Below are 53054 nucleotides of genomic sequence, written 5' to 3'. Positions count from 1 at the left end.
ATCTTTTATCAAAAAATTATATGAGTGAGCTTTCGCCCACCCTAGCCATTCTATTAATACCAATTACATTAAATTAGTTAGCTATTTGATACCAATCGACTTAAATATTTAACCATTCTAGCGAGCTAAATAAAGCGCTAACTGCGTTCTAATTTTTTCAAGTAGAACAACTACATGTCAAAATTTACGCCTTGTTATCACTCCATTTATCTGTCGCTATAAATGGTCAGTAACTTAACACGATTGGTATAATTCGCTATGACAATAATATTTTTAATAAAATGAGAATTCTTAACTGATTTCACCGCTAATCGCATATTTTAATACCCAATGCTTTACCGGTCCGGTTTTATTTGCCATTTTCAAAAACTGACTGCGTGCCCACTGCAATGGAGTTAGTTGATTAGAAAAACCAAAATAACAAGCGTCCATCATACTCATCATTAACAAATTTGCTTTGCGTCTAGTTTGCTCATATTGTTTAAGATATTGTGCAGCACCTATATCGTCTGCATTTTTTAATATATCAGCAAGTGCTACGACATCTTGAAAACCTAAGTTAACCCCTTGCCCAGCGAGCGGATTAATCGTATGCGCTGCATCACCAACCAGCACGATACGGCCATCTGAATAGCTGTTGGCATGTTGGCGGGCTAACGGAAATACTGCATGCTCTATGATATCAAAGTCCCCAGCTAAGGGCGGGAAATGTGCAAGCAGTTGCTGTTTTAATTCGCCTGCTGAGAGCTGCTGCCATTGCTTTAACTGCTTTGCATCGTGGTAACAAATTAAATTGGCGTATGGCGCCTGCATAGGTAAAAAAGCTACCGGACCTGTGGGCTTAAACTGCTGCCATGTTTTTACTTGTTGCGCAGCGTCTAGTTTTATTAATACTCCCATACAATGCTGACCATATTGCCAACCCGTAACACCAATACCGGCCTGTTGACGTAATAACGATTGCCCACCATCTGCAGCAACAACTAAATCAGCGGTATATTGCTGCTCACCATAATGCAATGTCACTTGCTGTTCGCTTTGCTCAATTGCGGACAATGATTGAGGTGTTTCAATCACTTCGATATTGTGCTGTGCAAACTGTTGCCAGATACTCGCTTGAATTAAATTATTTTCAATTAAGTGGCCTAAATGAGTGGTATTAATATCGTGACAATCAAACAAAAGGTTATCGCCCGTTCGTTCAAACGCTTCGAGCTGTTGATATGGGGCATGTCGATGCACTCGTAAAATAGGCATAGCGCCTAAGTCATCTAATAAGTTTTCTGAAAAACGATTGATAGCAGATACACGAATATCAACTTTTTCACTTGCCAATACAGCATCAGCATCAATTATCTGCTGCTCAATCACTGTTACTTGGCATCCTTGTTTAGCGAGTTTAACTGCTGTGGCTGCACCAACCATGCCGCCGCCAACAACAATAACCTTGTTTTTCATCATTTTTAGTCACTAATTTGGTTATTTTCAGTGCGCTTGATTGTATCGTACTTCTGTTTACAAGTGCGAGTGAGTTTCATCTTAATCAACCATAAAACGCACTTTGTTTGACTTCAATTCACAAACATAAAAACTATACTTGGATCTAGACGGGTATCCAGCTAAAATACGCGTCCTTTAAGTAAGCGAAAGTGCCGCTTATCCTGTTTAGCGCACAACCGTGCCACTACCGAATTGAAAACGAGGCTATATTTCAATGAGTAAAAAGCTGCATATTAAAACCTGGGGTTGTCAGATGAATGAATACGACTCTCAGAAAATGGCTGATCTTCTCGATGCAACCAACGGCTACCAGTTAACTGATGAAGCTGGGGATGCAGATGTTATCCTACTCAATACCTGTTCAATTCGCGAAAAAGCGCAGGAAAAAGTATTCCATCAACTAGGCCGTTGGAAATTACTCAAAGATGACAAACCCGATCTGATCATCGGTGTTGGTGGCTGTGTTGCGTCACAAGAGGGCGATTCAATTCGCCAACGCGCACCATTTGTTGACGTTATTTTTGGCCCTCAAACATTGCACCGTTTACCTGAAATGATCAAACAAGTGCAAGGTAACAAAGGCAGCTCTGTGGTTGATATTTCATTCCCAGAGATTGAAAAGTTTGACCGTTTACCAGAGCCAAAAGCAGACGGTCCTTCTGCATTTGTATCTATTATGGAAGGGTGCTCTAAATACTGTACCTTCTGCGTAGTACCTTACACGCGCGGTGAAGAAGTCAGCCGCCCGCTTGATGATGTATTATTAGAAATTGCTCAACTTGCAGAGCAAAATGTTCGTGAAGTAAACCTACTAGGTCAAAACGTAAATGCTTATCGCGGCGAAACTCACGATGGTGAAATTTGTTACTTCTCAGATTTAATTCGTTATGTTGCAGCTATCGACGGGATTGACCGTATTCGCTACACCACGTCGCACCCGGTAGAGTTTACACCAGACATCATTGACGCTTATGCCGACGTACCTGAATTAGTCGATCACTTACATTTACCTGTACAAAGCGGTTCGGATCGTATTCTTAATTTAATGAAACGTGGTCACACTGCTATTGAGTACAAATCAACGATTCGTAAATTACGTAAAATTCGCCCTAATTTAAGTATGTCGTCAGATTTTATCATTGGTTTCCCAGGTGAAAGCGCCGCTGACTTTGAAGCGACGATGAACCTTATCAATGATATTGGTTTTGATATGAGCTTTAGCTTTATCTACAGCGCACGCCCGGGTACGCCAGCGGCTGATTTGCCTGATGATGTCAGCGAGCAAGAAAAGAAAGAGCGTTTATACCTACTACAAAACCGTATTACTCAAATGGCGCAACAGATCAGTCGTCAAATGTTTGATACTGAACAACGCATCCTAGTTGAAGGTCCATCCAAGAAAAATCCGATGGAGCTACGTGGCCGTACTGAAAACAACCGCGTAGTAAACTTTATTGGCCCACACACAGTGATCGGTCAGTTTGTTGATGTACGTATAACTGAGGCACTGCCAAACTCTTTACGCGGTGACTTAATTCGTACAGAATCCCAAATGAACTTACGCCGTGCGGTTGCTCCTGCTGATATTTTAAGTAAAGCAGCACAACCAGAGCCGCAAGCCACCCCTGATGAATTAGGTGTTGCAACTTTCGTTCCTTAGGCGAAACTTACTGTGCCAGCCTCGCTGGCACATCAAAACAGGAAGCAATTTTGAGTAATCAATTAAAAAAATTAGAGATTTATTTAGAACCCTCCGACAACAAACGTCTTTCATCTTTATGTGGCCCGTTTGACGAAAACATCAAACACATTGAACGCCGCTTAGGTGTTGAAATTACTCATCGCGATAACTATTTTAAAATCACCGGTAAAACCACCAGCGCGTTTGCAGCGATGGAAATCCTCAAAGACTTATATGTCGAAACTCAGCCAGTACGCGGTGTTATTACTGAAATTGAAGCAAATACCGTACATTTAGCCATTAGTGAGTCAAATGCATTAGAGCAAGATGAGCTAAACGAATATGGCAAAGAGGTGATGATCAAAACTCGTCGTGGCGTAATAAAACCACGTAACGACAATCAAGGTCATTATGTATCGAATATATTTCGTCACGATATCACCTTTGGTATCGGGCCTGCTGGCACAGGTAAAACCTACTTAGCTGTCGCCGCAGCAGTTGATGCTTTAGAGCGTCAAGAAATACGGCGTATTTTATTGACCCGCCCTGCTGTTGAAGCCGGTGAAAAACTGGGGTTTTTACCAGGTGATTTAAGTCAGAAAATCGACCCATACCTGCGCCCATTGTACGATGCCTTATTTGAAATGCTCGGCTTTGAAAAAGTCGAAAAGCTGATGGAACAAAATGTCATTGAAGTCGCTCCACTTGCCTTTATGCGTGGTCGCACACTTAACGATGCCTTTATTATTTTAGATGAAAGCCAAAATACCACGGTTGAACAAATGAAAATGTTCTTAACCCGAATTGGTTTTAATTCAAAAGCAGTGATCACCGGCGACATTACCCAAGTAGATTTACCCCGTGGTGCGCGCTCAGGGCTTCGTCACGCCATTGAAGTACTTAGCGATGTAGACGAAATAAGCTTTAACTTCTTCCAATCACAGGACGTGGTGCGCCACCCTGTCGTGGCACGTATTGTTGAAGCCTACGAACGTAACGATGAAGCAGAACGACTCAAACGCGCCGAAAAACAACGTGCTAAAGACTTGCTCGCAAACCAAGAGCAAGCGCAACCTTCGACTAAAGAGTGATGCCGTGAACACTGAACTTGATTTACAAATAGCCTGCGAGTTTGATAACTTGCCTAGTCTTGAGCAATTTGCGCTGTGGGCTAATAAAGTGCTTAGTCAATACCGTGACGAATCAGAGCTGAGTATTGTTATTGCTGATGAAGAGCAAAGCCAACAACTCAATAATGACTACCGTGGTAAAGATAAACCAACCAATGTGTTGTCGTTTGAATTTGAAGCGCCAGCAGGTATAGAGCTACCTTTGGTGGGTGATTTAGTTATTTGCCCAGCCATAGTGTTAGCTGAATCAATAGAGCAAGAAAAGTCATTTCATGACCACTTTGCCCATATGGTGATCCACGGATGCTTGCATTTACTTGGATTTGACCATATAAAGGATGAAGATGCGACAGAAATGGAAAGCATTGAAAAGCAATTGCTTGCCGAATTAGGCATAGCAGACCCATATCGGGACGATATTTAAATTTACGGAGCAAGTAGACGCAATGAGCGACGATAACTCGCAGACTAGCCAGGGTTCTTCTGGCAAGACCTGGTTGGGTAGAATTACCCAAATGTTGCAAGGGGAACCCCAGAATAGAGAAGAGCTGGCTGAAGTAATTGCCGATGCGCAAGTTCGGGATGTCATTGATCCTGAAACCAAAGAGATGATCGAAGGTGTGCTCGGTGTGTCAGAGTTAAAAGTGCGAGATATTATGATCCCGCGCTCACAAATGATCACGCTCGAAGTGGAAGCGCCACTAGAAGAACTCATTCCAATGATGGTCGATTCAACGCATTCACGTTTTCCAGTGGTGTGTGAAGATAAAGACCACATTGAAGGCATTTTACTAGCAAAAGATCTATTACCACTGATCCTCAATAAAGATGATCTACTGCCATCATTACGTGATTATTTACGCCCAGCCGTTGTTGTGCCTGAAAGTAAGCGTGTTGATACGCTACTTAATGAGTTTCGCCAACAGCGTTACCATATGGCGTTAGTAATTGATGAATACGGCGGTGTATCTGGCTTAGTAACCATAGAAGATATTCTTGAGCTCATCGTCGGTGAAATTGAAGATGAACACGACGAAGAAGAGCAACTAGATATTCGTCAACTTGCAAAGCATGTGTTTGTTGTTCAAGCACTTACTCCTGTTGATGATTTTAACGAATATTTTAAAACTGGCTACAGCACGCAAGACGCTGATACCATCGGTGGTACTGTTTTACACGCCTTTGGGCATATGCCTGGCCGTGGTGAAATAATTGATATAGATGGCTTACAATTTAAAGTAACCAATGCCGATAATCGTCGATTATTGCAATTACAGGTTACAGTGCCAAAGGCTGATGATAACGACAGTGAAGACACTTCTGACTAACTGCCTGCATTTAGCAAAAGATAAAAAAGCATGGCTCGCACTGGTTGCGGGCCTCTTTTTAACCTTGTGTTATGCCCCTTTTGAGATTTGGCCCCTCACGTTCGCCTGTTTAGCATTAGCGATATATAGTACCCACACACATAATTCTGGGCAGCAATATGGCAAACTAGCCAGTAAACGCGCCGCCAAATATGGTTTTATATTTGGCCTCGGTTGGTTTGGCGCAGGTATCAGTTGGGTGCATGTCTCCATTGCCACCTTCGGCGGTATGCCACTGGTAGCCTCAGTGTTACTGATGGTGCTGTTATGTGCTTATTTAGCTATCTACCCGGCTTTAGCCTTTATGTTTGCCACACGCTTTGCCAGCGGCCCTAGTAGCTACGGTTTATTATTACTCTCAGGCTTTGCTGTCACCGAATACTTACGCGGTGTGGTACTCACCGGCTTCCCTTGGCTAAGCTTTGGTTATACTCAAACCGATAGCCCACTTAACTTTTTAGCGCCGCTGATCGGTGAATTTGGCTTAACGTTAGTGTGCATAGCCATCGCATTTGCACTCTATAGGCTTATTATTGCAAAAGACTTTAAACTAACGATAGCAACCGCAGCTATCATCGCTGTTATCAGCGGTATGGGTGTTGTTAGCCGCAGCAATCAATACAGCGAAACAACCATTAGTGCTTTATTAGTGCAAGGTAATATCAAACAAAGCCTGCGTTTTGAGCCTAGTGAGTTTTGGACCACTATGAGTAAATATCAAGACATGACTCGCCCCCACTGGGATGCAGACTTGATCGTCTGGCCCGAGGCAGCTATTCCTGAAATTGAAGCCCTTGCCGACAGCTTTTTGGCCGGCCTCGATAGCGCAGCGTCATTTAACAACACCGCACTTATCACCGGTATTGTTGATTACCAACTCGACACCAAAACTATTTTTAACACCCTTATTGTACTTGGCAATAAAGAGCACAGCGACGAGCACGGTCATTATCAATACTTAGGTAAAAATCGTTATCAAAAACATCAATTACTACCCATTGGTGAGTTTGTGCCATTCGAAGATATATTGCGCCCAATCGCGCCATTATTTGACCTACCCATGTCATCGTTCACTCGCGGCGACCAAGTTCAAAATAACTTACGTGCTAATGGCTTAAATATATTACCGGCCATTTGCTACGAAATCGCTTTTGCTGATTTAGTGCGTGGTAATTACCACAATGATTCGGATATTTTATTTACTGTAAGTAATGATGCCTGGTTTGGTGCCTCCCACGGTCCCCACCAGCACATGCAAATAGCCCGTATGCGTGCCCTTGAATTACAACGCCCGCTTATTCGTGTGACCAACAATGGCATCAGCGGCGTATACGACCCAATCAGTCAAATTCAAGTCCGCATGCCACAATTTAAAGCCGACACCCTTAAAGTTAATATCAAGCTAATCCAAGGCGACAGCATCTATAGTCAATACGGTAACTTGCCTGTGTGGTTATTTATTTTTAGCATTACAATCGCAGCATTAATCGTAAAATTTAAATATAAAGATAATCACCGTTAAATATATTCACTAAAAAGTAATCACACAATTGATATATTTCATCTACATCAATTGTCGTAAACATAATAACAAGGAAGTTGTATGTTGTTAATTAACACCCAATGCAAACAATCAATTACACAGCACATGGTCAGAATCAGGCATTTTATTCTGTTCGTATTGATGCTTATTATCCCCTCCTTGGGTTTAGCCGCTCAATATGAAGTCAGTTCAAAGAATGAGTTACAAGCTCAATATCAATTATTACTAGAGTTAAAAGCTGAAAATGCTGTTTCAGAGAATGTGTATACTGAAAAATCTACTTTTTTACATCAACAAGCGCAAACGAACTTTCATTTTGACTTAGACAGTGGAACATACACCTCCGACATACCGATTGGTAATGCCCATCAAATTAGCAAACAACCTTCACCAATATCTGACACCGAGCAGCGTATTGATAGTTTCACCACCGCGCTATATGCTATTTCAGCTTTGTTATTATTGGCCTTAATTGGCAAAGTGATGTCACATTTCCCACCATTACTCAACGAACTTTTGATTTACGGCGCGTCTATTTTTTCACTCATTTTTTTACATTACGAATATTGGTTACTGGTTGCAGGATTCTCTTTAGGCAGCGTTATTAGCTATTCAGTGCTAAGTCGTATTAGTGACGAAAAAGAAGAAATTAAATGGGTAGGATGGCCCTTAGCAATTACATTTGCTGCGCTAACCTTAATATTTGATAACAGCATATTTGGGTTTTGCAGTGTATTAGCTTTGTTATCAACTTTTGGTTTTATGATATTAGTTGCTCCAGGCAGAGTAACCGTCGGCAGCCAAGATGAACGCGTTGCACAATCTGTTTATTTAACGGCGCTTAGTTTTACGTTAACTCTATTAGCTTGGTTAGTATTTTATACCGATTGGTTCGCACCTTTACTCGAATTAAGACAGCCTCTGCAATCTTTTGAACTTGGTATGCTCACCTTACTGCCACTTGCTTATTTTTCAGGGATCTCCCAACTTAGCTTTTTCTTATTGAAAGAAAAACCTTGGCTACGTTTTAGCGCTGAGCTTATCGGTTTAATTAGTGAAATAGCGGTAGTCACAATTGCGCTGTTATATAAACTTGATACCATGTTTTGGATAGCCGCATTATTTTTGATGTGGAACTTCTTGGACAAGTTTTATCGTCTGATTTATAAACATGTTAGCTATGTTTCAGCGTGTACACTATTCGCGCTGTTTTTTGCCGGTATTAGCGCACTCATAAAATCAAATATCGATGTTATTATGCCTTATTTAGAGTTTTTAGGACTGTGAACCTCCCTAAATGCCCTATTTTTCATAAATAGGGCATTTTCTGTATATTAATCCTTTCTATAAAACTTGCTTAGAGTCTAACTATCTATTTAACAATCGCTTTAACTGTCTCTTCAGTTATTAGCTGATTTATACTGCCTTTAATAACCACAGTTGCTGATATTTTATCTTGAATGGCTTGGCGGTTCGGATCCCAATAAACTTGTAAAAAACCTAGTAAACCAGTTGCAAACCCTGCGCCGTAGCCGCCGTATCGGCCAAACGCATCCCATAAACTTAAATCTTCGCCACTAAGTGCGACAACTCGGATATTGCATAGTTTTTTACCCGGTGTTTGGCCACGCCACAAAAGCGAAAATAATGTGAAGTACACCGCGGCCCAACCAAAGCCAAGACCTAAATCTTGAATGATTCCTTTGCCCCACTGTAAAATACTATTCACAGGTGCAGCTTTAACCGGTGCGTCTTCAGGTTCAGCCGTCTGCTCATCAGCTTCAACCATTACTTTCAATAACAACCGGGCAACCTGAGCATTATCAAACTCATCTATTTCAGCCAGTTGTGGCACTTGAGCAACTAAATTGGCAAGTGCATTGCTTTGACAAGTCTGATTGCAATTTTGACTTGGTGCTGTTTGCGTTAAATAAGTATTTATCTGTTGTTTTTCCTCTGCATTTAATGGTGTTTCGCGTTTAATTCTTATCCCTTGAATCGCAGTATCATCCTCAAAAAAATCGATTGCGATTGAAAGCACTGAGAGTGAACTTATAAATAATATACTAGTAGCTGTTATTTTTAATACTCTTCGCCAAACAGTCGACATTGTTGGTAAGTATTTTTGCGCTGTGCCTTTATAAAAAGCCATTGCAGCTACAAATGCGATTACAGCAGCACTGATCTTAGCCGCGAGAAAAATTAGCGCTACATCGATTACCATCGCGAGCGCGCGGCGAGTCGGTGAAGCAAGTGGTAGTCCCAATAACGCTTGATCTATTTTAAATGCATAGGGCGTAATAACTTCCTTAGTTTCAGCAGCTGTTAATGCTAATTGTTCTATTTGTTTCGCTTTCATTTACGCCTTTATCCTTAAAATTAAATAAGCATCTTTATTTAGATTGTTATTGAGAGCAGCTTATAGCTCAAACCATCAAGGCTAGATTATCTATAAATGGTTTATTTTCTTCATCTATCACACGAATTATTTCTTTGTGTAAACGTTTTTTGTGCTCAGCAAAAATGGCGCGCTTTTTATCAAATGCAGCGGCAAACGCCATTGCGTCCGCTAATAGGCTATCTTGGTCTGTTGAGGCTTTTTCTATAACGTGATCAATTGCAAGCTCTGATCCAGAAACGCGACGCCCTGTCAGTTTCATTTCGTTAAAGCGATAGTAAGGGATCGCTTTTTTCACAAAGGCGATCATGCCAGGTAAAAATGGGATTGATAAATCCACTTCAGGGAAGCAAAAAAAGCCGCGATCGCCGCGCATAAATCTAAAGTCACACGCGCACGCTAAAATTGCACCGTTACCAAAAGCATGACCATTAATGGCAGCGATCACTGGCATAGGAAAAAGCAGTAAGGTTTTAAATACATCGTCCATGTCGTACATAAAACCACGTATTTCATCGGCCTTTTTTGCTTGCATAGCAGGTAACAACCAATCAGTATCAATGCCTAAACTCCAACACTTATCATCATTTGAGGTGATCACTAGCGCTTTGTGGTTTTGGTTTTCAACAACCTCTGCTAACGCTTGTTTTAGTTGATGTGCAAACTGTGGATTTTGGCGATTTTCGCCGTTTGTTAAGGTTAACACCGCAACGTTATGTTGAGTGGTTAAGGAGATGATACTCATAAAGTCCCTCTTCAATTTTATAGTTTTTTAAAAAGATTATTGCTCGTTTAAACGCAGACCGATGTTTAGTTTATCTGTTTAATTACAAACCATTGAGCCTGTAATAAACCAGTTTAAATTCATCACCTTTCATTTCATTTACATTGTGTCACATATTAGCAATTTATATATTTCAGTCTTATTGCATATTAGATACTATCTATATACTAATAATAATTAAAATACTTATGAAAAAGTTAACAATTGTATTGCTCTTACTTCTATTGTTATCAGGCTGCGCGAATTCGGCTAAAAATGATCTCGCAATATTAAAGAATCACACGGTATGTTGTATTAACTTAAACGATATTACATTCGTAGCGCAACAAACAAAGCAGTTTATTCATTTTGATTTGAAAAAGCAGCCTGTAAGACTTTTTGGCGATGCGAAAAGTCCATTTATTGCAATTGAAAAACCTAGCGATAGTCGTTTTGCCCAAGTTTTTAGCTACGCTAATGGCGTATTTATTCAAAATGCAACGCTTGTCTATCCTCAGTTATTGCTTTTGGATAAGTCAAAACAGATTATTCAACACCTCAAACCCTATGAAGCATGGCAAAATGGTTTACCAACAATCTTAGGTTTGGACGGTAAGCTGTACTACAAAACACAGTTTACTCTGCCAAGCGAGGCAAAATACCTAATTTTTTATACTGATAGCGGTTTGAATAATAAAATAACTACGATCAACTGGCGTTCGCAAGTTGGAGGTAGCGAATATAGATATCTGACCCTCACCTCGTTCGCTAAAATCGGAATCAAATTACTTTAACTTAACACTCATTTTCAGGAATTATTATGAGATATATTTATACTATTTTTATCCTTATAACATTAAGTGGGTGTAACTCTTCACCCAATTACATGAATACTGCACAACTAAAATCAAACCATCAGATACTTGGGCTTGGTGGTTTTTATGTTGAAGAAGAGCTCAGTTATTTTGAACAACAGTTGGCAGATCATTATAAAACACCTATAAAAAAAGCACTTGAAGATCGCGGATTTCAAGTAGTCGATGCCAGCGAGGTTTATGATCTTTATTATCAGTTATTAGACAATGCTGATAATTTGTACGACCCTCTTACAGGTCAGGAAAATGAAAACCTACGTAATGAAATCTGGAAAAAAGCGCTTGCTAAAACAAAAGCTAAATTAGGTATAAGTGCGTTTGTATTTGCGGGCGTAGATACTGTTAGAGCAGAATTTACTAACAGTATTCTATTAGGACATGTGGCAAAATGGTATGGTCAGGAAGAGTCTTACCTTGAAGGCGGCGCTGATGGTGGAGATATATTTGTATCGTTATTTCAGAACGAAGAAGGTTATGTTCCTGGGAGCCGACTATATATCCGTATTAGAGATGAACACGATACACTGTTAACAACAGGTTCTGGGGGTATTGAATTAGTTGCACAATTTAACAGCGATGAAGAAATTATTGTTAAAGATGCTGATAAATTATTTAAAGATCCTACAAAATTAGACAACGCGTTACAATTTGCACTAAAGACAATTGACACTTGGAAAACAAAAAAATGATGAAGCTTTTTTTAATCATCATGACTTTACTAAATTTAGTCGGGTGTAAACTGATTCAATATAATAGCGATCCTGAAGTGAGGATTAGTGCAATCACATTAGTCAACGCACCTACCCATAGCGATCTTGCCTATATATGGTTGCCAACCTCCAATACCGGTAGCAAAGTATTATACCGAGAAGCATTTGACAATAACGTGGTCAACTTCTCAAAAAAATATAATTTAACTAACCTAAATCCGCAGGCACAAAGATTTTTTGATAGTTTTATTATGAAACAAGGCGGTGCTTTCAACACAAAAACAGGTAAACTTAACTTAGAACTAATACAAACAGCAATGCAATACACGTTTAATAACGTTAAAAGCGCATATCCAAATATTAATACTCTGTTAGTTATTCATCCGCAAGAAACCTCAATAAAAGTTATTGATGGCACTGCTAATTGGAATGGTGTTGAGCAACATATCGTAACAATACCTCAAAAGTCAGTCGAATTTAGGCCGGTAATAAGCCTTGCCGTACAGTACTACATTCCTGATGGAAAAAATTATGACTTTGAGATTGGTCTAGATCTTCATGCTCCAGATTTAACCGATGACAGTAAATATGAACAAGTGATAAAACATATTTTATCCCCTATCGTCTTGTTAAAAAAAGAAATCTAATAGCTCTCAGTCTAATAGTAAGCTATAACTTTAGCCACTATTAGACTTTTGATGAGTGATATTATAATCACCCCCAGTTCTCACAAATAAAATTAATACTTGAGGATACTTATGCTTAATAAAGTCGCTATTGTTGTCGGTGCAACTGGCTTAGTGGGCAGCCACTTAGTTGAAGAATTAATTATGGCAACTCATATCAGTAAAGTTATCACCCTAACGCGTCGCCCTATTAGTTATAACAGTGACAAAGTCGTTAATCATGTAGTGGACTTTAACCATTTAGCTCAACACGCTGCGTTTTTTAAAGCGGATATATTATTTTCATGTTTAGGCACCACCAAAAAAGCAGCTGGCTCTATAGCCGCTCAGCGTAAGGTTGATTTTTATTATCAGTTAAAAGTCGCTGAACTTGCTGCAAAACACGAAGTAAAACATTATTTGCTAGTATCCTCCAGTGGTGCAAATGCCAATAGTGGTAACGCATATTTACAAATGAAAGGTGAACTTGAAAATACTGTCAAAGAACTGCCATTTAAACGCATTAGTATTATTCAGCCATCGTTATTACTTGGCGAGCGTAATAACGAATTTCGTATTGGTGAAAAGCTTGGCAGTATATTGTTACCAATTTTATGTATGCTGCCTGGTTTAAGAAAGTATCGCCCTATCACGGGCAAACAAGTTGCTATAAAAATGTGTAATATCAGTAAACAATCAGGTGATGGTGTTGAATATTTTAGATTAGATGAACTATTTAACAGTTAAACTTCAGTACGCATCTTATACGTTCCTTTTCGCCATAAATGGCGACCGACAAATTTAAATACGAACTTCAGCGCAAAAAGCTATAAAAAAGCCAGCAAATGCTGGCTCAGTTTTTAATACCTATTAACCTTACTACTTACCAAACTCTGTTGGGGCTGGGGGCACAATCAAGGTTTTTTTCGGGTTTGCCTTAAGCTCTTTTAACAGCTCTTGTACGGCACGCTCAACCGACGGATCTTGCCCAGCTTGAATAAGCTCTGGACGGTCAATCACTTCGATATCTGGGCTTACGCCTTCATTTTCGATGATCCAGTTACCGTCATTATCGAGTATTCTAAAGGTAGCAGCGATCACAGAGCCACCATCCACAAGCCCTGGATTACCAGAGATACCTATTAATCCACCCCAAGTGCGAGTGCCAATTAGTTTACCTAAACCTGCTTGGCGGAAGTAATACGGTAGTGCGTCACCACCTGAACTTGAGTAGCCGTTGATCAGCATGGCTTTTGGTCCATCATGGGCAAACTGTGGCGTTTTAGTTGGCTCAACGCCACGACGCTTCCAGTAGTTAAGCGGTTTACGTGCCAGCCAAGTGATCATATGCTCTGGGATAAAACCACCGCCATTGTAGCGATCATCTATGATCATTGCTTCTTTGCTAGTTTGCGGTAAAAAGTTTTTAAATAACGAACGATTACCTTCGTAATGTGTGTTTGGCAAATGTACATAACCAATTCGACCGTCGGATAGTTTATCGACGTATTCAGCACGGCTTTGCGTCCATTGTAAATAACGTAAGCCGGTTTCACTTGCGATTGGTTTAACTGTTACCTTCCAACTTTTTTTCAGGCTCGGGGATTTACTAAGCAATAACTCAACCGATTTACCTTGGGTGTTTTCAAGTAATTCATAAAAGTTAACCACATCTTTTACTGAACGACCATTTACCTCAACAATATAATCACCAACGCTTGCGTTAACGCCCGGCTCGTTGAGTGGTGAGCGGAAGTTCTCGTGCCAGTTTTCGCCTTTAAAGATATTTTCGATTTTTACAAAACCGGATTTATGCGCGCTAATTTCTACGCCTAATAAACCATGCTGTAAACGTGTTGCAGTTGGCATATCGCCAGAGTTGACATAAATATGCCCGGAGTTAATCTCGCCGGCAATTTCGCTTAGCACATAGTCAAGGTCGGCGCGATGTGCGATTGCATCAGCCATTGGTTGGTAGCGTTTTAAAATAGCATCCCAATCTTGGCCGTGGTGATTTTCATCGTAGAACCAATCACGTAATGTCCGCCAGCCTTCACGATACATTTGCGCCCACTCTGTTTGCGGGTCAATTTTTAGTATCATATTTTGCAAGTCTAACTGGGTGGCTTTTAAATCTTGCTCAGCGGCTGGCTTAATTACACTGTAATTATCACCTGAGCGAGCAATGATATGCTGCGCATTCGCTGATATTTTATAGCTATTAACCCCCTTCGCTACGGTGGCAATTTCGCCATCGACGGCAATAGGTATTAATTTTAGCCCACCCGCAGAGAGTGTTAATACGCCATCTTTTACAGCAGTTAAAGCACTGTAATTTCCGGCCGGAGCATTTAGAGCGACAACGCGGTCCATAAAACCATCACTTTCAATATAAGTGCTTAACGGTTTAGCTGACTTGTCATCGTCTTTATCCGCTTTCGAGTCAACAATACTTATTTCATCAGTCAGTGGCGTATTCAGCGGTTTGATTTTGCTATTGACAGCAACAGCATAAATTCGCGTGGCATTATTAAACATGTAGTCAAATTCATAACTACTAAAAGTTAAGTTAAAGTCGCGCTCTGAAGTAAAATACAATTGCTGACCATCATGAGAAAACGCAGGATTTCGTTCACTGCTCATATCGTCGGTCAGACGTGTAACTTGTTTGTCTTTTAAATTGTAATGCCATAATGAGGCATAACGATTTTCGTTATTTTTAACAAATACAACATCTTCACTATTAGGTGACCAAATATACGTAGTTAAGCCGTCTTCTTCATACTTGGCGGTATCAATTTTATGCTGCTTGCCGGTTTTTATATCAAGCCACCATAAGGTGTGATTTAGATCTGCAAACAATAGCTTTTTATTGTCCGGAGACCAAACAGGGTCAAAACGCCAAATAGTGCCATTAGTTGTCAGTTGTTTAACCTTGTTGTTATTAGCTCGGTCTTGGATATAAATTTCGTACTCACCACTTTCATCACTCATATACGCAATATAACGGCCATTTGGTGACCACGAAGCGGCAATTTCACGCCCTTTAGGCGTATGGCTTAAATTGCGTGTTGGGCCATTTTTAACGGGTACTGAGAACAGCTCTCCGCGGGCACTAAAAACCACGCGCTTACCATCATGGGATACATCCATCGAATCAATAAAGCCAGCCACATTTTTGCTATAAGGCATGGTATATTCACGATTTCCCTGTACGTTAATAGTCAGCTTTTCTTCACGCTGCGTTGCATCGTCAAAACGGTATAAATAACCACCATTCTCATACACTATGGCATCTGGGCCTGCCGATGGCCAAAGCACATCAAAATCCGTGTGATTGGTCACTTTTACTGGTGCTTTGCCGTCTTGATGCTTATATAAATTTAAGGTGTATGCTCTGTCTGAGACATAATAAATATTGTCATGCACCCAAGTAGGCTGCTGATCAGTGGCTCTATCGGTAGTTAACTGCGTAGACTTGTTGTGCTCTAAATCATAGATCCATACATCTTGTGCGCGGCCCCCTCGCGTGCGCTTCCAGGTACGAAACTCGCGATCAATTGGTGTATATACGTATTGCTTACCATCAGGCGATAACATGCCGCCACCCGTTTCAGGTATAGCCAATGGCTGCTCTAAGCCACCATCGGCAGGCACCATGTAAGGACGTCCCACACGCTTACCATAAGGTGTACGGTTTGCTCGAAACACTATATGTTTACCATCAGGCGTCCAATCAAGGACACGATAATCATAGCCACCACGAGGCGGCATCACACCAACATCGTTATAGTAAGTCAGCTGTTTTAGATCACTGCCATCGCGATTCATTACATATATTTGGCGGCTACCATTGTACTGTGCTGAAAAAGCGATCCTTTTCCCATCTGGAGAAAACTTAGGGAATGTTTCAAAACCAATGTGATCTGTTAAGCGCGTGCTGTTACCCGTTTTGATATTTGCTATATAAATATCACCGGCATAAACAAAAGTAACCGACTCTTTATGAATATCAGGGAAACGCAATAATCGCGTATCTTGAGTATCATAAGCCGCGGCCATGGGTGAGAATGTAGGCGCAACCGCAATCGCTATTGCGGTTAAAAAAGTACGTAATTTCAACTTAACCATCCTTATGTTGTTATTTTATATCATCATAACAACATAAAAATGGATTGCAGCTTTGTTCGGCAAATAACTGTAACAGAGTGTAAATAACCTGAACAATATTTATAATCAGTGTCTTAGTAATTCTCTTAATCAGAGGTCAGGTTAAATAATACTCATGAGTAATAGTTATAGTCCTCCGACTTTAGGTAGCTGCCTTTTATCAATCACTTTAAAAGTAGTTAAATCAACAAGCATTGAAAACACTTCAGCATTGTCTATAAACAACATAAACAAATTGCCTTGCTCATTAACAGCATGCTCAAGAATGCGGTCGTAGCCTGTGAGAACCTCGCTATAACCACTGCCATCAATTTTACTTAACGCAAAAGTGCTTTTATCTTCGTTGCTTAAAAGGCCGTCGTTATTTGTGTCGTTTTTAATAACATGATAGGCAATACCCGCCGCTTTTGACTGCGAATCAAATTCAGATAAATACAATGGAGAAATATCAGTGATCAACTGATCTGTCGTATCAAAAAGCCAATTTGCATAGTTTGTTTTACCATTGATAAACATCACATTTTTTGACCGTGTTGGCCTATTTTTATAATAAGAGGAACCACTAAAATTTTCTACAACTTGCCCTAACCCACGTTCGGTATCGGCTTCAACCGTTAACTTTTCAGACTCAAGCTCTATATAATAAAAGTCCGTTTCTCCTACTCTTCGCGGGTAGCCCAAACGCCACTTTTCTTCTTCGTTTTTGTCATCTGCTAAATTTAATGCCGGTGGCTCAACGTCGTTATCATTAAATACTGTTGTAACAAGTTGGACTGAAATTAACGCAGTAGCAATTAAAACCCCGACTAATAAAATAATTCCATTTAAGTTCCATACCCATTTAAAAAATTTATCTGAATTCATGCTTTCCCTATTTTTAAAAAAGTGATCAATTTATCTGAACATACGTATTATTGAGCTTATCTATAACACAAAGCTTTGCGATAAAAAATGAAAACAAACCCTACAACTAGTTTGCCCTTACTATCAGGTTCCGGCGATTTAATTCTGCACTGGCAAATAGTTAATGACTCAGTAATGGGCGGTTTATCGACCAGCCAAGCTTATGAGAAGGACAATAGCTTAATTTTTACAGGCAACGTTTCTTTTGAAAATAATGGAGGCTTTGCTTCAATACGCACAACAATAAACACTAATAAAGAAAACGCCAATCTCATATCTTTACGGTTCAAAGGAGATGGTAAAACGTATCAACTTCGCTTAAGAACGAGTCAGTACCTAGATGGGCCAGCGTTTACTGCTTCGTTTGCAACATTAAAAGATCAATGGCAAGTCGTTACATTCTCACCAACTGACTTTAGTCTTACTTACCGTGGTAAAACCTTAGAGCAGCAACCAGAGTTAACGTTCAAAGATGTACAACAATTGGGCCTTATGATCGCCAAAAAGCAGCAAGGTAATTTTAAACTTGAATTAGCGCATATTAACTTTGAGCATAAATAGCGTAAATTAAGCGGCTATATTGGAAATATTAAAATTATTTTTTAAAATCATATTCTTCGTTATCTCGCTTTTTAAGCTCTGTGATAACCATTTCTATCATCTGTTTCTTTATTTCTGCGTGGTTGGACTTTAGCTCATTAAGTTGCTGAACTAATATATCAATTTGCTCTTGCTGTTGAGAATCTCGGTATTTTTTCGCACCAGTATGCTCAGGATCTATTTTTAAATTTTGCGCTTCGGTATTTTTTTCCAGCTGTATAAAGTTGCTATTGTGGCTTTCAAGCTTGAGATTTCGCTGAATTGGATCTTGTTTTAATTTATTAATTTGTTCTTGTAGCACGATGATCTTTTGAGCGAAATCTTCATACACTTTTTGTAAATTGTTATACTGTTCAGCAAAATTCACATCATCTTCGCTATACTCTTGCGCTTTAGCATCTAAAAACTCAGACAAAATATATTCAGGCTGTTCTGTTTGCGCTGCTTGTTCTTCAAGTCGTTTGTCGTATTTACTTTGAAACCCATGAGCTTCAGGAATAGTAATAACAGGTAAGATCTTCATATTTCATCCTTAAAATTATCCTGGTAATAATATCGGCACAAAATAATAAGACTTTAGCTTTCTTTTGCAAAAACATTACCCTTGGTTATTACCCAAAGGCTAGGAAGCTACTAATGGTTAAGCACCTAAGCGCCGGTATTAAACTCACTGGCAAAGGAGTTTTACCGTTAGATTACAAGCAACAATTAAACACACTTGCTTTGCAAACTGTAAATTAGCTTTTGCTATACTATTGCTCCATGAAAACCCAGCGGTAAATGATAGGGTAATTGCATTGAAGCCAACGGCCCTTGACCTATTTTCTCCGCATCAAAAACAGCAACACCACTTTTAGCCGATCCATAATCCAACCACGTATTAATGATATAACCTTGCCCTTCTCTATTACTATTTGTTTTGGCTATAAATAAAGGCTCTTCAACATGGGCTGTATCACCAAAACTATAACTTTGACTTTGGCCTGATTGCGTGTTCAATCTTGTGATTGCATTAAACTCTTTATGTGGATTATTTTTGCTTATTCCTACGCCATACTGCAAAGCCGATGACTTAGCAGCGAAACGCTTATCAAATTGCAAAAATTCCATATATGGTTCAGCCCAGTTAATCGATACCTTGTTAGTAACAAGATTAAGCCTAAGCTGCGCTGCTTTAGCTGGTTCATGCGCAATACGATTTTGGTTATTGTCTATATTAGCCATTACATCAGTCATTACAGTTGCATCTGGATACAGACATAAGTTAACAACTAGTTCATTATTTTGTTGCCAACTATTTCCAAAATGAAAAACAAATCCAGCTTCAAGCTCCATCTGGTTAACTACTTGCAAACTATGCTTATCAACCACTAATACCCGACTGCCTAATTGTTTTTGCCATTTAAATCGTTCTATATAAGTTTCTCCCAGTTGCTGTAACATGGGTGGCAAATAAAATATTAAATACTGCTCTGTCACTGCAAAATCATGAATATAACTATGATGTGGCAGTGGTAAAAGTTTATAGCGTTTTATGCCTCCTTGCGCCGTCAGTTGATACACTACAATGCAAGGTTTACCTGTAAAAGAAATATCACCAAAGTTCCAAATCGTACCATCGCTATCAGCATGAGGATGAGCTGAAAAAGGAACCCCATTTAATTCAGACCCAAAATCAACCTGTCCTTTGGTTGCGAGTGTTTCTTGATCAAGGCGATACGGCGTACCCGCTTCCCACATAGCCCAAAGCTCACCGGCCATTGGTAACAATGCCGTATTTGCAGTATTGAATACTTGGGTATTTTTTGCCGGTTTTGCATTAGTAATTATTGAGCCTGCACCATTATATAAAAACCTTCCTGCTTTACTCTCTTCGACAAACTTCTGTGTTTGTGTAAATTTTCCTTGATGAGTGACACCGTGCTGTGAAAATTTAAATTGATTAACAAACCCATCGCCATCAAACCAATGGCTGTAACGCTGCCCTGCCCGCTCTTGCATACCCGGGCCATTGCGGAAAAATGTTATACCTTGTAACTGAACGGGTAGCTCACCTTGCCAAGGTTCAAAATGTGGATCAATATTATCCGTTACCCCTTGCCAACCTAAAAAAGAAGACTGTATAGCAGAAGAATGACTTGGCTGTGGCTTTGCATTTGCTCCAAATACCGCAGGGCATTGGCTAGCGATGATTGCGCATGTGCTTAAGTATGTTGATTTTTTTAAAAATTCACGACGTAACATAGCAATATCCTTAATCAATCGAAATTTGAATAGTGTGATCAACATCACCGACAGCAAAGCGTAATTTGTCAAAACTTGGCGGCCCCATTAAACGAGGATTATTACTAAAACCATATGGCTCATTAGGAATACCAATCATATTACGATTGAGCTTTTGATTATTATCTAAATCTTGGTAAGCCAAAATGGCGTAATCACCGGCGCTTAAATCGCTAAATGTTACTGTAGTCTGTAACTTAGTCACGGCCCCTTTATATGCTAGCGTGGCTTTATTTGACTCCATAGCAGAGACTGAGTCATAAAGCACCACATATATATCACCTTCAAGCTGTGTAATCCCCGCAATATCGACCGTTAATTCGGCAGCTTGTGCAGCTAAGCTACTGATTGCAAATGCACTGGTAAAAACTAATTTTTTAAACATAACAAGCTCTTTCTAATGTGGCTTAACACCTATTGCTAAGCTGATGTAGCTACTGTAGAAAAGTCCCACATATAATACAGGTGCCAAAAGTCATGTTTTTTGAAATTAGTTTGTTTATGTCTTAGTATTAAGCAAATTTATTAACATCGCGTTTAAAAACCCGCATACTGTTTTATTGATTTAAATTAATGAGTCATTGCTGTTTTATTGCTATTTAAAGACAAGCTAACGTAAACTAAAGCACTTTGTTTTTTTGCTGGAAGCGAAATGCAGTCACCCTCTTTATTGACACTAAAAAAACCTATTAACTGGCAACTAACATTAGCGGGCTTACTAGGCTGCGCCACAGTTATGGCGCTTACTTTAGTAACTAGTCAAGCCACATCGCTATTAAGCAGTTTTCTCGCTTATATGCTGTATATACTAAGCTTTTTAGTGATTACACTGACAAATGGTGTAAACCAAAATCCTCGCAGTTTAAGCTGTTTTATATTTTTACAAATACTGGCAACTTTAATATTAGGCTGGATATTACACACCCCATTAATTTATATTTTATTGGTGATTATAGCAGGGCAACTGCCTTTCATTTTTAGCTCGAGATACGCTTTAGTCCCGATGGTTGCTGCTCATAGCTCACTTGTGCTGGTGCTCTTTTTTAGTAAAGAAAATGCTATTTCTCTGTGGCATGAATTAACACTAAGTAGTGTCTACTTGGCTTTTGAGATTTTTTCGTTTGCCGCCAGTAAAGTTGCCGTCAAAGAAGCTGCAACAAATAAAGCATTAACACTGATGAATGCACACCTTGCTTCTACACGAAGTTTACTAACCGATAGTATTCGTCATGGTGAGCGCCTTGAGATCAGTCGTGACCTGCATGATATTTGTGGCCATCAACTTACCGCATTAATTTTAAATTTAGAGTTTGCCGCACAGCAAACAGCCAACTCAAATGATGACTCTTCTCATGCTACATTGATCCAATCACGCGACTTAGCAAAAGCATTACTGAGTGAGATCCGCAACATGGTTCGCAGTATTCGTAACGACGGTGATATTGATATAAAAACAGCACTCAATGAAATTGCAGATCGGTTACCTGGTTACAATTTTGCTGTTAACATCGACAATGCGCTGCAGATCCATTCCCATAAGCAAGCCGAATGTATATTAAGAGTGTGTCAAGAAGCAATTACCAATGCGATTAAGCATAGCCAATTTAAACACATTGAAGTGCGACTATCACAGACCAACAAAATGTTAGCCTTAGATATTATTAATCAGCAATCCCAACAAAGTGATTTGAATTTCGGCTGTGGTTTAAACTCAATCAAAGAGCGGGTAAGTGAATATCAAGGCTGTATGGAAATCAAGCAAACGCCAGAGCGTTTTTGCTTACATGTCACCCTCCCCCTTAAGGACACATTATGATCAGACTAGCCATTGTCGACGACCAAGCACTGATCCGCGAGGGGATCGCCAATTTACTCTCTTTAGCGGACGAATTTACCGTCTGTTGGCAACTCGACTCAGGCATCAAAGTATGCGAGCAGCTATCCTCTGATCCCATTGATGTACTATTAATGGATATTAGGATGCCTGGCGTCAATGGTATCGAAGCACTAACCCAACTTCGCAAACAGCATTTTGATTGTAAGGTAATTATCTTAACAACTTTTGATGATCCGCAGTTATTTGTCGATGCAATGCAAGCAGGAGCTAATGGATTCTTACTCAAAGATGTCGACACCGAAAAGCTTCATCATGCAGTCCATCGTGTGTACAACGGACAAACCTTAGCAGAGCCAGTGTTATTAAATCAGCTAAATGCAGCACAGCTGTCGACCTTTGGGGATAATGAAATTGAACCGCTGAGTGAACGCGAAACTGATATTTTAAAACTGATCGCAGCTGGACTATCTAATAAAGAAATAGCTCAAGCCATTTTTTTAGCTGAAGGAACCGTTAAGAATCATGTATCAAGCTTACTGGCAAAGCTCAATACCCGCGATAGAACCCGCGCAGTACTTAAAGCATTGAGCGCGAAAATTATATGAATTATCTTACACAAGCTTTTTAAGTACATGTTTATTTTACAGTATTACCAATAAACAAACGATATAACTTATATTTCTACTTTAGATTAAACATCTACAAACTCAGCCATTCAATCAAAATACTAAATCTGCGCTCAGGTTACTTTAGCTTCCTAGCCTTTGTTATTACCCAAAGGCTAGGAAGCTACTAATGGTTAAACGGCCTGTTGATGGATTACTAGATAGTCCTAAATCAGGATTAATATTACCAGAATGCAAGGCATTACTTGGATATACAATAAGCCTATTCGGTTTCGCCTCTAGTGAGGCTATTTGCTCAAACAATGTTGTATCACTGGAAATATAACTAGGACGTTCGTGGAGCCTTTGAGCAATGGCTTGCTGTTTGATCATTGCACGATACGGTGCGAGTCGCTGCTGTGTTATACGTTCAAAGCCAGATGCTTTATGCCGATACAAGGACGTTCCACCATATGCTTTTGCACATAAAAAATGCACAGCAGCAAGCTGGTTAACACTAGGAGTATCAAAGTGAGGCAACATTTGAATGGGCCTTAATTTTGTTACCGGTGTTGTGGCAATTGAAAACGCAGAAAAAACCACTTTCATGTCATTGCTATCGATAAAATTGAACGACGACTTTAAGATAGGGAGTAACTCTTTAAGTTGCTCACTATAGTTAGCCGGTGATGGTTTGCGAACCCCTGGGTATAAATCTCCATTAGATGCAGTAAATGCCGAGCTATGATTAACGTTTTCACAAGCACAGGTGATGAGTTCATTATAGTTTAAACTTAAATCATCAATCACTAAAACAGGTATGCGCTCATTACCAACAACTAAGCGTGTAACTTTCATTGCCGGGTTTAAAAAAGTAGCACTAGTCATGTACACTAACTAACTGCTGATTTTTACGTTCAATAAGTGGATACAGTTGACCCAATGAATTGATCATCGTGTAGATTGGTTTAAGCTGTTGTGCTTTATGTAAACGCCCTATTTGTTCAGGAGCTAGTGCCGCTACTTTCTCTTCACTTACCGTATATAGACCGTTTAAACGTGAACTTTGCTTATTGCAAAAGGTAACGTCAAGGGAAAGAGGCTGCACTAAATTAAGTGCTAACAATGTGTCGATCAGTGCTTTATTTTCTATTTCGCCTTGCAATAAATACCCTAAGCATTGTTTCATTTTAACAAAATAATCACTATCTTCACCGCTGTCAGTAAATAATACCTGGATGTCATTGACGTTATTTTGCGCTGAGTCGCGAACTATCGATGGGCTGTCTAAGTTTATACAAACCGCATAATCTCCCGCTTCTTCAGCTTGTATATCACCGACAAAAAATGGCTGCCTTTGTAACTGTAATGGTATGTAAACTCCTTGCCATTGACCGTCTTTCGAAAATAAATTTTCATGTTGCTCAAAACCTAATAATGCCGTTAAGGTAAATTCGCCTGTTTCACCACTCTTAGCAAGTACGATCGGATGTTGCACAGATACTTGGCTAAATTCAGCAACCACAACGGGAAGCATATTTTGCGTGGCACTGTGTTCTTGAGTTTTCGCGATATCAATTTTTAAATGTTTGTGAGCACTGTAATTAATTGCAACTAAATTAGTCATATTGTTCTCTTTATTCTTTATATTTCACAGCACAATTAAATTGCACTAAGCCCATGCAGCTTAATTTTATCAAGTAACTCTCTGTTACTAGGTAATGTTGAAACTGCTTGCTGAATCATATGTTTATTTTTAGCAAATTGACTCTGTGCAAATGTTTTATCATTTAATAAGTGAGGTGAGTTGCTGTAATCACTTTTAAAGCCCATTCCATACAAGACATACTGATAGCTTGCAGCAGGAAACACTTCATTATTACTCGCAAAATCATAATCAGCAGGAGCGCGATATTGCCAAAGTTGCATTAAATCTTGCAAGCTTTGTGGGATCGTTTGTGGATCGCGATTATCTATCCAAAACGCATTATCGGTGCGCTTACTCAAAATATAGTGCAGCTTTAAAAAGTCGATTATTTTCCCCCAGCGGTAGAGAAATGTATCGTTAAAGCGTTTCGCTGTAATATCCATTACCTCGCGAGTCGTTGGCAATTGCTCGCTAATCATTTGCGCTGACATCTCAACTAACACAAGAGCAGACGCTTCAAGTGGCTCTAAAAAGCCAGCAGACAATCCAACAGCAACACAATTATTTTGCCAAAAGTGACTGCGATGGCCACTTTCTATCGGAATTTTTCTGATTGTCAGTGAATCAATCTTATCGCCTATATAGTCGGCAAGTCTTGCCCTTGCTTGCGATTCAGTACTGTGTTTGCTCGAATACACATAACCAACACCACGGCGATGTTGTAAACCTATGTCCCAGATCCAACCTGCTTCTTGCGCCGTCGAGATGGTATGTGAAGCGATTGGGCTACTGTCATTTTCATAGGGTACCTGTACTGCTAAAGCCGTATCTATGAATAAAACATCACGATAGGATTTGAACGGCACTTGATAATGACCTCCGAGCAATAACGATGAAAAACCACTGCAATCAACAAATAAATCGCCACTTATATTTCCGGCCTGCTTTGTTGTTAAACTACCTATATCACCATTTTCGATGCTGTTAACTTTAGTAACATCAGCTAAAATATGGGTTACACCTAAATTTTCGATGCAGTGTTTTTGTAAAAACACTGCAAATTTAGCTGAATCTAGATGATAAGCGTAATTGGCGACAGCGCCATATTCAGGCGTTCTGATCGTCTTTGGCGCAAGACCTTGCTCGCAAAGTGCTTCTTGAAAACATACCGCATTAGAAAACGATGATGATTGCTCGCCATCGTTTAACCAATATCCTGCCATATCTGTTTTAGTGAATCCTTGCGGTAAAACCAATGGGTGATAATAATAATCATCTTCGCCACCATCCACCCATTGTGCAAACTTAGCACCTTGTTTAAAACTAGCGTCACACTCACGGATAAAGTCGGTTTCACTAATACCCAAAGCGATTAAAGTGCTGCGCATTGTTGGCCAAGTACCTTCACCAACGCCAATAATTGGTACGTTTGGCGATTCGACTAACGTGACCTTGACGCCAACGTCCGTATTACTCTTATGCTCTGCAGCCAATCGCCCCGCAGTTAACCAACCCGCAATACCACCACCCACGACAATCACTGTGTTTATGCTTTTTTCTTGTTGTTTCATTTTAATACTCGCGTGGATTACAATTAAAAGTGACTTTTAATCAATACATAAAAGTCACTTTATTTACCCGATTAATGCCTAGAAATTACCGCGAATACCGAACATGAAACGTCGACCGCTGTCTTCAATTTGTAGCATTTGATTAGCAAAACGACCTCGTTTGTGAACATACTCTTGAGTTAGATTAATGCCTTCAATAAAGACTGTGACGTGTTCTGTTAAATCATAACTAATGTTCGCATCAAGCTGTGCATAGTCTTCTACAATAGTTACACCATCACCATTAAGTTGACTTAACGATTGCACAAAGCTGTCTCGCCAGTTGTAAGCTAAGCGAGCTTGAAAAGAATCATTTTCATAAAAACCTACCACATTATATGAATCACTTAAGCCTGTAAGAGCAAACACTTGAGTAATATCTGCAGCATCTAACTCTTTGTTACTATCTACAATAGTGGCATTAACCATAAAACCAAAGCCACTGTCGAAAGTATGCTGTAGAGCAACCTCCCACCCATCAACAATTGCTGATTCACTGTTATTTGGTATGGTATTGGTAAACACCGCCGTGGTGTCTGCTGGATCTGGACTATCAACATCATTACCTGTGGAAGGATCAGTAAGTAGACCGCCACCGGGCAGTTCAAAGGTTAAGTCTTCAGTGGTATTGATAATAAAATTAGCAACATTTTTTCTAAAATAACCTGCCGATACATAACTTGCATTGCCGTAGTACCATTCAAGAGATAGATCTAAGTTATCAGAAGTAAAAGGAGCTAACGCTGGATTACCAGAGCTGGATGTTAAATTGCCACCTTGCCGCGTTGTTTCTATCACTGTTACCGGTGACATACTATCGAGCGTCGGTCGAGTGATTGTTTGTGATACCGCAGCACGGGCAATTAAGTCATCATTGATTTCGAGCTTAAGACTAAAATTAGGTAAAATGGCTTCATAGTCAGAATTAGCTGAAATAGATTGAACATTGCCATAATTAGCTAACATTTCTGTTTTATCTAAAATTGACAATGAGTTAACTGGTTCATCGCTTCCGTTCACTTCAACATCAGTCGTTTCATACCTAAACCCAGCTGAGGCAAACAAGGGCATACCCGCAAGCTCTGATTCAAAATCAAATTCGCTATACAAAGCAATTGTGTCTTCTGTTATTTCAAATGACTTATTACGCTTTACTGCATCAAAGCTAATTGGCTGCCCATTTGCAGCGGCATATTGCTCAAGATAAGCAAAGTTTGCTTCACCATCATGTGCAAGCCAAGATGTTGGCATACGACCACTACCACTGACGTTATCTAAAAAGTCATCGCCGGCATCAAATACAAACTGTGCGAGTCCGTCCATACTAGGCATATCTGGGTAACCACAGAAAGTACAATGTATACCTACACCTTCATTATCCCAACGTTCAAGACTTTTAGTTTCGGATGAATACATTGCACCAAATTTTACGGCTACAAGACCCGTATAACCATCGTTGTACCATGTACTATCCCAACGAAATTGATCAACGGTATCTTCGACCGCCCAGCCACGACGCAACATAACATGAGCTCGGCTATTTGCCGGATCTAAATGATTTGAGACCCCATCAGGGCTAATTGCCGGGTTATATGCGCTGCTATCTAGCTCCTGTTGACCACTGTAAATACTGTCATCAGCCGATGCAAACTCACTCGCATAAGGTAAGATCCCTTGATCAACTTGAAAGCGCACACGGTTTGCATAACCAATCAAAGATAACTGATCACCTCGGCCATTATTTGCTTCACGCTCAGCCTTTGAATGACTTAAATCAAAATTCATTTTTAAATTATCGTTTACGTGCCATTGTAAATTAAGCCCAAGCGCACTGGAGTTTGTTAAACGATCGAATTTTTTAGCGTGCATATCCGTTGCAAGCCCGACTTCTTGATAAAGATCAATCACCGTGCCATTTTCGTCAACAGTTGGTCCATCAGCATTACCAAACCCTTCTAAATTGGGTGCAGTAAACCAGTGTCCATAAGACGTTGTATCGGCTTCAACATCAAAATCAGAATACAGTGCATCGCCAGTAATCACTACATCATCAGACGGGGCATATTGAATAACTAAATTAGCATTGGTGCGAGTGCGCGTCTCTGTGGTTACTTTATGATCATAATTACGGGGAGAAAAAATATTGCCAGTATAAGCTTGTCCGCTTTGTGTTTGCGGCTTAGGCACGCCAACATTTTCTAACCAGCCATCTACTTGTGCTTGATTTAACCGGGTTCTACGTTCTTGACGTGAGACAGCGAATAACAAACCTAGCGTATCGTCATTAAATGTATTACTAATTAATCCTGATACCTCTGGCGTTGTTTCTTCACTATTGTCGTCATAAATACCTTTTATGCTGCCGGCTACTTTAAAGCCATTAATAGCAAATGGACGAGCGGTATTTACATTGATTGTTGAGCCTATACCGCCTGACTGCTTTGTTGCGGTTGATGTTTTAAATACATCTAAACTCTTTACCAGCTCCGACGCGATAGTATCAAAACTAAATGCTCGGCTTTGGTTTTCAGATGCCATTTGGCGGCCATTGACTAACACGGTATTAAATTGCGGGCCGAATCCCCGTACCGTGATTAATTGCCCTTCCCCGCCGGAACGGTCAATCGAAACACCGGTGATACGTTGCAATGACTCAGCTAAGTTAGTATCGGGGAATTTACCAATATCTTCTGCTGAAATAGAATCGACGACTCCACCCGCTTCACGTTTAGCATCCATTGCGCGTCCAAGTGATCCTCTTATTCCTCTTACTTCAATTATTTCCGGTCCTTGTTCTGCGGTATCGGCTACTGCAGGTAGTGTAACGCTACTAAGCACTGCGAGTACGGCACTCGCCACCCCGTTTTTTTTATAATTAGTCATGTTGTCATTTCTCTCGAAGCGTGGATCTATCGAAATAGATATTTGCCCATCTTCGCTGACATGTGATTGCAAGCCTGTCCCTGCAAGTAAACTATTTAATGCAGTTATTATTGAATACTCACCAGTAATATTATTAGTCTGCAACTGTTGGATTTTATCCAACGGAAACAACAAGGTAATATCAGCTTGCTCTGCAAAATTAATCAGCGATAGATCAGCCCTTTGTCTTGGAATATCAAACATAATCTTGCCATTTTTGGTATTTGCTTGAGCCTCTGTATTAAACAAAGTAAAAACCAAAACCAGTACACAAAAATGAAGCTGAGATGTTTGATATTTCATGTGCATGGTTTTTCGCCATACACAAAACAAAGACGAGTGAGTTTTTATTTTCCCCCATAAATATTTTCGATTATTTACAAATAATATATATTTTTGACTAGTCATACTGAAAATTGCTAAGCCTTTTTGTTTTTATTATTACTAAAATACAACGGCGAAATATTCAATTTTGAATAATGTTTCGCTTGCAAAGTAATTGCTGTTTTTATCCGCTAAACCCATTTCTAAAATTGCTGCATATCGTCAATTAGAACAAGTAATTAAAAAGTTTAAATCGTATTTAAAGTATCTATTTGGGTGTAAATATCTAAGTACTTAGTGATGTAAATTAAGATAATTTTTACGCTGTTTTTTTAACAACCAAAGAAGCACCATACGATGCTAAGTAGCTTAGCGCCAAGACCCGAACTCTTGATTGCTAAAAACTGTAGTACAATTAACACTGTAATTACAAGCTTTAAGCAAAACGAGAAATAGACCGGTAAAGGGCAATGGGTAACGTTATATTAAAAAAATGCGATTAAATGGTTTTTGCCTAGTGGATTTTTTTATCTCAATCGTCTTACTAAGTATTGGCATAAAAATAATAACAGCAGAGCTAAATCCGATGAGAAAACGTTAATGACGAAAGACACACTACTTCACAAGGCTTATTTAGTCTCAAGAAAAAGCATTTCGCGAGTTGTGGCTAAAATTGTGCCACCTCATGAAATTGAAGATATTGTGCAAGAAACGTATGTGCGTATATGCAAAATTGAAAACAGCGACAATATTAACTCTCCCAAGTCATTTATCTATAAAACTGCGCGTAATTTAGCATTAGATTATCAAAAACAGGCCAATATACGCTTGGTCGACGGTATTGATAATATGGAAGCGCTTGAGCAACTTCTGTGTGAACAATACAAAGATGAGATGTATGAGAGCACACTTACCGATAATGAATTTTCGAATTTTTGTGAAGCAGTAAGATTGCTTCCGATACAGTGTCGAAAAGTATTTGTATTAAAAAAAGTGTATGGCTATTCGCAGCGTGAAATAGCTGCACAATTGGAGCTTAGTGAAAGTACCGTGGAAAAGCATATTGCAACAGGCATGAAAAGATGTACGCTGTTTATGCGTCAATCAAATAAAAGCACCTATAATGAGCCAGCCCCTTCAGCAAACCTCAGTGCAGGAGGCAAATATGAGTAACATTCATCAGATCCATCAATCTTCCCAAGATAGTAATCAAGTTGAAGATGAACGCTTAGATCAAGCGAGTGAGTGGCTAGCCAAACTTGACCGAAACCTTAGCAGCGATGAAAAAGAAGCACTTAAAGCTTGGCTTGGAGATTCTTACAAAAATGTTGAGGTTCTGCTAGAAGTTGCACAATTGTGGGATAAAATGAGTGAGTTAAGTCGTTTATCAGACTTATTTCCACAAGCATCAAAACAACAACAAAAACTCCCTGTGTGGTTAGGCGCAATAGCAGCATCCATTTTATTGGCTGTTGCGCTTAGCTTTTTTCAAGAAACATTTAATTTTTCGCTGTTTAACCAAGCGAATAAATCTGCGGTAGTAGCAAAACAATTAAACTTTCAAACTGCGATTGGAGAAAGTAAAGATATTATTTTGCCTGACCAAAGTAAAATAACACTCAATACAAATAGTTTTGTCCATATTAAATACACTCCATCAGCCCGAGTAATCAATCTTCTTCGTGGTGAGATCCATATTGATGTCGCACATGATACCTCACGGCCTTTGAGTGTCGTCACTGGTAATAAAATAATCCAAGCCGTTGGAACTGCGTTTAATGTAGAGGTAAACAATAAACAAATAGAACTTATTGTTACCGATGGAAAAGTATTAGTTGCTCAGCAGTATACAACCGCTGTACCTAACCTCTCAAATAATGGCACTTCTAGAGTTGCAAAAGATGTATCGCTGCATTCCACGCCGGTATCAAAGGGTGAGAAACTCAATTTAGACTTTAAGGGTGAAATTACCAAAAAAGTTGAAAAAATTGACGCGATTGATGTGGCAGCAAACTTATCTTGGCGTCAAGGGAGTATCATTTTCAGAGGCGAATCACTTAGCGACGCAATGACCGAAATTAGCCGCTATACCAATATTAACTTTGAGCTTGCTGATGACGAACGTTTGAAGCAAGTACACGTTGCAGGCATGTTCAAAACTGGCGACGTTAAAGGTCTACTCGAAGTGCTTAATAATAACTTTAATATTAGTTATGAAAGAGTCAGCCCCGATAAAATCATGTTAAAATATGCGTCGCCTCACACTACTATATAATTCGTTACAACAATAACCAGGTATATCACCATGACAACACCTTTATCGTCGGGCAAGATTAATAGCCCGAATCACTCTTTATCAACAAACACCCATTCTCTACTTTACGTTATATTTATATCTGGCGTTGCAGCAATTGGTGGCTTTTTATTTGGCTTTGACTCCGGGGTTATCAACGGAACTGTGTCGGCGCTTGGCAAAACATTTAACTCAAGCAGCGTCGCAACAGGGTTTAATGTTGCGTCGGTTTTACTGGGTTGTGCTCTTGGTGCGCTGATTGCGGGCCCGCTTGCTGATAAATTTGGCCGCCGCTCAATTATGATCATCACTGCAGTAATATTTGCCATTAGCGCGTTTGGTTCAGGCATTGCAGACAGCTCCGCTGAATTTATTTTTTATCGTCTATTTGGTGGTCTCGGTATTGGCGCTGCATCTGTATTGGCACCCGCTTACATTGCTGAAGTCGCACCTGCGGCTTTGCGTGGACGATTAGCAACACTGCAACAATTAGCGATTGTACTTGGCTTATTTGCTGCTTTTTTAAGTAACTACCTGATCGCTTCGGCGGCAAACGGCGCTGAAGGTATTTTTATTCTTGAGCTGGCGGCTTGGCGCTGGATGTTTTGGGCAGAACTTGTACCTGCAGGATTATTTCTGTTGGGAGTATTATTTATACCAGAGTCGCCGCGTTATTTAGTTGCCCAAGGCCAATTAGAAAAAGCCAAAGCTGTATTTAAAAAAATATCTAATGATGATGCCCAATCACAAATAAACGATGTTAAGCAGTCACTTCATGGCGATAAAAAACCAAGTATTCGTGACTTATTTATTGACGGTAAAAAGAAAATACACCCAATTGTATGGGTTGGTATCGCTTTGTCTGTTTTTCAGCAATTTGTAGGCATTAATGTGGTCTTTTATTACGGCTCTGAGCTTTGGCAAGCAGCGGGTTTTGATGAATCACAATCTTTATTCATCAATGTATTAGCGGGTACTACCAATATTTTATCTACTTTTATAGCAATTGCGCTTATCGATAAAGTAGGCAGAAAACCATTATTACTAGTAGGTAGTATTGGTATGTTTATTAGTTTAAGTGCATTAACTTATACCTTTGGTAGCGCAGGCCTCGATGCGGCAGGTAAACTTGCATTAACTGACAGTATGGGCACGTTTGCACTTATCATGGCTAATCTCTTTGTGGTATTTTTTGGCTTAAGCTGGGGACCTGTTGTATGGGTACTATTAGGCGAAATGTTCAATAATCGTATTCGAGGGGCTGCTTTAGCTGTTGCAGCAAGTGCGCAATGGCTTGCCAACTTTACAATTACCATGACCTTCCCGATTATGCTCGGTAGTATTGGTTTAGCTGGTGCCTATGGGTTTTATGCTATTTCGGCCTTTATTAGCGTATTTTTTATTGTTAAATATATAAAAGAAACACGTGGTATCAAGCTAGAAGCCATGTAAAAGTTGTTTAAAATGGCGAATGTATTTATTTCGCCATTTTTTTCAACTAAGACTCTACTTTAAGTAATTCAACTTCAAATATAAGTAAAGAGGCTGGAGGAATACTGCCAACACGTTTTTCACCGTAAGCTAATTGGTGAGGGATATAAAAGGTGTATTTATCGCCTTCACTCATCAGTTGCAAGCCTTCAGTCCAGCCTTTTATTACCTGATTTAAACCAAAACTGATTGGGCTATTACGCTCAACAGAACTGTCAAATACACTGCCATCTAGCAAAGTACCGTGATAATGCACATTCACCATGCTAGTTGGGCTTGGTCTTGCCTCACTACCACTGCTGCTAACAACTTTATATTGCAGACCAGATGCGGTCTCAATAACCCCTTCAACCTTGCTGTTTGCCACTAAAAAGTCGGCTTCGATTTGCGCATTAGCGACCGCTTGTTGCTTTACTTTTTTGCTATTTTGAAAAATCAAAAAGCATAAAATGGCGATGATAATCGCCAAAATAATGTTGATCATGATTATTCTTTCTCGTGTTCTTTTTCGTCGTTATCGCCATTAACGATATCTGCAATTTCACTTAAACGGGCTAAGGCAATGCCGTTAACTGAGTTTTCAGGATATTGCCCGTCGCTCAACTCGCCTGCTGCAATATCCATCAGTAAATTAAGCGCTTGGTCAACCGTTTCAACTGCATAAATATGAAACTTGCCAAGCTCTACTGCATTGAGGATCTCGTCATCAAGCACTAAGTTTACTTGATTTGATTTAGGAATTATTACTCCTTGCGCAGACGTTAAACCACGCATTTTGCAAAGCTTAAAAAACCCTTCAATTTTTTCGTTTACACCGCCAATGGCTTGCACGTCACCGTGCTGGTTAATTGAACCAGTCAGTGCAATTGACTGGCTAATAGGTAAGCTAGTAATTGCAGAAATAAGCGCACACAACTCAGCTAATGACGCACTGTCGCCATCAATGTAGCCATAACTTTGTTCAATGGCGATATTAGCACTGAGCGTTAAACTAAATTGCTGCGCATATTTATTACCTAAATAGCCAGTCAGTAGCATGACACCTTTGGAGTGAATGGCTTTACCCAGCTCAGCTTCGCGCTCAACGTCAATTACCCCATCCGCACCAGCGTAAACCGTGGCGGTGATCCGTGCCGGAGTACCAAAAGAAGTATCGCCAATGTGTAATACTGTTAAACCATTTACTTTACCTACAGCATGACCGTCGGTGGCAATTAAGGTATGCCCTTCTTTGATATCGCTGAGCATATTTTCGCTAATTTGCCCAGTACGATATTGCTTGCCTTCAATCGCTTCATCAATATGATGGGCATCAATTAAAGTTAAGTTATCTTGCTTGGTATAAAAGCTGGCTTCTGCCACTAGCTCTAACACATCAGCAAAACGAGCTGAAAGCTTATTGTGATGTTCTGCTTGGCGGTAGCTAAATTTCAGTAATCGTGCCATCGCTGACTCAGTTAGACTACACTTTAGCGTCTGCTCACAGTACTCAATCACTTTAGTGATAAATTGATACTGTAATTTATCACTGCTTGGCAGGTAATAATCAAAATCGGCTAACACTCTAAACAGCTCAGCAAACTCTTCGTCATATTCACCGATGGTGTAATACAACTCACGCGAGCCGAGTAAAATAATTTTTACATCAAGCGGGATCAACTGTGGACGCAAGGTAAAGCTACTGCCAACAGCACTATCTTGATACGGTAAATCATTTTTGATTTGATGAGTTTTTAATGACAGCTTTAAACCATCCCACACTTGTGGATTAGCCATCACTTTTTCAGCGTCCATAATCAAATAACCACCGTTAGCGCGATGCAGTGCCCCCGGCTGAATCGATCGATAACTGGTGATCAATGAGCCTTGTGAAGTAGCATATTCAATTTTTCCAAAAATATTACCAAAGGTAGGATTTGGCTCATACACCACAGGGGCAGCATCACCTTCTTTAAATTCAACTAAAATATTAGGTGCAAAAAAGTCGGTAAGCATCCCTTTACGGTCAAAATCTTCTTTGTTTTCGTCGCTAACATCTTCATCATCGAGCCACTCAAGTACCGCATCAATAATTTCCACGCGGATGTCTTTTAGATAGCGTAATACTCCAATGTGCGCAGCATATTTATGTTCAAGATCTTTTAGTAATGGCTTAGTAGCCAGCTCTGCGGTGGATTTTTTTAAATTACGGAGTTTTTCAGATGATTCACGTTTCCAACGTGGCAACTCAATCAGTGCCTCAATGAGTGCATCTTCGAGTTTTTCAATTACTTCATAAAATTGTTCACGCAATTCATCATCAAGCTCAGCAAATTCAGCATCGCTTAGTTGTTTGCCATCAATCAGCGGGGCAAATCCAACCACACTTTTTTCTTCAATTAAGGCAACACTTTGCTCAAGCGCGGCAATTTCCACAGCAGTAATTGCGCTATCGTAAGCGTCGTTAAATTCACGGTCGATTTTTTTCTTTTTACGCTGGTACGCTGGGTTATCAAACGCTGCAGGAAAGGTGTCGAGTACTTCATCAATAAATGAGTCAATATCATCAGCTAACTGTTTACTTTGACCTGCTTGTAAAAACATTGCGATAGGCTCGCGGTGGTCGTCATAATTATTAACGTATAACCACTCATTTGGTGTTGGCCGGCCTTTGCTGTGTGCTTGAAGTTTATCTTTGACTAAGGTAAACCGACCATGCGCGGCCTCCCCCATTACATACACATTGTAACCAGGTAATTCCATCCCTAACGAGAAATCAAGCGCACTTTGCGCCCGCTGTTGACCGATGAAAGTCAAGGTTTCAGGATATGGATTGTTCATGCACGTTTGTACATGATTAAGTGAAATTGTCGGCGCAAGGGCCGACACAGATAAAGGCAGCAGTTTCTTCGTCATTCTAACTTCTTTTTATACCAACATATTCGTTGATTTTGTAAGGTGGCATCAGTGCACTAAAAGGCACTGTTCACTAACTATTTAAGGTTGTAGTGCCTTTCGGCTAAAGTAGATACCATCACATTGCGAACACGCTGTAATTTGCGTAGCGTGGTAAATATCATAACTATATTGGCAATTCTTACATACTAATGTGCCCATGGCTATCCATTCGCCTTGGTGATATACCCCATTGTGCTTAAAATCTTGATTTAATGCTTGCCACTCAAGTTGAGTTTTGTCTTCGATATGTGAAAGTTCAAACCACAAAGACTCTTTAAGCTCTTGCCATGCAAGGGAACCATAGTGTTGATCGTGCTCTTGGATGTGCTCAATATCGCGCTTTAAATATTCACTGTATAAAGTTAATTTTTCTTGTCCTAAATCTTTTAGCGCTTGTTCAGATTCAATAAACTTATCCATCGCATCTTTTAGCTCATGATCTTTTACGTCTTTTAACCATGTGCTCAAATCTGTTAACCACGTCTTATAATCAGCCATTGTTTACTCCTTCAGAACTGTGTTTAGCGAACCTATACCTTACACAAGTATAGGTTAACCTGCCCTGAAAACTAATTTCATATAAAATCCACTGATTTGACGCTGTGATTAGTGCTTTTTTTGGGGTATCCTAACGGCAATTTTTTATTAGTTTGCAAGAAGTCTGGAACCGTAGATGCAAGAGCAATATAACCCGCAAGACATAGAGTCAAAAGTCCAAGCCTACTGGGAAGAAAACCAAGTATTTAAAGCCACTGAAGACGAGAGCAAAGAAAAGTATTATTGCCTTTCTATGTTCCCTTACCCAAGCGGCCGACTCCACATGGGTCATGTGCGTAACTACACGATTGGTGATGTTGTTTCTCGTTTCCAACGCTTGCAAGGCAAAAACGTAATGCAACCTATGGGTTGGGACGCGTTTGGTCTACCGGCTGAAAATGCGGCAATTAAAAATAAAACTGCGCCAGCAAAATGGACCTACGAGAACATCGATTACATGCGTACCCAACTTAAGCAATTAGGTTTTGGTTATGACTGGGATCGTGAGATCGCAACTTGCCATCCAGAATATTACAAATGGGAACAGTGGTTCTTCACTAAGCTTTACGAAAAAGGCCTAGTGTACAAAAAAATGTCAACGGTAAACTGGGATCCAGTAGACCAAACAGTACTTGCTAACGAGCAAGTTATTGATGGTCGCGGTTGGCGTTCAGGTGCTGTAGTTGAACAAAAAGAAATTCCACAGTGGTTTATTAAAATCACTGACTACGCGCAAGAGCTACTTGACGACTTAGACAAGTTAGAAGATTGGCCAGAGCAAGTTAAAACCATGCAGCGCAACTGGATTGGTCGCTCTGAAGGGTTAGATATTGAGTTTAAACGCACCGATAACAACGAAACATTCAGCGTTTATACCACTCGCCCTGATACCTTTATGGGTGTGACTTATGTTGCTGTTGCAGGCGGACACCCTATCGCACAAGAAGCAGCTAAAAATAGCGACGCTGTGGCACGCTTTGTTGATGAATGCAAAAACACCAAAGTAGCTGAAGCTGATATGGCGACGATGGAGAAAAAAGGCATCGCAACGGGCTTTTTTGCTACTCACCCACTTACCGGTGAGCAAGTACCAATTTGGGTTGCCAACTTTGTATTAATGCATTATGGCTCAGGTGCTGTAATGGCCGTACCCGCGCACGACCAACGGGACTTTGAATTTGCTACCGCTTACGGTTTAGACGTCAAACAAGTCATTGCACCTGTCGCAGGTTCAGATCTTGAAGTAAACCTAAATGAAGCGGCATTCACTGAAAAAGGTGTGCTGGTAAATTCAGCTGAATTTGATGGCCTTGATTTTGATGGCGCATTTAAGGCTATTGCTGACAAACTTGAAGCACTGGGTGTTGGTGAGCGTAAAGTAAACTTCCGTTTACGTGATTGGGGTGTTAGCCGTCAGCGTTATTGGGGTTCACCAATCCCAATGTTAAGCGATGAAAACGGTAACGAACTTGCTGCGACTGAAGATATGCTGCCGGTGCGCTTACCAGAAGACGTGGTAATGAACGGTGTAACATCGCCAATCAAAGCAGATCCACAATGGGCTAAAACCACAGTTAATGGCGCACCTGCGTTTCATGAAACTGACACTTTTGATACGTTTATGGAATCATCTTGGTACTACGCACGTTACTGTAGTCCACGCCATGACAAAGGTATGCTAGATCCAGCTGCGGCAAACTACTGGTTACCAGTAAACCAATACATTGGTGGTATTGAGCACGCTATTTTACATTTATTGTATTCGCGCTTTTTCCATAAATTATTACGTGATTTTGGCTTAGTTAATTCAGATGAGCCATTTGACCGCTTATTATGCCAAGGCATGGTACTTGCCGAAACATTTTATCGTAAAGATGAAAAAGGTGGCGACATTTGGATTTCCCCTAGTGATGTAAATACTGAAACAGACGACAAAGGCCGCGTGACTAAAGCATGGCATAAAGTTGACGGCGAGCCAGTATTCTCATCAGGCATGAGCAAAATGTCTAAATCAAAAAATAACGGTATCGACCCGCAACAAGTTATCGCTCAATACGGCGCTGATACGGTACGTTTATTTATGATGTTTACCGCACCGCCAGAGCAAACGCTTGAATGGTCTGATTCAGGTGTTGAAGGGGCACATCGTTTCATTAAACGTGTATGGAAATATGCGGTTGATGTGAACACTGTTGGTTTCCAAGCATTAGACAAATCAGCATTAAACAACGAGCAAAAAGTGCTTCGTCGTGAGCTGCACAAAGCAATTGCAAAAGTGACTGATGATGTTGAACGTCGTCAAACATTCAACACTGCCATTGCGGCAATCATGGAAATCTCAAACAAATTGTTAAAAGCACCTTTAGCTGACAAACAAGATGTAGCGATTGCCAACGAAGCGCTTGAAGCGCTGTTAATTATGCTTGCACCAATTACGCCGCATTTGTCACATCAATTGTGGCAAGAACTGGGTAAAGAAGGCGATATTTTAGATGCGTCTTGGCCCGTGGTTGATGAGTCTGCCCTTGTTGAAGATGAAAAACTGATCATCGTGCAAGTTAACGGTAAACTACGCGCAAAATTAACGGTGCCAGCTGATGCTACTAAAGAGCAAGTAGAAGCACTAGCATTTGCTGAACCTAACGTATCTAAGTTCACTGATGGCGTAACAATCCGTAAGGTTATTTACGTACCTGGTAAACTACTTAACGTGGTTGCTAACTAATTATGGCTGCTATTCATGCCATTAAAAACGGACTAGCCTTAGCGCTAGTCTGTTTTTTGTTATCTAGCTGCGGCTTTCACCTTAAAAAAGCCTCAAGTCTGCCTGATGACTTGGCCACCTTAACTTTAAACGGTGATGATGAAAAATCAGCGTTATTTGCGATGCTTGGCAAAGAACTCACATTGAGCAAAGTTGAGTTACTCGACACGCCTAAGAAAAACGTCGCTCAGCTGTATTTATATAAAGATCGTCTTGAACGCCAAACCTTATCATTATTTAAAAATGGTCAGGTTGCCGAGTACGAGTTAGCTTATAGTGTTCGCTACTTACTCAAGCGCCCAGGCAAAGAAGCAATTGAACAACGTTTTGAGCTTTATCGTAATTATCAAGACGACCCAGATAACGCTTTAGCAAAAGCAAAAGAGTTAGAGTTGCTACTGAATGAAATTCGCATGCAAGCTAGTCGTCGTATTGTTAGAGAGCTGTCGCAACTATAATGCGCTGTTATGCGAATCAATTACCCAATGAATTAAAAAAAGGCTTACAGCCTTTTTATTTAGTATTTGGTGAAGAACCCTTTCAAGTAGCACAATGCGCTCAACAAATTCGTCAGATTGCGAAACAGCAAGGTTTTGATGAGGTTGTTAAATTTACCTTAATGCCCGGTTTTGATTGGCAAGAGCTAATAGCGCAATATCAAAGTATGTCGTTATTTAGTGCTCGTACTTTAATCGAGCTAGACCTTAATTTTCAAAAGCCAGGTATTGTTGGTAGCCAAACGTTTAAACAGCTCGTAGCACTAAACAACCCCGACACCGTACTTATTGTAAAAGGGGCCAAGGCCAGTCAAGATATTCAGCGCAGTGCTTGGTTTAAGTCGTTAGATAAACTGGGCGTATTTGTACCCTGCTACCCCCTGACCGGCAATCATTTAAGCCGTTGGCTTGATGAGCAGTGCCAGCGCTTAAAAATCAATATGCAAGCAGATGCCAAACGCACCCTAATTGATGCTACTGAAGGTAATTTGTTAGCGTGTTTTCAAGAGCTCGAAAAGCTGTCGTTATTGCATGGCACTGCTATGATCGATCAACAGCAGGTTTTACAAGGCCTACTTAATCAAGCCAAGTTTGATATTTTTGATTTAAGTGATGCACTGCTACAAGGTAATAGTCGCCAAGCAATTAAAGTATTAAATAAACTCGCTGGCGATAACACTGAAGCTGTGAGTATCTTATGGACCATTACTAAAGAAGCAAATACCTTACTAAGCCTACAATTAGGCTTACAACAAGGTGAACAACTGGCAACGCTATTTAAACAAAAAGCCATCTGGAAAAATCAGCAAGGGCCGATTCAACAAGCACTTAATCGTTTGTCGATACATACTTTAGAGCAAATCACCCAGTTGCTCGCACAATTTGATGCCAGCTATAAACAAGGTAATTTAATCAAGCCTTATCAGGCTTTGGCACATATTTGTTTGGTGTTTTGTCAGCCATTGGTGATCCCACTGCCTGCGCACCCACTTAACTAATTATTAGGCGTTTATAATGATTGCACTGTTTGGTGGCACCTTCGACCCTGTTCACTTAGGCCATATAAATATGGCGAAGCACTGTGTAAAACACTTTAATTTAGCGACTTTATACTTTATGCCTTGTGCTATTCCAGCTCATAAGACTGCACCTGGGATAAGTACGCAGCATCGCATCGCAATGCTCAATGCAGCGATTGCACCTTACCCATATTTTCAACTCGATTTACGCGAACTCAATCGCAGTGGCCCGTCATATTCATTATTAAGCCTGCAAGAGATCCGCATACAATTTCCAGATCAACCATTATTATTTTTAATTGGCATGGATTCGTTTAATAACTTAGATAAATGGTTTGAGTGGCAAACAATTACTCAGCTTTGTCATATTGTGGTATTTCAACGCCCGGGCCTAAAATGCACTGCCCATGGCGAGTTACTCGCATACCAACAAGCCGCAGAATGTAGTAATAGCGCAGAGCTTACAACGCAAGCTGGTGGAAAATTATATTTTTTAGCTGGCGAAGAAATGGCTATTGCCTCAAGCGATATTCGCAAGGCGATTAAAAATGCCATAGATTACAATGAACTTCTTCCTACTGGCGTGAGTCAGTATATTCAATCACAGCAACTTTATCTAAGTGATGAATAAATACCAGTTGCGTGATAAAATAACAGCTATTCACTTTTAAATGAGATAACACCTTGGATACGAAACAACTACTCGCCTTTGCAATAGACAAAATTGACGATATGAAAGCACGTGATGTGGTTAATATTGATGTAAGTGCAAGCTCAGACATCACCGATTTTATGGTCGTGTGCTCTGGTACTTCGAAACGTCATGTATTGTCAATTGCTGATCATTTAGCAAAAGAAGCTCGTCACGCAGGTCAAGAGCCTCTAGGTTATGAAGGCCAAAGCGATGGTGAATGGGCACTGGTTGATTTAGGCGATGTAATCGTACACGTAATGCAAGATCAAGCACGTAGCTATTACGACCTCGAAAAACTATGGAGCTAATTGCTCACTAATTTTACTAGAGCTTGGATGTAACACGTGAAAATACAGATGATTGCCGTTGGCACCAAAATGCCAGCGTGGGTAGAAACGGGTTTTGCACAATATCAGCGCCGCTTTCCAAAAGATATGGCGCTGGAGTTAATTGAAATTCCCGCAGGTAAACGTGGTAAAAATGCAGATATTAAACGTATTTTGCATATTGAAGGCGAAAAAACCTTAGCCGCTATCCCTAAAGGCAATCGTATTGTTACGCTTGAGGTAACAGGCAAAGCGCTTGATACTCACCAATTAGCAAAAGACATGGAGAAGTGGCAACTGGATGGCCGCGATGTAAGTTTGCTAATTGGCGGCCCTGAAGGCTTAGCACCAGAATGTATTGCTGCCTCAGAGCAAAAATGGTCATTATCAAATTTGACCCTACCACATCCATTGGTGCGTATTATTGTTGCTGAAAGTCTATATAGAGGCTGGAGCTTAAACAATAACCACCCGTATCATCGCGAGTAACATTTACTCATGCGCAAACACAGACCCACAATTAGAGACCACTCAGCAGAAGCTAACCTATTTGCTCGTCGCGCCTTTGTGGGGTTTGTATTTGTTACTATTTTAGTCGCGGTTTTACTTTCCAATTTATATACCATTCAAGTTGATGATCACCAAGATTATCAAACACGTTCTAACGACAATCGCATTAAAGTTATTCCTATTGCTCCTAACCGAGGCCTTATTTATGACCGCAATGGTGTGTTGCTTGCTGAAAATAAACCGGTTTATAATTTAGAAGTCATTCCTGAAGAAGTTGACGATCTTGATGCATCACTATCAGCACTGACACAATTTATTGATATCTCAGAGCAACAAAAAAACGATTTTCTTGATGATATAAAGCATAACCGTCGCTTTAAGAGCCAAGTATTAAAAGCACGTTTAAACGAACAAGAAGTAGCGCGCTTTTCAGTTAATCAGTATAAATTCCCTGGGTTTAGTATCGAAGCACGTTTGGCACGCTACTACCCGTTTGCAGACACCCTAACTCATGCGTTAGGTTACGTCGCTAAACTCAATAAAAAAGAACTGGCTCAGCTCGAATCACAAGAGCAAGGTACTAATTACCGTGCAACCCATGATATTGGTAAACTCGGTATTGAGAAATATTATGAACAACTGCTGCATGGCCAAGTAGGCTCGCAGCGGGTTGAAGTCAATAATCGTGGTCGTGTCATTCGTACCTTAAGCATGACTCCTCCGCAACCAGGTAATGATTTAGTGCTCACCCTTGATGTTGGCTTGCAGCAGATTGCCCAACATGCACTTAAAGATATGCGTGGCGCTGTAGTCGTCATGGACGCTAAAGACGGTGGCGTGTTAGCGCTGTATTCTAATCCCAGTTATGATCCGAACTTATTTGTTCACGGTATTAGCAGTAAAAACTATAAAGCCCTATTAAACCCTGACCGACCTCTTATAAATAGAACCACACAAGGACGTTATGCACCAGCATCGACGGTAAAACCTCACATGGCAGTTCTTGCTCTTGAAGAAGGTCTCGTTACCGAGCAAACGTCAATGTGGGATCCTGGCTTCTTTCAAATTCCGAATGTTGATCATAAATGGCGAGATTGGAAACGTTGGGGCCATGGTCATGTTGATGTTTACAAAGCCATTGAAGAGTCGTGCGATACCTACTTTTATGATGTCTCTTATCGATTAGGGATCACAAAAATCAGTGATTTTATGGCACAGTTTGGCTACGGTGATTTAACCGGCATTGATATTCATGAAGAAACCACGGCTATTTTGCCCTCAAAAGAATGGAAAGAAGGCCGTTTTAAAGAATCATGGTGGCGTGGCGATACAATCTCAGTTGGCATTGGCCAAGGTTATTGGACCGCAACCCCCCTACAAATCGCAAACGCGATGAATATATTAGTGAACCGTGGAATTAACCACCCACCACACTTAGTACAAGTTGTGAAAAAAGACGATGAAGTTACACAAATCAATAATGAAGAAAAACCCCCGATTTTTTTAAAAGAACCTCACCATTGGCAAATCGCTTTAGATGCTATGCACAACACAGTACAAAAAGCCTCTGGTACCGCTCACAAAGCATTTAAAGGAACAAATTACGATTCAGCAGGTAAAACAGGCACCGCACAAATAGTCAGTATTGCTCAAGGTGAACGCTACGATGCAAAATCCCTCAAAGAGCGTCAACGTGATAACACTATCTATGTAGGCTTTGCACCTTATGAGGATCCCAGAATCGTTGTTTCTGTTGTTCTAGAAAACAATCATGGCGGTGTGCAAATTGCTCGCCAACTAATGGATTACTACTTTGCTGCAAATCCCGTTAATCTTGCCAGGAATAACACACCATGACTACTCTACATGATGGTCGTTCAATCTGGGTGCGTATGCATCTTGACTTGCCGCTACTACTGGCATTGCTATTAATGATGGCAGGCAGTGTAACCGTTGTTTATAGCGCCAGTGGTCAAGACCCGGCAATGATGATCCGCCATATTACCAGGATGGGCGGCGCAATTTTAGGCATGCTTATTTTGGCGCAATTTTCACCAGCGACCTTAAAGCGTTTAGTTATTCCTTTATATTGTGCTGGATTACTGATGCTAGTTGCGGTGCTGTTATTTGGCGTCAGCTCCAAAGGCGCTCAGCGCTGGTTAGATTTAGGTATTACCCGTTTTCAACCTGCTGAATTAATGAAAATAGCCGTGCCTATGATGGTGGCTTGGTATATTGGCCGTAATCATTTACCGCCTAGAGCACTACACTTAGTTGTTGGTTTTACCATTGTTATGGTTCCCACACTCCTGATCAAAGAGCAGCCCGACTTAGGCACATCTATCTTAATCGCCAGTTCAGGGATATTTGTATTATTTTTGTCTGGTCTAAGCTGGCGATTAATCGGCTTTTTGAGCGCTTTGGTTGCTTTAGCTGCGTGGCCTTTTTGGCATTACGGTATGCATGACTATCAAAAACAGCGGGTACTAACTTTGTTCAATCCAGAAAGCGATCCTCTTGGCTCTGGTTACCATATTATTCAATCAAAAATAGCAATTGGCTCCGGTGGTATTGAAGGTAAAGGTTGGTTGCAAGGCACCCAATCACAATTAGAATTTTTACCCGAACGCCATACTGATTTTATCTTCTCTGTACTTAGTGAGGAGTTTGGTCTTTTTGGTGTATGTGTTTTATTATGCATGTATCTATTCATCATTGGTCGCGGTTTATATATCGCGGTTAATGCCCAAGATGCATTTGGTAAATTACTGGCAGGTGCACTGACCCTGACTTTTTTTGTTTATGTATTTGTAAATATTGGCATGGTATCAGGGTTACTGCCTGTAGTGGGTGTACCATTGCCATTAATAAGTTATGGCGGTACATCGATGGTTACCTTAATGGCTGGATTTGGCATTATTATGTCTATCGCAACTGATAAAAGGATGCTATTAAAGTAATGCGTTACTGTCTAAAGTTGTTCAGTTGTTCATGGTTAATGATTGTTTTAAGCGCTTGTAGTTCCTCAGGCATAAATCACAGTGACCGGTATAGTATGCGCCATGATTCTGCACCACTTCGCGCGCCAACTGAATTAGAAATGCAAGATGCCATAGTCACTAAAGTTACCAAAAGTGCCAGTGCTGGCCGCGCTTACACCGTTAATGGCAAAAACTATACTCCGATGCTGGATGAAACTGGCTATAGCGAAGAAGGTATCGCCTCATGGTATGGGCGCAAATTTCATGGTTACCACACCTCAAATGGCGAAATATATGATATGTTCGCGATGACTGCCGCTCATAAAACGTTACCCTTACCAAGCTTTGTAAAAGTAACCAACACCAGTAATGGCAAGTCTGTGATTGTCCGTGTAAATGATCGTGGCCCATTTCATGATGACCGCTTAATCGATTTATCCTATGCAGCAGCGTATAAACTTGGTTACTATCATCATGGTACAGCCAAGGTTAAGCTTGAGGCTATCACAATGCCTGATTCGACTGCGCGTTTGAGTTATATTCAAGTCGCTGCAGGCAGTACCTTAGAAAATATTGAAGCATTAGCGTACACCCTACGCCAGCAATATCAATTACCCACTAATATTGTGGAAAAAGATGCTATTTATAGGCTGCGTTTAGGGCCAATTAAAAATGCTGAGCAAGCTCAGCAAGTACTTGAAAAATTAAAACAGGATCAATTTCAAAACGCGTTCTTGCTTTATAGTGAATAACACCTTTAGAATGAGGTAAACGCGAATCTTTAACTTTAACCATTAATGAGTATGATGAAATCTATTAAATCCAAAATTATTAGCGGTGTGTGTAGCGTTGTTTGCTCTGCTGCCGTTTTTTCTGCGACCGCCCAAATCATCCCAGCCCCACCTCAAGTTAATGCAAAAGGTTATTTTCTTGTTGATTTTACTACAGGTAAAATTATAGCTGAAGGTGAACCTGATACTCGCCTAGCACCTGCCAGTTTAACTAAAATGATGACCAGCTATGTCATTGGTACCGAAATCAAAGCGGGTAACATTGCCCCAACCGATATGGTCACAGTGAGCGAAAAAGCGTGGGCTAAAAACTTTCCTGAATCATCAAAAATGTTTATCGAAGTCGGTAAGCAGGTCACTGTCGATGATTTAAACCACGGTATAATTATTCAATCAGGTAATGATGCCTGTGTGGCTATGGCAGAACATATTGCCGGTAGCGAAAGCGCATTTGCAGACTTAATGAATGCCCATGCTGAGAAATTAGGTATGAGTAACAGCCACTTCATTAACAGCCATGGCTTAGATACCAACGAACACTTCACAACCCCTCGAGATATGGCCACCTTAGGTGCAGCACTTATTCGTGATGTGCCTGACGAGTATGCAGTTTACGCACAAAAATCATTTACTTTTAACGGCATTAAGCAATACAACCGTAACTCACTGTTATGGGATGAAAGCTTAAACGTTGATGGTATAAAAACCGGTCATACATCGGAAGCCGGTTACAGCTTAGTAAGTTCAGCGACTAAAGATGATATGCGTTTAATCGCCGTGGTTATGGGTACTTCGAGTGAACGTGCACGTAAAGTAGAAAGTAAAAAATTACTTAACTATGGTTTTCGTTTTTTTGAAACAATCACACCTTACAAAGCCGGCGACAGTTTTGCCGAGCAACGTATTTGGATGGGTAACAAAGAAAATGTATCGTTAGGCATTTTAGTTGATACGCCGATCACTATTCCGCGTGGCCAACGTAAAAATTTAAAAGCCGACTTTAAACTTGATAAAGTTTTAGAGGCGCCATTAGCGAAAGGCTCTACCGTAGGTACTTTATCTTTACAACTTGAAGGCGAAGTAATTGCTCAGTATCCTCTGGTAACGCTTGAAGAAGTTGAAGAAGGTAGCTTCTTTAGTAAAATTTATGATTACCTACGTTTACAAATAATGTAAAACGCTACCAAATAATATAAGCGCCTTGCAAAGCAAGGCGTTTTTTTTTGCTTTAAAGATGGTAGAATGCGCCCCATATCTAACCCGCAAATAACCAGAATACCAATTGTCTTACGTAAGCGATTAATTCAATTGCTATAAAGGTCGAGAACAGGTTATCTAATCGGTTTATTGTTTAGTAAAATAGTACTAAACGCACATAAGTATGAGGAGTCAACGTCGTGGCTACACCGGTAAAAAATACTAAATTTGATGAATATTTAGAATACCCTTGCCCTTTTACATTTAGAGTAATGGGGTTGGCAAACGTCAACTTAACTGACCAAATTCTAACTAAGTTACAACCTATTGCCCCTGGCGATTACGCGCCAAAAGTTAAACCTAGCAGCAAAGGTAATTATGAGTCAGTTAGCTTAGTCGTTACCGTGACCAGCGGCACTCATATTGAAGAAATTTATAACGTGATAAGTGCGATTGATGACGTACGACACATGCTTTAAACGCTAAGCGGAGTAAGCTGTGAGCGAAAATACCTTAATCGTCCGTCAACTTGGTAAACAGCGTTACATGCCAATTTGGCAACAAATGCAAAACTATACTGATGTTCGAACTGAGCATGATGCGGATGAAATATGGCTCGTTGAACATGAGCCAGTATTCACGCAAGGCCAAGCAGGTAAAGATGAACACCTACTTGCCCCTGGTGACATAGAAGTGATCAAGGTTGACCGAGGTGGTCAAGTAACCTATCACGGACCGGGCCAGCAAATGATGTACGTATTATTTAACTTACGTCGCTTGAAAATTGGCGTACGAGAATTGGTCACATGGCTTGAAGAGTGTATTATCGATACACTCAATGATTACGGTATTAAAGCCTACGCAAAAGCAGATGCCCCAGGGGTTTATGTTAACGATAGCAAAATAGCATCATTAGGACTTCGTGTTCGCCGTGGCTGCTCTTTTCATGGTCTAGCATTGAATGTAAACATGGACATGAGTCCGTTTTTACGTATCAACCCATGTGGTTACGCCGGTATGAACATGGTGCAAACAACCGACTTGAACGGCCCAGAAAACCTTGCGCAAGCAGGTGCTGGTCTCGTAAAACATATGATTAAAAAACTTAATGCGACACAGGTTAAGTATACTGAAGGGTTTGAAAACGAATGAATAAACCAGTCAAGATGGAACCAGGGGTAAAACTACGCGACGCTGAAAAAATGGCGTTGATCCCAGTAAAAGTATTACCCACTGAAAAAAACGAAATGTTACGCAAGCCAGAGTGGCTAAAAATTCGCTTACCTAAATCAACCGAGCGGATCGACGGCATTAAACAAGCCATGCGTAAGCACGGACTGCATTCAGTGTGTGAAGAAGCCTCTTGCCCTAACTTATCAGAATGCTTTAATCACGGTACAGCAACTTTTATGATTTTAGGCGCAATTTGTACTCGTCGTTGCCCATTTTGTGATGTTGCCCATGGCCGTCCGTTAACACCAGACGCCGCAGAGCCTGAAAAGTTGGCTCTTACTATTCGCGATATGAAGTTAAGCTATGTGGTGATCACCTCTGTGGATCGTGATGATTTACGTGATGGCGGCGCACAACATTTTGCTGATTGTATTCGTGAAATTCGCAAGTATAACCCAAAAATCACCATCGAAATTTTAGTGCCTGATTTTCGTGGTCGCATGGACCGAGCGCTTGAAATCTTAATAGAAACGCCACCAGATGTATTCAATCATAACCTTGAAACTGCACCGCGTTTATATAAACTTGCGCGTCCAGGTGCTGACTACAAATGGTCATTAGAATTACTGCGTCGCTTTAAAGAAGCACACCCTGAAGTGAAAACTAAATCAGGCCTAATGGTTGGTCTTGGCGAAGAAATTAGCGAAATCGAAGAAGTACTGCGTGATTTACGCGCGCATAATGTCGATATGCTAACGGTTGGCCAATACCTACAGCCATCAAAGCATCACTTACCTGTAAAACGCTACGTGCCACCAGCAGAGTTTGACGCGCTTAAAGAGTACGCTGATGAAATTGGCTTTACTCATGCCGCATCAGGTCCATTTGTTCGTTCAAGCTACCATGCTGATCAACAAGCTGCGGGTAAAGAAGTGAAGTAATCATTTTTACAGAATTGAAAAAGCCGTTAGTAATGGATTAAATCACTAACGGCTTTTTGTTTTCTTAATCACGTGCAATTTATATCGATACCGACACTCATCTCGCATGTCTTTAATTACTAAAGCTAGGATTATATTGATAAACGGCTTGTGATTTAGTCAGCCCCCCCTGTGAGGTTCCAACTACTTAAACTATTCATACCATCGAACGCAATCAAAGCTCGTTGCACTACTTTTTGCGTATAATTAGCCATGAAGTCTTCATATTTAAACGATGGCTGCGCGATGATTAGCTGTTGACCAGCCGAGGGAATACCGCTGTACCATAGTGTTACACTGACTTGTGCATCAATTGAGCCTAAGTCAATTTGTGCTCCTTTATAAACACGCTCGTAAATAGTTAAGTTGCCGACTTGTGCCAGCATCAAATTATCATTAAAACTAAACTCTAATTCAAAGCCAGAGTCATGCGTATTTATATCTTTAAAGCCATTGATTTTACGAGTATTTGGTGCTTTAGTTGAATGACTATAAACTACTTGGTAATCAGAATTGGTTATTCCTCAGTCAGCCTCTAGCTTAGTCTTGGTGCCGTTAGTCGCTGATGATAAATCTTCGAAATTAGCGGTATAGCGATCCCGACTGCGAAATTTCAATGTCACTTCTGAATTACCATTTTCGATTCGTTCACGAAACGAATAACCTAAATTTTGCAGCTGACAGCTACCTAGAGTATCGAAAAACTTAACTGTACGGTTCTTATCAAGTGATAATGAGCCATTTACATCGTAAGATTGCCGTCTCTACTATGGCTTTAAATGCACTAAAATAACTGTCTACGTTAGCCGACTCATTACTATAAGTGAGTTTGCTAGGCTCGAGTAAACCCTTATACTATCGAGAAATCACATCAGGATTATCGGCACTAACAGCGCTACAAATTAATAATAATGACAAACCACTGACAAATTCGCTTTTATGTTTCATCACTAACCTTTATAAATTGTAATAAAAAAAGCCGACGTGAATCGGCTTGAATTCATTATGATTATTGAATAGGTGATAAATCCAGACCATCAACTATATACAAGGTATTACCATCAACGACAGTATTATTAGTATCTAAATACTTTTGCCCTAACGGCCCTCCAATAGTGGCTTCAGACCAAGTAGCAAAGTCATCATCATTAATCACCCCCAAACGCGTATTATCGATAAGCCATAAACCTTCCATCTTGTCATGTGGGTAAGAAACTTCGTTAACCATATCAACAACTGGCGATGTGCTTTTTGTCACTGGTAAGATATTCTTTGCAGCTAGTTCAGCCCAACCTGCATCATAATCAACTGCATCATTTATAACTTGCTCTATTGTTTTACCTGCAATGATTAAACCTAAATTGCTATTTTGTTCAATATCCCCCATTGCTGCAACTGCTTCTAAATCGGTCGCACCGCTGATATCAATCTTATAAACATGCTTTTGTGCTGTCTCATCACCTTTGTTATAAAAAGCACCGTCACGTTCAAGTACTAAGAAGCTCGTGTTGCTAAGCGCTTTAATTGCTGAGTTAGAATTCGACCCTTTAACCTGTCGATACAAATATTGCGAAATATTGCCAGTTTCTAAATCAACAGTGACAATACGAGTTAAATCTGTACGGTTTTTACTCGGATTATCCAAGCTTGATTGCATAATGCCGACTAATGTTTTCTGATCAGGTGTGATCGCTAACCCCTCCATACCACGGTTAGCCCATCGATTAGCAAACTCTGCTGGTAAGTTAATCTTCAAACCGTAATCAGTATTAATAGCATCTGTACGTATGTCTGCGGTAAATGCATTAATACGGCCAATTTCTTTACCGTTAGCATCATAATGCACCATGTGTGGACCATACTCATCGCTAACCCAGAAAGTACCATCTTTTAAAGCAGCTAAACCTTCGGCATCCAAACCATAATCATCATAAACTGCAGGGTTAGTAACTTCGTCATACGGCTGCGTCATATCTGCGCGAATAACTTCGCCATCAGTCGTATACGGTACTTCACCTGTTCCACCTAATGCAGCTGAATTTGGTAGGCCACTAATATTGTTACCATCACGATCTTTGAGCAAAATATCTTTAATCTTAGCGATATCACCCGTTGACTGAACTGCAAATAAACCAATACGCGGCGTGTAGTCAGGTGTTGGGAACTTCTTACCATTACCGTGAGGTGCGCCCTCTTGAGAGGTTCGATAATTAGAATTAGGACCACGATCAGTTAAAGCATAAAATTGTGTCGTATTCATCGGGTGACCATCCATATCAGAGCCGTAACCACCATTGCGTACCTCAAAAGTAGATCCTGGGTAATAATAATTTTCTAGTTCGTTGCGCATTACGGTATAAGATAGACGCTCACCGGTAGTCCCAAAATTATCAGGGTTACAAAGAAAGGACGTACTTGTAACCTCTGTTGTGGCTAAAGCACCATTGCGGTCGGCATCCAAACCCGAATCAATTTTTATGCCGCCCATCCAACAGTTGCTATCGCCCATATTCAACTCTGTTTGCATAACTAAGCTGTTTAATCCAACAGCACCGTCTATACCGCCATTACCATTCGTGCCATCTGTCCCATTAGCACCGTCTTTACCATCACTACATGCGCCTAGTAATACTGTTACTAAAACGAACGATAGGTTTAGTTTAAATTTTTTCACAACAACTCCATTTATACTTTTTATAATTAGAGTGGTCATAGTAAGCAGTAAAAATGACAGCAATTAATGCCTAATAATTACTAACTTGAACTTTCAATGAAACTTGCATGACAAATTCATAGTTGATTATGAATAAACATCAAATAAAGAGGCTCTTCAATCGATTACAAGTAACTAACGGACTTATTTAAGCGCTGAGCAGCTTAAGCACATTCGCTTCCTCACGCTGCATTGCCTGACGTTCATGGGCATACAACTGCGCTAATTTAATCTCTGACAATGGCGTTTTAGCAGTTACCAGAGTTAGCTCTAAATTAGGCTGCACATGACTAAATACATAATGAACTCGCGCAATATGAAATTCTGAACTGACTAAAATGGCTTCGGTTATATGTTCCGCTATAAGTATTGGCTTAGTGAGTAACGCATCCTCAAAGGTAAAGCGGCTTAGTGCCACCGGTAAAAAAGCAGATTCGGGTATGCCAAGTTCAATTAAGTAACTTTTAGTATATTCACCATGGGCGTGGTTAGCGGAGTTTTTCAAGTTAGTTGTCGCATCAAGTTAAATTTTATGCCGCCCGCACTTCTTCTTTTTTCTCTGGATTCAAATTTACTTCATTGATCATTGTCCAATTTCGAGACTTTCCTGACCAACG

General features: G+C 40.3%; 47 protein-coding genes. 29 read left to right on the top strand and 18 right to left on the bottom strand.

The annotated features are described in order from the left end of the window. Positions 1-291 precede the first annotated feature (291 nt). Positions 292-1461: an FAD-dependent oxidoreductase gene (locus H5183_RS16310; protein WP_182732195.1), complete on the bottom strand. Its 1170-nt coding sequence runs from the start codon at positions 1459-1461 to the stop codon at positions 292-294. A 253-nt stretch (positions 1462-1714) separates the two neighbouring features. Here H5183_RS16310 and miaB point away from each other — a divergent pair, with 253 nt between their 5' ends. The 6 genes from miaB to H5183_RS16280 all read left to right on the top strand — a co-directional run bounded on the left by miaB (position 1715) and on the right by H5183_RS16280 (position 8508). Beyond that, the gene (gene miaB, locus H5183_RS16305; protein WP_145240625.1) at positions 1715-3160 is read left to right on the top strand and encodes a tRNA (N6-isopentenyl adenosine(37)-C2)-methylthiotransferase MiaB; all 1446 of its coding nucleotides are present in this window, start codon (positions 1715-1717) and stop codon (positions 3158-3160) included. 50 nt (positions 3161-3210) lie between these two features. Continuing rightward, positions 3211-4272, top strand: a complete 1062-nt coding sequence (locus H5183_RS16300; protein WP_145240623.1) for a PhoH family protein — start codon at positions 3211-3213, stop codon at positions 4270-4272. 4 nt (positions 4273-4276) lie between these two features. Continuing rightward, entirely contained in the window at positions 4277-4735 is a 459-nt protein-coding gene (gene ybeY, locus H5183_RS16295) for an rRNA maturation RNase YbeY (protein WP_145240621.1), read from the top strand. A gap of 22 nt (positions 4736-4757) precedes the next feature. Next, positions 4758-5639: a CNNM family magnesium/cobalt transport protein CorC gene (corC, locus tag H5183_RS16290; protein WP_149980717.1), complete on the top strand. Its 882-nt coding sequence runs from the start codon at positions 4758-4760 to the stop codon at positions 5637-5639. Next, positions 5620-7200, top strand: a complete 1581-nt coding sequence (gene lnt, locus H5183_RS16285) for an apolipoprotein N-acyltransferase (protein WP_145240604.1) — start codon at positions 5620-5622, stop codon at positions 7198-7200. The genes corC and lnt overlap by 20 nt, the downstream gene beginning before the upstream one ends. An 81-nt stretch (positions 7201-7281) precedes the next feature. Next, a complete protein-coding gene (locus H5183_RS16280) occupies positions 7282-8508 on the top strand; it encodes a hypothetical protein (RefSeq protein WP_182732194.1) in 1227 nt (408 codons plus the stop codon). Positions 8509-8593: 85 nt separating this feature from the next. Here H5183_RS16280 and H5183_RS16275 read toward each other — a convergent pair whose 3' ends face one another. Next, complete coding sequence (locus tag H5183_RS16275; protein ID WP_182732193.1) at positions 8594-9580, bottom strand: RDD family protein; 987 nt, start codon at positions 9578-9580, stop codon at positions 8594-8596. A 67-nt stretch (positions 9581-9647) separates the two neighbouring features. Continuing rightward, positions 9648-10364, bottom strand: a complete 717-nt coding sequence (locus H5183_RS16270) for an enoyl-CoA hydratase/isomerase family protein (protein WP_182732192.1) — start codon at positions 10362-10364, stop codon at positions 9648-9650. A 227-nt stretch (positions 10365-10591) separates the two neighbouring features. On the opposite strand from H5183_RS16270, the gene H5183_RS16265 reads away from it, so the two are divergent. The 4 genes from H5183_RS16265 (at position 10592) to H5183_RS16250 (ending at position 13379) form a co-directional block, all read left to right on the top strand. Continuing rightward, positions 10592-11176 carry a hypothetical protein gene (locus H5183_RS16265; protein WP_182732191.1) on the top strand — a complete coding sequence of 195 codons (585 nt, stop codon included), beginning with the start codon at positions 10592-10594 and terminating at the stop codon, positions 11174-11176. Between the two features lie 26 nt (positions 11177-11202). Continuing rightward, the gene (locus H5183_RS16260; protein ID WP_259397362.1) at positions 11203-11946 is read left to right on the top strand and encodes a hypothetical protein; all 744 of its coding nucleotides are present in this window, start codon (positions 11203-11205) and stop codon (positions 11944-11946) included. Further along, positions 11943-12614 carry a hypothetical protein gene (locus H5183_RS16255; protein ID WP_182732190.1) on the top strand — a complete coding sequence of 224 codons (672 nt, stop codon included), beginning with the start codon at positions 11943-11945 and terminating at the stop codon, positions 12612-12614. Before H5183_RS16260 ends, H5183_RS16255 begins: the two co-directional genes overlap by 4 nt. 111 nt (positions 12615-12725) lie before the next feature. Further along, entirely contained in the window at positions 12726-13379 is a 654-nt protein-coding gene (locus H5183_RS16250) for an NAD-dependent epimerase/dehydratase family protein (RefSeq protein ID WP_182732189.1), read from the top strand. A 132-nt stretch (positions 13380-13511) separates the two neighbouring features. On the opposite strand, the gene H5183_RS16245 is transcribed toward H5183_RS16250, so the two are convergent. Together H5183_RS16245 and H5183_RS16240 are read right to left on the bottom strand one after the other, a co-directional pair. Further along, a complete protein-coding gene (locus H5183_RS16245; protein WP_182732188.1) occupies positions 13512-16763 on the bottom strand; it encodes a S41 family peptidase in 3252 nt (1083 codons plus the stop codon). Between the two features lie 165 nt (positions 16764-16928). After that, positions 16929-17666, bottom strand: a complete 738-nt coding sequence (locus H5183_RS16240; protein WP_182718118.1) for a hypothetical protein — start codon at positions 17664-17666, stop codon at positions 16929-16931. An 87-nt stretch (positions 17667-17753) separates the two neighbouring features. Between H5183_RS16240 and H5183_RS16235 the strand changes: the two genes are divergently transcribed. After that, on the top strand, positions 17754-18266 hold the full coding sequence (locus H5183_RS16235) for a CIA30 family protein (RefSeq protein ID WP_182732187.1): 513 nt from the start codon (positions 17754-17756) through the stop codon (positions 18264-18266). A gap of 34 nt (positions 18267-18300) precedes the next feature. Here H5183_RS16235 and H5183_RS16230 read toward each other — a convergent pair whose 3' ends face one another. The 3 genes from H5183_RS16230 to H5183_RS16220 form a co-directional block, all read right to left on the bottom strand. Continuing rightward, a complete protein-coding gene (locus H5183_RS16230) occupies positions 18301-18828 on the bottom strand; it encodes a hypothetical protein (protein WP_182732186.1) in 528 nt (175 codons plus the stop codon). A gap of 224 nt (positions 18829-19052) precedes the next feature. Continuing rightward, the gene (locus H5183_RS16225; RefSeq protein WP_182732185.1) at positions 19053-20549 is read right to left on the bottom strand and encodes a carotenoid oxygenase family protein; all 1497 of its coding nucleotides are present in this window, start codon (positions 20547-20549) and stop codon (positions 19053-19055) included. 10 nt (positions 20550-20559) lie between these two features. Next, complete coding sequence (locus H5183_RS16220) at positions 20560-20973, bottom strand: DUF2141 domain-containing protein (RefSeq protein WP_145240580.1); 414 nt, start codon at positions 20971-20973, stop codon at positions 20560-20562. 267 nt (positions 20974-21240) lie between these two features. On the opposite strand from H5183_RS16220, the gene H5183_RS16215 reads away from it, so the two are divergent. Further along, positions 21241-22404, top strand: coding sequence for a sensor histidine kinase (locus tag H5183_RS16215; protein ID WP_182732184.1), 1164 nt, complete (start codon positions 21241-21243; stop codon positions 22402-22404). Then, positions 22401-23030 carry a response regulator transcription factor gene (locus H5183_RS16210; RefSeq protein WP_145240576.1) on the top strand — a complete coding sequence of 210 codons (630 nt, stop codon included), beginning with the start codon at positions 22401-22403 and terminating at the stop codon, positions 23028-23030. Before H5183_RS16215 ends, H5183_RS16210 begins: the two co-directional genes overlap by 4 nt. A 165-nt stretch (positions 23031-23195) precedes the next feature. Here H5183_RS16210 and H5183_RS16205 read toward each other — a convergent pair whose 3' ends face one another. The 4 genes from H5183_RS16205 to H5183_RS16190 all read right to left on the bottom strand — a co-directional run bounded on the left by H5183_RS16205 (position 23196) and on the right by H5183_RS16190 (position 29618). Then, positions 23196-23918, bottom strand: a complete 723-nt coding sequence (locus H5183_RS16205; RefSeq protein WP_259397361.1) for a DUF6445 family protein — start codon at positions 23916-23918, stop codon at positions 23196-23198. After that, the gene (locus tag H5183_RS16200; RefSeq protein ID WP_182732183.1) at positions 23911-24657 is read right to left on the bottom strand and encodes a SapC family protein; all 747 of its coding nucleotides are present in this window, start codon (positions 24655-24657) and stop codon (positions 23911-23913) included. Before H5183_RS16200 ends, H5183_RS16205 begins: the two co-directional genes overlap by 8 nt. Positions 24658-24692: 35 nt before the next feature. Further along, positions 24693-26249: a tryptophan halogenase family protein gene (locus H5183_RS16195; protein ID WP_182732182.1), complete on the bottom strand. Its 1557-nt coding sequence runs from the start codon at positions 26247-26249 to the stop codon at positions 24693-24695. 78 nt (positions 26250-26327) lie between these two features. Beyond that, entirely contained in the window at positions 26328-29618 is a 3291-nt protein-coding gene (locus tag H5183_RS16190; RefSeq protein WP_182732181.1) for a TonB-dependent receptor, read from the bottom strand. A gap of 516 nt (positions 29619-30134) precedes the next feature. Here H5183_RS16190 and H5183_RS16185 point away from each other — a divergent pair. The 3 genes from H5183_RS16185 to H5183_RS16175 are packed head-to-tail and all read left to right on the top strand — an operon-like array spanning position 30135 to position 33279. Then, positions 30135-30707 (top strand): RNA polymerase sigma factor, encoded by a 573-nt coding sequence (locus H5183_RS16185; protein ID WP_145240567.1) that lies wholly within the window; start codon positions 30135-30137, stop codon positions 30705-30707. Next, positions 30700-31809 (top strand): FecR family protein, encoded by a 1110-nt coding sequence (locus H5183_RS16180; protein ID WP_145240565.1) that lies wholly within the window; start codon positions 30700-30702, stop codon positions 31807-31809. The genes H5183_RS16185 and H5183_RS16180 overlap by 8 nt, the downstream gene beginning before the upstream one ends. 30 nt (positions 31810-31839) lie before the next feature. Next, positions 31840-33279, top strand: coding sequence for a sugar porter family MFS transporter (locus tag H5183_RS16175; RefSeq protein ID WP_220493069.1), 1440 nt, complete (start codon positions 31840-31842; stop codon positions 33277-33279). Between the two features lie 46 nt (positions 33280-33325). On the opposite strand, the gene H5183_RS16170 is transcribed toward H5183_RS16175, so the two are convergent. The 3 genes from H5183_RS16170 to H5183_RS16160 form a co-directional block, all read right to left on the bottom strand. Continuing rightward, positions 33326-33802: an FKBP-type peptidyl-prolyl cis-trans isomerase gene (locus H5183_RS16170; protein WP_149980730.1), complete on the bottom strand. Its 477-nt coding sequence runs from the start codon at positions 33800-33802 to the stop codon at positions 33326-33328. Between the two features lie 2 nt (positions 33803-33804). After that, on the bottom strand, positions 33805-36213 hold the full coding sequence (locus H5183_RS16165) for a Lon protease family protein (protein ID WP_145240561.1): 2409 nt from the start codon (positions 36211-36213) through the stop codon (positions 33805-33807). Between the two features lie 81 nt (positions 36214-36294). Continuing rightward, the gene (locus H5183_RS16160) at positions 36295-36753 is read right to left on the bottom strand and encodes a zinc ribbon-containing protein (protein ID WP_145240558.1); all 459 of its coding nucleotides are present in this window, start codon (positions 36751-36753) and stop codon (positions 36295-36297) included. Between the two features lie 175 nt (positions 36754-36928). Between H5183_RS16160 and leuS the strand changes: the two genes are divergently transcribed. The 13 genes from leuS to lipA all read left to right on the top strand — a co-directional run bounded on the left by leuS (position 36929) and on the right by lipA (position 49685). Beyond that, complete coding sequence (leuS, locus tag H5183_RS16155; RefSeq protein ID WP_182732180.1) at positions 36929-39517, top strand: leucine--tRNA ligase; 2589 nt, start codon at positions 36929-36931, stop codon at positions 39515-39517. Between the two features lie 2 nt (positions 39518-39519). After that, the gene (gene lptE, locus H5183_RS16150; RefSeq protein WP_145240554.1) at positions 39520-40014 is read left to right on the top strand and encodes an LPS assembly lipoprotein LptE; all 495 of its coding nucleotides are present in this window, start codon (positions 39520-39522) and stop codon (positions 40012-40014) included. Further along, positions 40014-41051: a DNA polymerase III subunit delta gene (holA, locus tag H5183_RS16145; protein WP_145240552.1), complete on the top strand. Its 1038-nt coding sequence runs from the start codon at positions 40014-40016 to the stop codon at positions 41049-41051. Before lptE ends, holA begins: the two co-directional genes overlap by 1 nt. Positions 41052-41067: 16 nt before the next feature. Beyond that, positions 41068-41703, top strand: a complete 636-nt coding sequence (nadD, locus tag H5183_RS16140; protein ID WP_182732179.1) for a nicotinate-nucleotide adenylyltransferase — start codon at positions 41068-41070, stop codon at positions 41701-41703. A 53-nt stretch (positions 41704-41756) separates the two neighbouring features. Next, complete coding sequence (gene rsfS, locus H5183_RS16135) at positions 41757-42074, top strand: ribosome silencing factor (RefSeq protein ID WP_145240548.1); 318 nt, start codon at positions 41757-41759, stop codon at positions 42072-42074. 36 nt (positions 42075-42110) lie between these two features. Next, a complete protein-coding gene (rlmH, locus tag H5183_RS16130; RefSeq protein ID WP_145240546.1) occupies positions 42111-42581 on the top strand; it encodes a 23S rRNA (pseudouridine(1915)-N(3))-methyltransferase RlmH in 471 nt (156 codons plus the stop codon). Between the two features lie 9 nt (positions 42582-42590). Further along, on the top strand, positions 42591-44459 hold the full coding sequence (gene mrdA, locus H5183_RS16125; protein ID WP_145240545.1) for a penicillin-binding protein 2: 1869 nt from the start codon (positions 42591-42593) through the stop codon (positions 44457-44459). Further along, the gene (rodA, locus tag H5183_RS16120) at positions 44456-45562 is read left to right on the top strand and encodes a rod shape-determining protein RodA (protein WP_145240543.1); all 1107 of its coding nucleotides are present in this window, start codon (positions 44456-44458) and stop codon (positions 45560-45562) included. The genes mrdA and rodA overlap by 4 nt, the downstream gene beginning before the upstream one ends. Next, entirely contained in the window at positions 45562-46335 is a 774-nt protein-coding gene (locus tag H5183_RS16115) for a septal ring lytic transglycosylase RlpA family protein (RefSeq protein WP_145240541.1), read from the top strand. Before rodA ends, H5183_RS16115 begins: the two co-directional genes overlap by 1 nt. Before the next feature lie 54 nt (positions 46336-46389). Then, positions 46390-47550, top strand: a complete 1161-nt coding sequence (locus H5183_RS16110; protein WP_145240539.1) for a serine hydrolase — start codon at positions 46390-46392, stop codon at positions 47548-47550. 221 nt (positions 47551-47771) lie between these two features. Beyond that, on the top strand, positions 47772-48050 hold the full coding sequence (ybeD, locus tag H5183_RS16105; RefSeq protein WP_145240537.1) for a DUF493 family protein YbeD: 279 nt from the start codon (positions 47772-47774) through the stop codon (positions 48048-48050). A 19-nt stretch (positions 48051-48069) separates the two neighbouring features. After that, positions 48070-48723, top strand: coding sequence for a lipoyl(octanoyl) transferase LipB (gene lipB / locus H5183_RS16100; RefSeq protein WP_145240535.1), 654 nt, complete (start codon positions 48070-48072; stop codon positions 48721-48723). Next, the gene (lipA, locus tag H5183_RS16095) at positions 48720-49685 is read left to right on the top strand and encodes a lipoyl synthase (protein WP_145240533.1); all 966 of its coding nucleotides are present in this window, start codon (positions 48720-48722) and stop codon (positions 49683-49685) included. Before lipB ends, lipA begins: the two co-directional genes overlap by 4 nt. Positions 49686-49840: 155 nt before the next feature. Here the strand turns inward: lipA and H5183_RS21635 are convergent, their stop codons facing one another. The 3 genes from H5183_RS21635 to H5183_RS16080 all read right to left on the bottom strand — a co-directional run bounded on the left by H5183_RS21635 (position 49841) and on the right by H5183_RS16080 (position 52942). Beyond that, complete coding sequence (locus H5183_RS21635) at positions 49841-50110, bottom strand: hypothetical protein (protein WP_220496341.1); 270 nt, start codon at positions 50108-50110, stop codon at positions 49841-49843. Between the two features lie 623 nt (positions 50111-50733). Continuing rightward, the gene (locus H5183_RS16085) at positions 50734-52398 is read right to left on the bottom strand and encodes an esterase-like activity of phytase family protein (RefSeq protein ID WP_257325537.1); all 1665 of its coding nucleotides are present in this window, start codon (positions 52396-52398) and stop codon (positions 50734-50736) included. 187 nt (positions 52399-52585) lie between these two features. Next, positions 52586-52942, bottom strand: a complete 357-nt coding sequence (locus H5183_RS16080) for a YdcF family protein (RefSeq protein ID WP_182732178.1) — start codon at positions 52940-52942, stop codon at positions 52586-52588. Positions 52943-53054: the final 112 nt, after the last annotated feature.

Origin of the sequence: Pseudoalteromonas sp. SR44-8, from assembly GCF_014163635.1 — a bacterium.
GTDB classification, from domain to species: domain Bacteria; phylum Pseudomonadota; class Gammaproteobacteria; order Enterobacterales; family Alteromonadaceae; genus Pseudoalteromonas; species Pseudoalteromonas rhizosphaerae.
Note: the sequence above shows the minus strand (reverse complement) of the source record. Positions and strands in the feature narration are given on the sequence as shown.

Coding starts and splice junctions, on each gene's coding strand:
- H5183_RS16310 (WP_182732195.1), bottom strand. CDS start 1,461: ATGATGAAAAACAAGGTTATTGTTGTTGGCGGCGGCATGGTTGGTGCA.
- miaB (WP_145240625.1), top strand. CDS start 1,715: ATGAGTAAAAAGCTGCATATTAAAACCTGGGGTTGTCAGATGAATGAA.
- corC (WP_149980717.1), top strand. CDS start 4,758: ATGAGCGACGATAACTCGCAGACTAGCCAGGGTTCTTCTGGCAAGACC.
- H5183_RS16280 (WP_182732194.1), top strand. CDS start 7,282: ATGTTGTTAATTAACACCCAATGCAAACAATCAATTACACAGCACATG.
- H5183_RS16275 (WP_182732193.1), bottom strand. CDS start 9,580: ATGAAAGCGAAACAAATAGAACAATTAGCATTAACAGCTGCTGAAACT.
- H5183_RS16270 (WP_182732192.1), bottom strand. CDS start 10,364: ATGAGTATCATCTCCTTAACCACTCAACATAACGTTGCGGTGTTAACC.
- H5183_RS16265 (WP_182732191.1), top strand. CDS start 10,592: ATGAAAAAGTTAACAATTGTATTGCTCTTACTTCTATTGTTATCAGGC.
- H5183_RS16260 (WP_259397362.1), top strand. CDS start 11,203: ATGAGATATATTTATACTATTTTTATCCTTATAACATTAAGTGGGTGT.
- H5183_RS16255 (WP_182732190.1), top strand. CDS start 11,943: ATGATGAAGCTTTTTTTAATCATCATGACTTTACTAAATTTAGTCGGG.
- H5183_RS16250 (WP_182732189.1), top strand. CDS start 12,726: ATGCTTAATAAAGTCGCTATTGTTGTCGGTGCAACTGGCTTAGTGGGC.
- H5183_RS16245 (WP_182732188.1), bottom strand. CDS start 16,763: ATGGTTAAGTTGAAATTACGTACTTTTTTAACCGCAATAGCGATTGCG.
- H5183_RS16240 (WP_182718118.1), bottom strand. CDS start 17,666: ATGAATTCAGATAAATTTTTTAAATGGGTATGGAACTTAAATGGAATT.
- H5183_RS16235 (WP_182732187.1), top strand. CDS start 17,754: ATGAAAACAAACCCTACAACTAGTTTGCCCTTACTATCAGGTTCCGGC.
- H5183_RS16230 (WP_182732186.1), bottom strand. CDS start 18,828: ATGAAGATCTTACCTGTTATTACTATTCCTGAAGCTCATGGGTTTCAA.
- H5183_RS16225 (WP_182732185.1), bottom strand. CDS start 20,549: ATGTTACGTCGTGAATTTTTAAAAAAATCAACATACTTAAGCACATGC.
- H5183_RS16220 (WP_145240580.1), bottom strand. CDS start 20,973: ATGTTTAAAAAATTAGTTTTTACCAGTGCATTTGCAATCAGTAGCTTA.
- H5183_RS16215 (WP_182732184.1), top strand. CDS start 21,241: ATGCAGTCACCCTCTTTATTGACACTAAAAAAACCTATTAACTGGCAA.
- H5183_RS16210 (WP_145240576.1), top strand. CDS start 22,401: ATGATCAGACTAGCCATTGTCGACGACCAAGCACTGATCCGCGAGGGG.
- H5183_RS16205 (WP_259397361.1), bottom strand. CDS start 23,918: ATGACTAGTGCTACTTTTTTAAACCCGGCAATGAAAGTTACACGCTTA.
- H5183_RS16200 (WP_182732183.1), bottom strand. CDS start 24,657: ATGACTAATTTAGTTGCAATTAATTACAGTGCTCACAAACATTTAAAA.
- H5183_RS16195 (WP_182732182.1), bottom strand. CDS start 26,249: ATGAAACAACAAGAAAAAAGCATAAACACAGTGATTGTCGTGGGTGGT.
- H5183_RS16190 (WP_182732181.1), bottom strand. CDS start 29,618: ATGACTAGTCAAAAATATATATTATTTGTAAATAATCGAAAATATTTA.
- H5183_RS16185 (WP_145240567.1), top strand. CDS start 30,135: ATGACGAAAGACACACTACTTCACAAGGCTTATTTAGTCTCAAGAAAA.
- H5183_RS16180 (WP_145240565.1), top strand. CDS start 30,700: ATGAGTAACATTCATCAGATCCATCAATCTTCCCAAGATAGTAATCAA.
- H5183_RS16175 (WP_220493069.1), top strand. CDS start 31,840: ATGACAACACCTTTATCGTCGGGCAAGATTAATAGCCCGAATCACTCT.
- H5183_RS16170 (WP_149980730.1), bottom strand. CDS start 33,802: ATGATCAACATTATTTTGGCGATTATCATCGCCATTTTATGCTTTTTG.
- H5183_RS16165 (WP_145240561.1), bottom strand. CDS start 36,213: ATGACGAAGAAACTGCTGCCTTTATCTGTGTCGGCCCTTGCGCCGACA.
- H5183_RS16160 (WP_145240558.1), bottom strand. CDS start 36,753: ATGGCTGATTATAAGACGTGGTTAACAGATTTGAGCACATGGTTAAAA.
- leuS (WP_182732180.1), top strand. CDS start 36,929: ATGCAAGAGCAATATAACCCGCAAGACATAGAGTCAAAAGTCCAAGCC.
- lptE (WP_145240554.1), top strand. CDS start 39,520: ATGGCTGCTATTCATGCCATTAAAAACGGACTAGCCTTAGCGCTAGTC.
- holA (WP_145240552.1), top strand. CDS start 40,014: ATGCGCTGTTATGCGAATCAATTACCCAATGAATTAAAAAAAGGCTTA.
- nadD (WP_182732179.1), top strand. CDS start 41,068: ATGATTGCACTGTTTGGTGGCACCTTCGACCCTGTTCACTTAGGCCAT.
- mrdA (WP_145240545.1), top strand. CDS start 42,591: ATGCGCAAACACAGACCCACAATTAGAGACCACTCAGCAGAAGCTAAC.
- rodA (WP_145240543.1), top strand. CDS start 44,456: ATGACTACTCTACATGATGGTCGTTCAATCTGGGTGCGTATGCATCTT.
- H5183_RS16115 (WP_145240541.1), top strand. CDS start 45,562: ATGCGTTACTGTCTAAAGTTGTTCAGTTGTTCATGGTTAATGATTGTT.
- H5183_RS16110 (WP_145240539.1), top strand. CDS start 46,390: ATGAAATCTATTAAATCCAAAATTATTAGCGGTGTGTGTAGCGTTGTT.
- lipA (WP_145240533.1), top strand. CDS start 48,720: ATGAATAAACCAGTCAAGATGGAACCAGGGGTAAAACTACGCGACGCT.
- H5183_RS21635 (WP_220496341.1), bottom strand. CDS start 50,110: ATGCTGGCACAAGTCGGCAACTTAACTATTTACGAGCGTGTTTATAAA.